Source organism: Paenibacillus sp. FSL H8-0537 (assembly GCF_038051995.1).
Classification (GTDB): Bacteria; Bacillota; Bacilli; order Paenibacillales; family Paenibacillaceae; genus Pristimantibacillus.
This window is the reverse complement of record NZ_CP150290.1, coordinates 1,681,609-1,738,771: the sequence shown is the minus strand read 5'-3', so window position 1 is coordinate 1,738,771 and position 57,163 is coordinate 1,681,609. Positions and strand designations below refer to the sequence as shown.

Sequence of the window (57,163 nt, the reverse complement as noted above, 5' to 3'; positions counted from 1 at the left end):
AACACCGCTTTGATTTGTTTTTCAACGAGAAAATCTCTCAGCTCGCTTACATCCTTCGACCCATACTCAGACATCGTATTCATCCCCTGCAAGCCTGTGACCTCTAGGCCATAAGCAGCGCCAAAATATCCGAAGGCGTCATGCGCCGTTACGAGAATTCTGCCTTTTTCAGGAATCGTTGCGATTTGCTCTCTTGCATATTGATCAAGCTCCTCAAGCTTCGCTAGGTAAGCCTCCGCCCGCTCCTTGTAGCCCGCCTCGTTCGCTGGGTCTTTCTCCACTAGCGTATCGCGTATAACCTCGGTTGCAGACATCCACAGCTTAACATTGAACCAGATATGCGGATCATGTGTTGTGGAGTCGCCGCTTGGATTGCCATGCAGCTCCGATTCTGGAATTTGCGAGGAGACTGCCACTGTTGGCTTTTGCTTCTCCAGCTTCTCGAACATCTCCCCCATTTTCCCTTCCAGGTGCAAGCCGTTATAAAAAATAATATCAGCCTGATCCAGCTTCTTTACATCACCTTGGGATGCTTTGTATAAATGGGGGTCGATACCCGACCCCATAAGTCCTGTTACTGCAACATCGTCTCCGCCAACCTCTGACGCCACATTAGCGATCATTCCGGTGGTCGCCGTGATTTTTAATTTTCCATCTCCGTTTGCTGCCTCACTGCCACTGCCGCTTGTACAGCCTGCCAATACAATTGCGGATAAAGCCAAAAACATTAACGTCATAATTAACCTCTTCAACGCCGAATTCATTTTACGCTGCTTCTTCATTAGTCCAATCCCCTGCCCATCTATTTGTTTTCATTGCTTTGATTTATTTTGCCTATGCGAATGTAAGTTAGCTAAGCGCCTCTTTGTTTATATTATACAAAAAAGTTTCTCTAGTGCAACATTTTTTTTAAAAAAAGACCTCTCCAATCAGCAGCGCTGTTGAAAAGGCCTTATAGAATAAGCTATTAAACTATGTTATTGCACCGTTGTTTCCGTACCTTCAGCTTCTGTATCCGTTGTAGCCGCGACATCCTTTGCCTTCCCAGGAACGCCGTTTAGGCCAACTTCATAATCATAGGCATCAAAAATTTTACGGGCAACCGGCGCTGCTGCCCAGCCGCCAAAACCGCCGTCCGGCATAATGACAGCAACTGCGAGTTTGGGTTTGTCAGCAGGGGCATAAGCGATAAATACACCGTTATCCGCCATTCTGCCTTTAACGGACGATTGTGCTGTTCCTGTCTTACGATTAAAGGTATAGCTTACGCCATCGAAGCCTTGCACGCCAACTTTTCCCATTCCTTTTTCTATTTCTTTCCAATAAGCATCAGGGAAATCGACTGTATTGAGTACCACGGGCTCAAAGGCTTGCACAACATTGCCTTCGAAATCTTTAATCTCATTGACAAATTGCGGCTTCATCCGCTTGCCATGATTTGCAAGCATCGTTACGTACTGCACCAACTGCAAGGCAGTATAACGAGCCTGTTGACCGAACGAGGCACGAATGAGCGCGGATTGCGCACTTGCTGTCTCAAACTCATGGTAATAATCGACGCTTCCTTTTTTCTCCATGCGAAGTCCACTTTCTGTTGATACACCCAGGCCAAATTCCTTCATATATTTGTCCCAGACATCAACACCCTCAATACCCGGATATTTTTGGTTCAGCCTGCTCCCAATCATTGCAGCCATAAAGGGGTTCGAGGATTTCTCAATTGCTTTAGCAGGATCAAGCGGTCCATAGACGTGACCACCAGCATTACCTATTGGAACCTCATGACCTGTTTTACCGAATTTGAATACGCCTGTATCATTATAAATCGATTCCGTTGTAAATAAGCCTTCATTTAGTCCAATTAAAACAGAAAGCGGCTTAAGCGTCGATCCGGGTGGAACAAGTGAAGAGGGATGGCTTTTACGCTCCTCATCCGAATCGTATTTCGGGTAGATCTCCGTAATGGTTCCATTATTAACGACATTCTCAATGTTGTCATAATCCTTCTGGCTAATGCTGCCGCCAGCCCAAATGTTCGGATCATAATCCGGCATACTAGCCATTGCTACTACTTTGCCTGTCTCCACTTCCATCGCTACTGCAAAGCCGATTTTTGCATAAGGCGCACGTTCAGCAGATATGGATGAGGTACTGATTTTTCTAATCTGATCCATAATCGCCTGCTCCGTTGTTTGCTGCACACCCCGATTAATCGTCAAATAGAGGTCATCGCCTTTTTCCGGATTCGTAATTTGTACAGGGCCTACAATAACCTCCTGATTGTTGACCGGGTAGCTTTTCAGCCCGTTTTTACCACGCAGAATATCTTGATATAATAGCTCAAGGCCGTCAAACCCTACCTCTTCATCCTCCAAATATTGGAGCTGAGGGTCTTTTTCCTGCGCCTTTTCTCCATAAAAATCCAAGTTTTCGCGTACACCTTTAAATTTTTTCAAGTATCCGACAAGCTGAACCGCCGTCGTATCCTGACTATAGTGACGCACGCTCTCTTCCATAATATCTAAGCCAACAAAGCTGCTCTTATTGCCGAGAAAGTAGGCAATCTCCGCATTCGTCAGCCCTGTTTTGATACGCCTCGGCGTCGAAATCGTATTGAGCCTATACCCTAAATCCATCTGCATAATGACATCTTCCACCGTCATTTTAAAAGCCGGGTCTCCGTATTTATCAAATACCTCTACAAGTCTGGTAGCTTCCTCTGTAGCAAGCTGCTTCAGCTCTGCCGACTTATAATTGGGCGGTATGCTGAAATAAAGCGACTGCATCGAAGTGGAATAGGCAATCGCTTTCCCTTCAGAGTCGTAAATATTGCCGCGAATCGGCGCGATTTTCACATTCCGTGTGCTTTTCTTACTGCCCGCCGCACTAAGCGTCGGCCCTTCTACAAACTGCAAAATAGCCAATTGAATAATCAGTACGCTAAACAAACCGAAGACGATAAAGAAAAATAAGTTCAGGCGAAAGGAGAAATGGCGTTTATTATTAATTTCCCTTTTCTGTGGATCATCCGTCAACATGCTCACCTCAATTATGAATTAAATATACAAGGTGAAACGGCTGCCCTTGTCCTCTGGCGGTGCAGCTCGTTTCAGTCCGTGAAATATAAGCGTATTTATAGGTGTAAAACTTATAAATGCTTATATTTTAAATTACATGCTTAGCTGCTTATCCCGAATATGCGTCTGCTCAAAGTCAGGCGAATTAAACCAATCACCCGATGAAGCCCAAGTTGCATCCAGCGGCAGCCATTTTCCATCTATACGCACTTCATTCCACGCATGGGGGCCAAAGCCGCCCTTCCCATCTGCGCCAAGCCCCGTTACGACCCGCACCTCGATGTCTACAGCTCGCGCCATCATGTCATACAATCTCGCAACATCGATGCAAACACCTTTTCGCGTATCAAATGTGTTTTGCGGAGATTGCTCCTGCCAAATGCCCTGCTCCTCATAATTGCGGGCCTTGTCCCAATCATAGACAATTCGCGTACCTAGCCATGCATACAGCGCCCTTGCTTTCGCCTCATCCGTCCTTGCATCCTTGACGACCTGCACCGCCGCCTGCTCAATATCTGCAGGAATGGCATAATCAATCACTTCATATTTTCGCTGTAAAATATTTTGGAATTCCGCCTGCATCGCCTCGGCCAATACAGGCCCGCGTCCAGCGAGCATATCGCCCGCCACCGGTTCCAGCAGTACAGCAGCCTGCGAATACAGCGGCGATTGCTTAATCATCTGTGCTCCAACGCCATTCGGCAGCAAGGACACATACACGAACAGCACAGCAATGAATATGAAAGCTCGGCCTGCTCCATGGATACCGCCTAACAATGCCCCAAAAGCGCGGCTTGCCGCCCGCTGCCTTGGGAGAGCCATCCGCCGCTCCTGCTGGCGACCATCCCCGTCTACGTGAACCCTTCGCCTAAATATGGGCTCCAACAACGGGTTAAGCCCGGAGGCAGCAACGCGCAGCAGCATATAAATGAGCAGAAACAGCAGCACATAACGCAGCAGCGAAAAATCCCTTATACTCGTTATCAATGTGTACCATGCCTGCTCAATCGATCCCAGCTCTCTGCTAGGGACGATAACATGCTTCCTCAGCATATCCGCTGCGACGGGCGATAGCTTGCCCGCCCAATGCGAAGCGAGGACAAGACAAGCCACGATGACGATACTTTCCCACACAAAAAAGAAAAGGCGCCTCGCCGATCCCGATGCGCCCCTAATCAAACCCTGAATGAGTGAGACAAGGAGCACCAGGAGAACGGCAGCTGTGACAGGCTCCATCATACTTTGGCTGCCTGCCTGAATCCATTCCGTCATTCCCGTAATCCCCCTCATTCATTGCTCAAAAACATTATTTATAGTAAAAGTGCTTATTGTTTGTTTTGTTTGGCTTGATCAATAATGGATTGAATCGTCTCGTCAATTTGCAATTTGAATAAATCATTTCCACGGTAAGATACGGAAACCTCATTCGTTCCCGGCATCCCAGTCAGCGCTACGCTATCTGTCGCGACGGTATAGGAGCCGTCTTTATTCGTCGTAAACTTGGCGTTCTTCGCTTCGCCGATCATAGCTGAAATGGCTTCCTGCTTAAGGCTTCCGGTTGTTTCCTCCAGCTTTGTGCCAAATGCCTTCAAATCCTCCATCGTATACCCGCTGTAGACGATAACGCCAAACACGATAACGGCGACTAAAGCCCATTTCACAACAGTTTTGACGATACGGATAATAAGCAGCAGCACAACAAGAGCAATCGCGAGCACAAACCAATGCTCCTTCAGAAAATCGCTCCAAGTATTCCAATCATAACTTGTAAAATCCAGAAACTCCAACCTGACCCCTCCTATTATAACGTGCGGACACTGCTATTATCAAACATTATACCCCAGCTGTAATCCAGCGTAAACGCTAGGCACCTTGCTTTATACAGACATATCCTGTCCGACCTTGGCGTACAAGTAAATTATATGGCTCAGGGGCATGGCCTATGTATGGAACCCGCGCTGCCGCCATCCATACGCTCCCTGTTAGGCTGATAACAATTTGGAGGTGAAGCCTGATGAAAACCGCCATCTGGCTCTATTTTTTTCTGTTCGTCGCCTTTTTTGATTTGCATGCGCAATATCCGATTTTGACGCCTTTCGCCATCTCGCTTGGCGCAGCGCCCTCGTTCATCGGGCTGATGATGGGCATGTACTCCATTACGCATCTGCCTGGCAACCTCATTGCCGGCTATGGCGTTGACCGCTTTGGCAGCAGGCTGTTTATCGTCTTCAGCTTGCTTGGAGCAGGGGTCATCCTCTTGTTTCAAGCTCAGGTGACGAATCCTTGGCAGCTGCTCGTCCTTCGCTCTATTAGCGGCTTCGTGCTCGCCTTCCTCTCGCCGGCATGCCTGGCCTTGCTTGCCCGTATGACGAGCAACCGTACTGAGCAGGGCAAGCTTATGGCTGGCAACGGGCTCGTTCATACGCTGGCAACCGTCATTTCACCAGCAGCCGGCGCTTATATGGTGGCCAAAATCGGCTTCACCACCGCGTTTTATATGCTGGGCTGGATTTTAATCGTTACTGCGATATGCGCGCTGTTTTTCATCCGCGATATCCCGGCAGCAGCCGTCCCTGTCACTCCTGCCGGAATACAGCCCCAAAAGCTGGCTTCCCCGGCGCCTGCCGATTCGAGGTCCGTATCCTGGCTCATTTATGTATTGCCGGTTGGCATCAGCTGCGCGCAGGGCATACTCTCCTTTGAGCTGCCGCTCATGGCGACAACGACCGCTGGCATGATGACGACGGGCTTGCTTTTCTCAGTTGTCAGCATCGGCGCCCTAATTACGCTCAGTATGCTGTTTCTCAACCGCTTCTCCGCCTATCGCCGTACTTTATGGGGAGCGCTCGCGCTGGCTTTGATTTATTTCTGCATCGCCGCTGATTCGCCGCTGCCCTTTGCCGTTATGCTGCTGATGGTAGGCATGGCAAAAGGCATTGTCATTCCCGCGATTTCAATCTTGCTTATTGAGCTAAGTGGAGGCGCACGCTACGGCCGCACCTTTTCCGCTCTATCCATTGCCTATTCGATTGGCGCCTTCCTCGGGCCAATGCTTGCCGGTCAACTGCGCGATTATATGTCGCCGTATTATATCGCCTTTCTCGCCTTGATGCTCGCTGTGTCGATTCTCCCTTTCCACCGCCGCAGCCCGCTCGTCACGCGAACCCATTTCTCATCATGACGTCCGCAAGCTTTTCCCCTTGTAATTTGATACACTGAATGCAAGCGTAAACGGCTGAAGCCGTCCTTTGGCGGTAAAGCTTCCGTTTCGCGATGAAATATAAGCCCATTTATAATGTGAAGCTTATAAATTGTTATATTTTAAAAAAACAAGGTGATCAGCATGATAGACATTGCGATAATTGTAGAGGGAAAGAATGATAAAAGCCGCGTCAGGCGCGTGCTTGACGAAAGCATTCCGATCTATTGTACATACGGCACTCCCGGGACCGAGCAGCTTGAGAAGCTGCGCAAGCAAATCGCCGAGCGTCACGTTTATATTTTCACAGACAATGATTCGTCTGGCAAACGCATTCGGGGCATGCTGCGCGATGTATTCCCTGATGCCGAGCATATTTATACGAGGCGCGGGTATTCAGGCGTAGAGCATACCCCTGAGGAATACGTCATCGCCCAATTGGAAAAAGCGGGATTAGAGGAACATATTCTGTATCCTCCTCCCGCTCCTCCCCCGCAAGATTAAATATGAAGTATAAAAATAACGAACGATACCGTCACAATGCTGAATACCGTTGACAAAAACACCGCCTGAGAAGCAAACTCCGGCTCATTGTCGAATTCCACCGCCAGCAGCACGCTGCTCAGCGAGGTAGGCACCGAGGCCGACACGATTAGCGCCGCAGTCGTCAGCTTATCGAATACGAACAGCCCTGTTGCGCTGATCAGCCAAATAGCAAGAGCTGCCAGCAGCGGGCCCCCTATTAGCCGAAGCCCATTTGACAGCAGCACATTGCCCAGCAGACGCTTGTCAAACCGCCACTTCATGCTGCCGAGCTGGACACCGAGCGTAATAAGCGCTGTCCCAATAAATCCATTTGCCAAATATTCAATTGGCGTCTGCAGCGGCTGCGGCAAATCTACGTCCAGCCCTTTTAGTAGAAAAGCGAGCGGAATGACATAAATGATCGGCATAGAAAAAATCGTCTTCAGCGTATCGCGCCATGACAGCTTATGAGCGTTCACGCTGTAGATGCCATACGTATTCGGCAAAAAAGACTGCGTCGTCATGACCAATATCTGTACCGCCAGCGTCATGGGATTCCCAGCAAACGCCAGCTGATTGAGCGGTATGCCGTAATTGGCACTATTATAGAACAGCACGCTGTTGCGCATGGAGCCGCGCATGCCTCCCTGCAGCCCGCGCATTTTCACAACGATTTCTACTGCTATAGCCTGCAGCAGCATGAAGATAACGACAAACAGCAGCACCTTCCAAATAAGGCTCATTTCAAGCTCTGTCGTACGCAGCAGTTGAAAAATGACAGCCGGCGAAAAAACATAAAAATTCAGCTTAGACAAGGTTTTGATATCCAAAGAAAAAAGCCGCTGCATTGAGAAGCCGATAGCTATCATCAATGTAAGCGGCGCAACGTTACTCCATAAAATATGATAAAAGATAGACATCGCTATTCCTTGGCAAGCCGCTTCATATCAGCAACGATGCTTTCCGGAGTCAATTCCTCATTGCTTGCGGAAATCCACTTGCGGATTTGGCCTGTTTTGTCCACTAGAGTAATCACATTCATATGTGTAAAGCCGGTTCCTTCTTTATCCTTAATGACGCTCGCACCAAAATCCTGAGACAGCTTGATGGCTCCCTCTGGATCATTCCCCCGCAAAAACAGCCAGCCCTGATCCAGCTTGGCATAATTGCGCTCCGCGAACGCCTTAATAACCTCCGTTGTATCACGCTCAGGATCGAACGTAATCGAGATCATTTCGGCATCTGTTCCCAGTATGCCCTCCTTCTCCAAGCCTTCCTGTACCTGAGACAATAGGAATGTCGTCGGCGGACATACGTCTGGGCAATTGGCAAAATAAAAATACACCAATCTTGCTTTGCCGTTCGTCGACTCCTTCGTCACTTTATTGCCGTCCAAATCCGTCAGCTCGAAGGCTGGCGCTTCTTGCAGAACCGGCATTGGCGTTTCCGGTTTGAAAACATTGGTCATTAATAAATAAATGCCCATCCCCAGGCAAAGTGCCAGCACAGCAATTTTGAAGCTATGCTTTTTCAAAAAATCCATTTTCCCCATTCCCCCCATGAAACTTGTCCCAAAATGACGCGTTATTTCACCGTATTAACGATCATTACAATGAATACAACCATTAAATAGTTGACCGAGATAAGAAAATTCGTTTTTGCCCATTTTTCCGTATCCTTCGCCTTCAGGCCGCGAATCGTGTGCACCGCCCACAATACACTCCCTGCAACGGACAACACTAGAAAGACATACCCAGTGTAGCCATAATAAAACATGAGAAAACAAGTAGGTATAAGCAGAGCTACATAAGGAATCATCTGCAGCTTGGTCCGTCTAATCCCTTTAACAACAGGCAGCAGAGGGAAGCCAGCCGTGCGATATTCCTCCACGCGTCTAATGCCAAGCGACCAGAAATGAGCCGGCTGCCATAAAAATAACAGAGCGAACATGAGCCAAGCTCCTGCATCCACTTCATTCGTTACTGCGCAATAACCGATTACCGGAGGCATCGCTCCTGAAATTCCACCCACCGACGTACTCCAAGTGGAACTGCGCTTCAACCAAATCGTATAAATAACGATATATACGAACCAGCCCAAAAGCCCTAACCAGCCCGTAAGCGGATTAACGGCTATAAACAGCACCAATTCCCCAATAATGCCGAGTACAAGCCCGTACCCAAGCACAAACAGCGGCTTCATTCGGCCTGTCGGCAAAGCTCGTCCTTTCGTTCTCTCCATCTTCTGATCCAGCTCACGATCCCAATAATTATTAATGACGCAAGCAGACGCCATCGTGAGCGTGGAGCCAATCAGCATCCAGATCAGATCAAACCAAGCAATTTGCCATTTGGAAGCTACCCAAAAGCCACCAACAGCTGCAAACATATTGAGCCGGAGCAAACCTGGTTTTGTCAATGCTATCAAGTCCTTAAACACGAAGCGAGCCTCCCGAGTATGTGACAAGGCGCAGATAGCGCCCATACATTTCATTGGTCAATCGTTCTTAATCATACAGAAAAAACCACGTAATGACAACGCTCAAGCTTATTGTTCATCAATTTGCCACTCAAGCAAAAACGACTTCGTCGTCCTTCTGGGACGTGCGAAGAGCTTTGTCGGAGAAATATAAGCCTATTTATACATGTGAAACTTATAAATGCTTATATTTCAAAAAGCAAAAATAATTTTGGAACCTTTCTCTGGGCTCACAATACACTAAGTATGTAGTTTAACGCCCATGATCATTCGCCTATTATTTGGTGGAGCATCATTGAGGGTTGAAAGGAGCCTGCCTGTGGCAGTCATCAAGACAAGTGCAGAGGATACGAAAATGCTGGCAAGACTGATGCGCGCAGAAGCGGAGGGGGATGGTGAGCTTGGCATGTTGATGGTTGGCAATGTTGGTGTCAACCGCGTACTAGGCAATTGCCTCGACTTTAGAAATATTCGCTCCATTCCGCAGATGGTGTTTCAAAGCCCCGGCGGCTTTGAGGCGACCCAAAAAGGCTATTTCTATCAAAAAGCGCGCGATCGCGACATCCGACTCGCCGAGCGCGTCATTAAAGGCGAACGGCAGCATCCAGCGTCCAATGCGCTCTGGTTTTTCCGCCCCGCTGCTGGCTGTCCTGGCACCTGGTACAATCAGTCGAACAGCGGCCGCTTCAAAGCTCACTGCTTCTTCGTTCCTACCCAGGCTAATTGTCCAACTGTTTATTAGCATCAAAGAAAATGTAACAAATGATTTTTTATTTGGAAAGCGAGGAATTTCAAATGACGAATGGTTATGGTTACAAAACAGCGGTTAGTCCAGCAAATACAGGGGGCTACGGCTATCCTCATCCGATGGGCGGGCAGCCAATGCCAACGCCGATGCCGATGCCGGCAATGATGCAGCCAATGATGGGGGGCCAAATGCCTGGCATGCAGCAGGTAGCGGGCATGCAAGCGATGCAGCCGATGCCGGTTAACGTCCCTAGCGGCTCCTTCGTAACCCCATCAGGCGGCAATGTGGTTACAGTTCCAATCGTAGAGGAATCATACGTAGAAAATATTTTACGGCTTAACCGTGGCAAAATGGCTACCTTCTACATGACATATGAGAACAACCGTGAATGGAACGCCAAAACCTTCCGCGGCATTATAGAGGCTGCGGGACGCGACCACATTATTATTAGCGATCCAACAACAGGCATGCGCTATATGCTTCTTTCCATTAATCTGGATTATGTCACCTTTGATGGTCCAATCAATTATGAGTATCCATTTCAAGGCAACATGATTACAAACAGTACACCGCTAAGCACAAGCCGCGACTAGTTTAAATAGCCGCCGCTAATAGCGTTTTTACTATTCTTGCCCTTCTTTTATTATGGAGCGGTAATGGGCTTAAACGTCCACACATGTACCTTTGCCGCGCCGCCCGGCACCCAATCGGCCATTTTGCGCCAAGAAGAACGCTCATTCAGGCGTTCTTTTTTTATTTCCTCCGCCTCCTCCAAGCTTTCTGCCTGCCACACCTCAACGAATAAATCGGGCTGATCTGTTCCTTCATAAACATGGAGTGCAGAATGAGCTGCTTTCATTTGCTCTACATAATGTAAATACTCGTTTTTATTTTCTGTTTTAATGCGATATTCCGCAAAGCAAATATACATCAATACATCCCCTTTTCATTTCCTTTACTCTCCTTCATAAATCAGCTTTCAGCCGTCGATACTACCGTATACGGAAGATTGAATGAAGATACTGGAGGTTGCTACCGTGGATACAGGAACACATTTAGTTATAGGCATCGGCCTTGCAGGGCTTGCCACCATTGACCCCGTTATTGCAGCTGATCAAACGCTGCATACGGCAGTCTTGATTGGAACGGTTGTTGGCTCGCAAGCTCCGGATGCCGATACACTGCTGCGCCTGAAGGGCAATGCCAGCTATATCCGCAATCATCGCGGGCTTTCACACTCGATTCCTGCAATAGCCATTTGGACTGTCGTTATTACCGGCTTGCTGGAACTGTTTTACCATGGCAGCCTGCCATGGCTCCGTGTAGGAGGCTGGGTACTGCTCGCCGTATGCGTCCATGTGCTGAGCGATCTATTTAATGCCTATGGCACACAAGCGATGCGGCCTTTCACGGAAAAATGGATTTCATGGAACATTATACACATTTTTGATCCGGTGATCTTCATTACCCACATTATTGCTATTTTACTGTGGGCAATTGGGGCGATAAGCCCAACGATCATTTTTCCGATTCTTTATTTGTTTACAGCCGCTTATTTTGTATGGCGAACGATAGCCCAGAAAACAATTATGCGGAAGCTGCCTGCCTTGGATAAGGAAAATCTTTCGGCAGACGGATATCTGCTCATTCCGACCGTATCACTCAGCATATGGAATGTGGTCAAGCATATGAAGGATGGCAGCTTCGCTGTTGGCGATTTGCGAAATGGCTCGCTCCGCTGGGTCGACAGGGTAAAATGCTCCGATCATCCCGCGGCTGCCAGATCCAAAAGCGATCCCGCGATTCGCTCCTTCCTCTACTTAACCAAATTTGCCTGCGCTGATGTCACAGAGCATGAATGGGGCTATGAGGTGCGTTGGTCCGATGTTCGCTACCGACATCGCAAGCAATACCCTTTTCTCGGTGTCCTGTTAATGGACAAGGAATATAAAACTTTAGGCTCTTACGTTGGCTGGCTGAGCGACGAACGGCTAATGAAGCGGCTGCGAATGAATACTTATTAACAGCCCAGTCTTTATGGGTTGACGGCGGAAAGCTCCTTCCTTCACAATAGAAGGAAAGAGCTTTTCTTTATTTTATGCCATCGTGTCAAAAGAAAAAAGAAGAAGCCCAGGGTTTCCCCTGAGCCTCTCCCTTGTGTTGCCTTTTGTATAGAAAAAACGATTAACGGTAACCGCCAGACAATTGTTGTTCGGCAATTTGAACTAGTTTTTTCGTAATATAACCACCCAGCGAACCTGCATCGCGAGTAGAAATATTGCCGTAATAACCATCTGCCGGAAGTTGAACACCAAGCTCTTGAGCTGCTTCAAGTTTCATTTGATTCAGAGCTTGCGTTGCTTGTGGCACCACCAAAGTATTGCTTCTGCTAGACATGAGGAATTTCTCCTTTCAGTATGGGCACTGTGATATGTTGCAAGCTTGCAAGCTTATTATGTGCACGACTCAAGAAACTATTCGGATATTCAAAAAAAATTATCGGGCGGTTACTGCCCTAGAGGAGAACCTCATTATGTCCAAGCCATTATCGCTGCTTTTCGCCGTCGTTGCTGTACTTTTGATGAGCGCTACCGCCATTTCCATGAGCTATAACGCATGGCTCGCTTTGCTATTTGCTATCCTTACGTTATTTTCAATCGGCGCAGGCTTCATTGTGAAAGCGAGACTAAGACGGCTTAAGCAGCAAAACAATTAGCGCTTCGGCGCTAGGAAGCCCATTCTTTCCTTTGCGCCAGCTAGCGTACGATCAGCAATTTCTGCTGCACGCTCAGCACCCTGCTTCAATATATCGTGGATTTCGCCTGATGCGCGAATTTCCTGGTATCTCGTTTGCAGAGGCTCCAGCACGGAGACGACCTGCTCAGCCAACGCTTTTTTGAACGGTCCATAACCTTGCCCTTCGTAACGGGCTTCAACCTCTTCAATCGTCAAGCCTGCACAGTTGGCATAGATGCTCATGAGATTGCTGATTTCAGGCTTGCCCGCTACATCATATTTCACTTCTCTGCCAGAATCCGTCGTCGCACGGCTAATTTTTTTACGAACGACATCTGGCGGATCAAGCAGAGCAATGAAGCTTCCGGCATTCGGGTTGCTCTTGCTCATTTTTTTGCTGCCATCATCGAGAGACATAATGCGTGAGCCATGCTTCGGCATATAAGGCTCTGGTATGGTGAAATATTCGCCAAAACGATTATTAAATCTGCCCGCAAGATCGCGTGTCAGCTCCAAATGCTGCTTTTGATCGTCACCTACCGGAACCAGATCAGCGTTATAAAGCAGAATATCAGCAGCCATTAAGGATGGATAAACGAACAGCCCTGCCGGAATCGAGTCCTTGCCTTGTGACTTGTCCTTAAACTGCGTCATACGCTCCAGCTCGCCCATATAAGACAGCGTTGTGAAAATCCATCCCAGCTCAGCATGTGACCGCACATGCGACTGGACGAAAATGCTTGCTTTCGCCGGGTCAATACCAGCGGCAATATAACAAGCTGCTACCGCTTCCGTCTGCTCGCGCAGAGCGGCTGGGTCTGGCAGCTGCGTCGCAGCATGCAGGTCAACAATCATAAAAAAACATTGCTCGGTATGCTGCAATTTGACGAAGTTTTTCATTGCACCAATGTAATTGCCGAGTGTGAGCTGACCGCTTGGCTGAATGCCTGATAATACTTTTTTCATCTTCAATCTTCCTCTCCAATTTAAAAATCAACGCAAAAAATCCCCCGCCGCAAGGGACGAGGGACCGTGGTGCCACCCTAATTCGCTATCCGCAGCCGCCATTATGGGGCGACTTAACAATCGGAACAGCCTTCAATATTCCATAACGGGGAATTTCCGGAGAAGCATCGGCAGCGCGAATCGCTGCGTTTCGCTTTCGGCTCGGGGGCCCATTCGGCTTCAGGCTTGCACCGGTTCACACCACCCACCGGCTCTCTGGTCGCAATTTGCCTGCGCTTACTTGTTCCCGTCATCGCATTTACAATGATTATACAGCGCTAACAGCCAATGTCAAGCAGCAAAGCAGCCGCTTTCTGCTCATAAAGTTGTCCTATTTTGCTTTCCGGCAGCATAAACTGTGATATAATCGTAATTATTACTATAAGAAAAGCGGGTGTGGTTTTATATGCCGATTTTCAGGTTTCGCTACATAAGCTTTCTGCTGGCGCTTGGCTGTGCCGGGATTATTATCGCTATTGCTTTGAATCGGCCCTCACCGTTCGCCTTCCTGGACTATTCACACGCCCAATCCTTCAAAATTACATTTTTGAGCATTATTTTAGAGGCAATACCGTTTATCCTGCTTGGCGTGCTGTTCTCCGGCCTGCTTCAAGTATTCGTCACGGATGAGATGATTCGCCGGTTTACGCCTAAAAATCCGATTGCCGGGGTCCTGTTCGGCGGCTTGCTTGGACTTGCTTTTCCGCTTTGCGAATGCGGCATGATTCCCGTCGTCAGGCGGCTTATCCGCAAAGGCATGCCCGCTTATATCGGCATTGTATATTTGCTTGCCGGGCCCGTCGTCAACCCAATCGTGTTCACAGCCACCTTTGCTGCTTTTCGCTCAGCTCCCGAAATGGCCTATGCTCGCCTTATTCTTGCGTTTGCGGTCGCTGTTATTATCGGACTGATCATGCATATGTTTATGCGCAAAAGTCCGCTTCGCGGCGAGGCCGATTCCCAGCCCGCTGTCCATTCCAATCAGGAAGACCATCATGCACATAAGCATGATCACAGCCACTCTCACGAGCATCATCACGCGGAGCCTCGGGGCAGTCTCGGCAGCCGATTTTCTGCTATGCTAGGACATGCTTCTGATGAATTTTTTGAGATGGGAAAATATTTAATTTTCGGCGCCATGCTGACAGCTGCGATTCAGACAACTATGGACCGGAGTGTGCTTGCGACTGTAGCCGATCAGCCGCTGCTATCTTATATGGCGATGATGGCTTTCGCCTTTATTTTATCGATTTGCTCAACATCGGATGCCTTTATCGCCGCTTCCTTCGGCAATGTGTTTACAGGCGGCCCGCTGCTCGCCTTTCTTGTGTTTGGCCCGATGATTGATTTCAAAAATATGCTCATGCTGCTGTCCGCCTTTCGGCTCAAAATTGTACTGGCGCTCGCCCTTCTCTGCTTCATATTGGTTGGGCTCGGCTCATGGATTATGGAGGTATGGTTATGAAGCATCACCTGTTTAGAGCTCTCATATTAACTGCATTCGCCTTGCTTATCGTTTATTTATCCCGCTCCGATCAGCTCTCCCTTTATATTGCGCCAAGGATGGAGCTCTATGTGAAGCTGTCTGCTCTTGGATTGTATGCAGCAGCCATGCATCAGCTGTTTCTCGCTTTGAAAGAGCGGCGCCAGCAGCATAAGCATTCGGCTGAATGCGGCTGTGAGCATGCCCCATCGCCATCCGTGTTCAAAAACACGGTCATTTACAGCCTGTTTATTTTTCCGCTAGCGCTCGGCTTCCTCTCCCCTGCCGGTGTTCTCGGGAGTACGGCCGCAGCGAAGAAAGGCGTAAGCTTCACGGCTTCTACCACTGTCCAGCCACTCGGTTCCGAGTCTGGCCAGCTTGCCGCTTCCTTGCCTGAGCCGTCCGCTTCCATTGCGCCAAAGCCGCTGACATTGGCAGAGCGTTTTCCGTATGATGAATACACGAAGGCCCATGCCGAATATGGCATGAAGCTGTATCAGAAGCCGGAAATTGCCGTATCGGAAGCGACTTATATCGAGACGTTAACAACACTCGATTTGTTCCGCGATAATTTTATGGACAAAACGATCGACATCAGCGGTTTTATTTACAAAGAAGATGACATGGGGGAGCAGCGTTTTGCTGTTAGCCGCTTCGCCATGACCTGCTGCTCGGCGGATGCCATTCCGTATGGTTTGATGGTTCAAGTAAGCCATGCAGACGAATATAAGGAATTTGCCGCAGATGATTGGGTAAATGTATCGGGTAAGCTGATGACCTCCATGTATAATGGCAACGAAATTTTGACGTTAAAGCTGGACACGATTAAACGGATTGAGGCGCCCGAGTCGCCTTATGTATATGCAAATTTTGATTTTTAGTCTTATAGCCTGAGCATTGAACAAAAGAAGCCTCCGGTTCATTCCGCTTGACGTACAGCGGTTCCGGAGGCTTCTTCTACCTTCTATATTCCCTGCTTTATTCAGCACCAGGGTACAGCTCGCGCAAATTCGATTGGCGCGGCTGCTTGTAGCGGTAGCTCCAGTTCGACGTATTGTAATTTGACTCATAACAGACGCTCGCCGACCATGATCCCGCCCCATTTTTTACGGCAAAATCGTACATAATCTCGCCATGCGTCCAATTGCGTCTATATTTAAGACCTTCTATCGCCATCTTGCGAAAATCCTGCACCTGCTTAGCGGTCATGCCTGAGTTCAGCTTTTCAAACTGGCCATTCCTCGTCTCTAAAGGATTATGCCTCATCCCAAATTTACCAACCGCATTGTTGCGGATATGTATACATACCGTTCCTGCAATCGCATTCATTAATTCCTCTTCCAATTGCCGAAACACAAAATCAACTTGTCTTGCCAGCGACATTGATTCCAACTCCATACCCACATTCCTCCTAGTTGTAAAAAAGTCATTATATATACGCGTTTCCCTAATTATCTCTATATGTATAGTTCTTGGGACTCATTATAGTTTAAAAATCATGAAGTTACAATAAGAAAATTCGCAATTTTCAGTTAATTAAAAATGGTTAGTTATATCTCTAATGGGAGAGATGACTCCTCCTTTACATTTAAACCGATTCTAAAGAACTCCTTATGATGGCAAGTGCTTACATCGCATACAAAAAGTCGATGAAGCGAAAAAAAATCTTTACCAGCAAAACCGTACTGCCAATGACAAACAATAATGCAAAAAGCTTTATTGAGAGTGGCTCAGAGGAACGTGAAAAATAACGAAAATGATAATAGCTATATCGTTGCAATCACCTTCCCCTTCCTTATAATATTTATTTTGCCAAAAAGATCATTGCCACCCTGCATGCATAAGCGACAATGATCCTGTATTTGGGCAAGCTCTATTTCGGCAAGCTCTATTTCAGCTTCGCACGGTGCTCGCTGCGACGCTGGTCCCGTTCCGTATTGCTAATACGCGGGCAGGTATAACAGTAACGGCCGCCTTCGACTTTATAATAGTGGCAGCAAGCATATTTAATACGCATCTGTTTTGCCGGGTCATCGATGGCTTCCGTATATTGAAACTTAACATCCAAAGGGTTCCTTTTGCGATAAAAAATCGCAGGATCAAGCGTCTTCATCGTCTTATACAACGTATCAACGGATTCCTTCACCCCTTCGCTTTCCGAGGAAGCCATCATGACACCATACTCATACGCAAGCGACGTGGGCAGCTGCCCCCACAGCAGGCTGGCTTTCGCCGTTCCAGCACGCTCTATGCTATGAAAAAACGGAGCAATTGTCTCGTGAAAAAAAACCTCAAGCCGCGCGCGTGCCCATTCCCCAGCCTCCTTCTCCGTAGCTGGAGATTGAAGCAGCTCAGCATTGTTTAACCTGAAATACACATGATAATATCCGTCTGCTTTGCACACATACAGCGTCAAATTATCCAGCGACAAATTTGGAGCCATGCGATATTTCGCCAGCAAATAAACGAGAGCCAGCATCGGCCTGCGAAACCAAGAGGCCGCATAAACTTCAGCAACGATTTGCTCCATTCCATTCACAAGCGGCTGGTATATTCCAAGCAGCTCCTCCATCACAGGCTGTTCAAGCAAGGCTGCAGCGGCACTTGTGTAGACCACTTCAGCAGGCTCATCTACAATCAGATTAAACCGCTCCTTTAACAGCCGATACCTATCTTCAGCCATTTGCTTTACCTGGAACGAAGAAATTCATAATTTGATCATGCAGCCCTGGCAAACCTTCATGGCCAAAATCCGGATAAATTTCCACCCGCTTCGGCGACTGAATTTTATTGTAGGCGGCAAACTGGGTCGAAGGCGGGCAGATGGGGTCACTGAGGCCTACGCCAAGCAGCACCTCTCCGCGAATACGCTCCGCCAGAAATTGAATATCAATATAACCGAGCTTTGTAAAAATTTCCTCCTCACGCTTATGCTGCGGATCGAAATGGCGGAAATACGTACGCAATTCAGCGTATGCATCCTTTGCCAAATCCATCTCATACACGCGGCGATAGTCGCTGAGGAATGGATAAACCGGCGCCAGCTTCTTCACGCGCGGCTCCAGTGCTGCGCATGCAATCGTAAGAGCACCGCCTTGTGACCAGCCCGTTGCATATACCTCATTTGCATCCACCTCAGGCAATTCCATTGCAATACGAGCGAGCTGCGCCGTATCAAGGAAAATGTGACGGAACAGCATATTGTCTGCATCGCCATCAAGGCCGCGAACAAAATGCCCATTTAGCGTCGTGCCTTTGACTCTGCCGCTATCCTCAGAATAGCCACCTTGTCCACGAACGTCCAGTGCCAGCACCGAGTAGCCAAGCGATACAAAGCTCAGCTTATCCGCCCAGTCCCCAGAAGAACCCGAATAGCCGTGGAACATAACAACTGCCGGGTGAGGCTGCTGACCGCTTTGTCTAGGGCGAAGGTATTTGGCATGAATTCTCGCGCCGCGCACCCCTGTAAAATACAGGTCATAGCACTCCGCAGAAGCTGTTTGGAAAGCGCTTGCCACCAATTCGACATTCGCATCTGTTGCTTCAAGCTCAGCGAGGGCCCGCTCCCAATAAGCATCGAAATCTGCGGGCTTTGGACTGCTGCCTTGATATTTATGTAATTCATGAACAGGCATATCTAATAACGGCATTGTTCAAACCTCCATCTTATGTTCTAATCCCATTAATTTTAAGCCTGTGCCCTTGACTTGTAAAGCGGATGAAAGGCGTTATTTAGGGAAAAATAACGTTTATTACGGCTGTATGCCCGACCGAATGGAGGACATCATAAAATGCTCCAGCGCCTGAACAAATTGATGATTTTGCTGCTCATTATCGCCACCTTCCTAACATCCACAGAAGCGCTGAGTGCAAGCTCCAAGGCAAGCGCCGAGCTGGCGGCCATAGCAGACAGCAGCAGCAGCCTAAGTCAGGCGGATAAAGCTAAATCAGGCAAAAAACGCCGCGCCGACAGCATGTCATGGGTTAAGCTGCAGCAGCGCTATCCCGGCGCCTATTTTCTTAACGGACCGCGCCTAAAAAAAGAAGCAGCGCTAACATTCGATGATGCTCCTGATCCACGCTTTACACCCGCGATCCTGGATATATTGGCGAAGCATCATGTTCAGGCAACTTTCTTTCTTGTTGGCATGCGAGCCAATAAGTATCCCGAAATCGTAAAAAGAATTCATCGCGAAGGCCACATCATCGGCAATCATTCTTACAATCATGAGGTGATGTCGAAGCTGTCACCGAATGCTTTTCACCGTCAAGTGTGGCATACCGATGCGATCATTAGTCGAATTATTCCGTATCATCCGCACTTTTTTCGGCCACCCTATGGCGAAATGCTGCCTAATCAAGTCGCTTGGGCCAAAAACAACGGCTATATCGTTGTGAATTGGGATGTTGATTCGGCAGATTGGAAAAACAACCCTTCGAGCAAGGTCATTTTAAGCAATATGCATAAAACGCTTCGCCCAGGCTCCATCATCCTGCAGCATGCCGGTGGCGGCGTTACGCAAAGCCTCTCTGGTACAATCGAGGCGCTGCCGCAGCTCATTGCTTCCCTTCAGCAGAAGGGCTATCGCATTGTCACATTGCCAGAGCTGCTCGGACAAAGTGCGGAAAGGCGCATCCGTTAGCCCCTTGCAGATATACAAACAAGCCAAGCGCTCCTCAGTGTCGAGGAACGCTAGGCTTGTACATAGGGTTATTGGAAACAGCGTTAAATTGGATAACGCAACAGACCTATTTTGACGTGTTGCTCTAATTGACCATATATACTTTAACGTCTTGAATGCCAAAGCTTTTAGCAGTAGCTGTGCTTCCAGGTACAAAAATATCGATGCGATTACCTTTAATCGCTCCACCCATATCATTCGCTACAGCAATCATGCCGCCACTCGGCAAACCATTATAATCGTAGCCTGTCACATAAAGCTTCGTTCCAAGCGGAATAACCGAGGAATCTACCGCCACTGTTCCTACTTTAAGCGGGTTGCCAAAATAATCGACGGCGCCCCATTTTCCATTTTCCGAGGCTGCCGCTGTGTAAGCGGTCGCTTTTACATTCAGCTGCTTGCTGAACGTATAGCTATTGCCGTTGCTTGCAATAATGCTTTTTGCCGACAAGCTTTCCGCTTTAATTACTGCTGCTTTAGGCTGTGCCTGAGCGCTGACTTTCGCCGCGCTATCTGAATTTGCCGCTGCTTTGGCATTTGCTTTCACCGCTGCAGCCGCAACCGGAACATTCAATTTCATGCCTACCATTATGTTCAGCGGGTTAATTTTTGGATTAGCTGCTAGCAGTTTGTCTAAATCAACCTTATACTGCTGGGACAGCTTCCAGAACGTATCGCCATCTGCCGCTTTATGTGTTTGAACCGCCGCGTTAGCGGGGGCTGCTGCCAGCGCGCACGTAAGCACGAGAGCAGCAGCCGAAATACTAAGCTTTTTCATCGCAAATATCCTCCAAAATCGATTAAGTCCATCGTTTACTTAGCCGCGCGGGCAAGAAGCTGCGCGGCGTGAAAGATTTAGCTTATGATCGCTTGTTTCTATTCACTTCTAGTTCGTAAATTCTTGTACCCATTGGCCGTTGTAATAGCCAACACCGATTTTGCCGAAGTTTTTGCTCAAAATATTTTCACGGTGACCTGTGCTGTTCATCCATGCTGTCATAACCTCGGACGGGTTGCGTTGTCCGGCAGCAATGTTCTCACCTGCGTAAGAGTAGCTAACACCGAAGCTCTTCATCATATCAAACGGCGATCCGTAAGTTGGGGATGTATGGCTGAAATATTTGTTGTCGGCCATATCCTTCGCTTTTGCTACCGCAACTTTTGTAAGCAGTGCATCGACCGTCAAAGCTGGAAGACCAGCGCTTGCACGCTCTTGGTTTACAATTTTGACAACTTCGCTTTGATAAGCGCTTTGATCGACAGTTGTACCGCTGCCCGAATTCGAAGAACCAGAGCCTGTTCCTGTCGTTGGCTTCGTTGTTCCCGTGGTACCAGAGCCTGTGCTTGGTTTCGTGCTGCCAGTGGAACCAGAGCCCGTGCTTGGCTTCGTCGTTCCTGTACTTGGCTTGCTTGTTCCTGTGCTCGGCTTGCTTGTTCCTGTATCCGTTGTTGTTCCGTTAGGGAAGCTGATTGTAATACCGTTAAAGTTAATCTTGCTCAAATCTATTCCGTATTGCTCCGCAATTTGCTTCAACAAGTCTTGGTCAATGCTATAAGCAGTAATCTTGGAGTTCGCCTTCACTGCTGGTGCTGCTCCCACCGTCGATGGTACTGCTACGCCTGCACCGATTAATGCGGCTGCGGCTACGGCAGCGACACCTACTTTAAATGGTTGCTTCTTCATTATGAAATCTCCTCCTCGAAGTTGTGTGTAATTTGTGTGTGCCGGTCATCCCGACGCAAACTATCGTAACATGGCATTTGGGCGGTTACACGGCTCAAAAAATGGTAAAACAAGCGATTTCCTCGCGTTTTAAACCGTTTTCAGGCGTTTATGAGAAACTGCTCACTTTGTAAAGGCGGCTGAAAGAATCGTGGCGCCTGCCTTTTTTCACTCCATGTCCGCATGTCCTTCATTTAAAGCATCCGCCATATTAGAATCCGCTCATAAACCCCTCATTTTCCAATCACAGAACATATATAAAATAGAAAAAAGCCCCGCTGCGCTTGGCTTCGCGGGACCTTCAGCTTGCTGCCTATTTTACACACGCTATTTAAGCGTAATATTGCCCGAGCTGGTTTTCAAATCAATTGAGATGTCCGAACCATCCCCAATTGTGCCAGCAAAGGAACGATCATCCTCTTTTTCCGCTTGAACCTCGTTCCATTCCACCTTCTGGCTACCCGATGATGTTTTCAGCTTAAGCTCAGCAGACTTTGGCGGCTGCTCCGCTTCAACGACGATGTTGCCCGAGGTAACATCGAGCTTCATGCTGTGAGTAATTTTTTCCGCTTCAACTTTTATGTTTCCACTGCTCGCTTTGCCGTTCAGCTCTCCCGTACCATTAATAAAGCTTGCTTCGCCGCTTGTCGCGTTGAACTTGACCGTTTTTGCCTTATAGTCCTCGACTTTAATGTTGCCAGAACTGACATCCAGCTTCATGCTTTCCCCAGTCACGCCAAGCAGCTCAATTTCTCCACTAGTCGTTTTATATTCCATCTCATCTGCAGACAAGTTCTCACCCTTCAACAGTCCTGAAGAGGTTAGCATCACCAAAGTGCGACTGTTCATATCGGCTGCGCTGATGCTGCCGCTGTTCGCCTTCAGCGTCACGTCATCCCAACTGCGTTCAGGCAGCTCGACAATGAGCTTAATGGAAGAAAAGTTGATACCTATAGTAAAACCCGTATTAAACGAGCTCTTAATGACTAATTTATCTCCGTTCTGCTCAGTTTCGAGCTTTACCTTGTTTAAATATTTCGAGCTTACCCGGCCTTCCAAGTGTGCAACAATTTGATCTGAGCTGCCTCGTACCACTTCGATATCCATCGAGCCTGATTCTACCGTCAAGCTGCTTACGCCAGCAGCTTCAATTGTTTTCTCCTGGCTTACAGGCTTCGTTCCGAACGACAGCAGCTCATCCCAGCTAAAAGAATAAATGGCACCAGCTAATCCGATCCCCAGTAAAATAAGTGCGACAGCTATTGCCTTTCTCATTGCTTTTTCCCCCTGATAATTTTCGTATTAAACTTCAAATATTTAACCGTTGCAGCGAAAAATCCTTTTGTCAGAGCATTAACGCCTACGCCCAGCAAAATGCTCAAGCCAATGAGGACGAGCCCAATAGAGGCTGCTTGGGTTAGTGTAAACATGCCGCTCCACATGCTCTCCAGCACCGTTGTGACGCCTGCCAATCCAAACGCAAAGCTAGTCGCCCATAGGGCAATAAGCACGCCAACTGCAGCCACATAAGGCCCTAATACAAATACGATATTGAAAAATCCCAAGCTCACCGTTGCAAGCACCGCCTTAGACGTGTTGCCGAAGCTTTTGTCCGCTTCAGCCCGCTCTACTTTATAACCAAGCAGCAGCTCGCTCGCAATCTGTCTTGGATCACCCAATTCCAAGGCCGCCTCATGCTCGCTCTGCCCATGCTCCTCTGCCTGCTGAAAATGACTATAATAATCGAACAGCCACTCTCGCCGCTGCTGCTCAGGCACTTTGGCGAGCAATCTCTCCAGCTCACCCATATAATTTTGTTTCGTCATCATTATGGTCGAATCCCTTCCTCAATAATTTCGTTTACAGCTGTCGAGAAGCTCGACCATTCCACAATGAGCGCTCTCATATGCAGCCAGCCGGCCTCCGTCAGCTGATAATATTTGCGTGGCGGCCCTTCATTTGATTCCTTGAGATAAGTCGAAAAGTAGCCTTCCTGTGTTAGACGGTTGAGCAGCGGATAGACACTCCCGACGGCTACCTCGAACTTGGACGATATTTTCACCGCCAGTTCATAGCCGTAACGGTCTCCCTCCGATGTCAAGACGAGAACGCATAGCTCCAGCACACCTTTCTTAAACTGCACATTCATAATCGACGCTCCTTGCTTTCATTGAAATGCTATTGCTGCCGCTATTCGATAATATCGAATAGTGAACGATACGTATTCGCTGTTGTACTTAATTTACCATATGCTATTCTATATTGCTATATACTAAGCTAAAAACAATACCAGCGCCCGAGTGTCTCTCCTCCTTGAGACGGAGAGACGTTAAAAATGATGGTGAAATATGGGCACAAGCTGCTGCGCGAAAGGTTTGGTCTACGATCGTCATTGCCTTTGCATTTCATGAATTAGACCGCTCAACGGTTGAAATGCAAAGGCAAAAACGAACGCTCACGCTTCTCCAGCTCAAACCTTTCACTCCACCACTTGCCACTCTTCACCACCAATTTTAAAAGCCTTCACCATTTAAGTCGGCGAAGGCAGTTTTTTAGGGATAACGCGCTTAGCTTGTTATCCCTACCATATAGAGAGTGTGAATAGATCAATGAATAATAATTAGTTGATGTCGATGAATTTGCCCGTTGCTTGGGATTCGAAGGCGCTCAAAATAACTTTAAGTGATTTGCGGCCCTCTTCGCCCGTTACAGCAGGAGTTGTGTCATTGACGATGGAATCAATGAATTTATCGATCACGAAACTCGACAGCTGCTTCTCATTTGTGGAGATTTCACCTGTTTTGTAGCGCTCCACTGTACCGTCGCGCAGCTCAATGATTACTTGATCTTCTGGGTGCGTACCGATTTTCATAACGCCTTTGGAGCCCCACAAAATCGTGCTGTTGTCCTCACCTTTATAATAAGTCCAGCTAGCTACTAGCGAACCCATTGCGCCGCTCTTCATGCGAAGCACGCAGTTTGCGTTGTCGTCTACATCGCTGTCTTTGTCTACTGTGCCAACGAAGCCAGCAATTTGAGTCACTTCATCGTCCAGCAGCCAACGGATCAGGTCGGATTTGTGCACGCCAAGATCGCCCATTGCGCCCATGATCGCTTCCGGCTTGCGGAAAAACCAGCTTTCTGCGCCGTCAATGCTCCATGCATCCGGACCTGGGTGGCCGAACGACGTACGGAATGTCAATACTTTGCCGATAATGCCCGTTTTCAGCAATTCCTTCGCTTTTACATGCGGCGGCATGAAGCGTTGGTTATGTCCAACCATCAGCTTAACGCCATTTTTCGCTGCCGCTTCAATCATTGCTGCCGCTTCTTCATCCGTAGCTGCCATCGGCTTCTCAACCAATACATGTGCGCCAGCATTTGCTGCCGCAATGGCTACTGGTGCATGAAGCGCATTCGGTGTACATACGCTAACCGCATCCGGCTTGATTTCAGCCAGCATCGTCTCATAGTCTGCAAAGGCTTTGCCGCCATGCTTCTCCGCATAGCCTTCTGCACGCTCAATAACCGGATCAACGAATGCGACTAATTCTACATTCTCATTGTCTGCATACTCCGGAATGTGACGATATTTGGAGATGGAACCACAGCCTACTACTGCTACTCTAATTTTGCTCATGAAATGTATCCCTGCCTTTTCAATAATTAATGTATAGGGTCAAGCCAAATTCGCATATTAAGCGTTCAGAAAATTCTTTTTCAGCCAGTCCATGCTTTCCGCTACTGCTTCAAGCGGCGGATTCGCGCAAGTGTCCTGCTCAACGATCAGCCATTCTGCACCCGCTTCAACCGCACTATTAATGATAGGAAGCAGCGGAAGATCGCCACGGCCCAGTTCTACCGTATCTATTGGCAGTTGGCCATTGTTGTCGCGGTAGTCCTTCAAATGAAGCAAAGGCAGACGTCCTGCATATTTCGCAATGTAAGCAAGCGGATCTTTGCCGGAAAATTGTACCCAGCCGATATCCATTTCTACTTTCAACAGTTCAGGGCTGATTCGCTCATAAAGCGCATCAAACACTTCTTTGCCGTCGATTTCCACTTTAAATTCAAAATCATGGTTATGATAAGCAAAATCAATACCCGCCTCGCGGAAACGTTTACCGTATTCCTCAAAAGCTACAAAATGCTTCGCCCAGGCTTCAGCGCTGCGCTGATCATCCAGCAAATAAGGACAAATCGCATATTTTGCGCCAATTGTTTTCAAGTAAGCGATTTCTTCGTCCAGCTGGCTCTCCAGCAAATGCAGGCCGATATGGCTTCCGATTGCTTTCAATCCAAGCTCTTGGAGCAAATCACGCATTTTCTCCGCTTCAATACCGCCATAACCTGCAAACTCCACGCCTTCATAGCCCATTGCCGCAACCTTGCGCAGCGTACCTTCGAAGTCTTCCGCTGTTGCGTCACGGAGCGTATACAATTGTAAACCAATTCCGATTTGTCCCACTTTGGCCGCACTCCTTTATATTGTGAATTTAGTTTCTCAAGTCTTGTACCTCACCTTTCAAATTATATAGAAGGAGCGCTGCAAAAAACAGCTGTCATGTTAGTCTTTTTATATGTTATTTTGTTGAATGCTGACTTTTACTCCAGGAAAAAAACGCCCTGCGACGACTGTTGGTCCGGTCGTCACAAGGCGTTGGTCTGTTTTAGATAAACATCCAGCATTATGCCGTTTGTTTATTTCAATATTTATTTCATTTACTTCAACGTAATCGTCAATGCCGTTTCTTTCACGCCAGCAGCAATGGATACAATGCCACCCAGAAGCGAAGCAGCGCCATCGACTTTAGCCATTTCACCAATGCCGTGAAGTGCCAGGCTGAGCGCTTTGCCGCTGCCCTGTACTTTAACTGCGACTTCATTGCCTTCGCGTTTCATGGTAACGAGCAGTTCGGCAGCGCCTTTAATGTCGCGAACCGTGGTTGATGCCGATGCTCCATCAGCAAGGCTGTAAGCCGTCAGCTTCACGCCGTCAGCATAGTCATAATCCGGTTTCCTATCATTCGCACCGATTGCGATGATCGAATTTGGACGGACGAACAATGGAAGCGAGAGGAAGTTATGCGTTTCCTTGAACCATTTTCCACCTTCTACGATCTCTCCAGTCAGTAGATGCGTCCAGCTGCCTTCCGGTAAATAATATTGCACAAAGCCGTTTTCGTCGAATACAGGAGCAACCATAATGGAATCACCCAGCATGTACTGGCGATCAAGGAACTCGGATGTTGGATCTTCCGGGAATTCCAGCACCATTGCACGCATCGACGGCAAACCTTGCTCCACCGCTTGCGCAGCTGTATTAAACAGGTAAGGCATCAGGCTGCATTTGAGCTTCGTGAAGAAGCGGGTAACATCAACCGCCTCCGTGTCATACGCCCAAGGCACACGGTACGATCTGCTGCCATGCAGACGGCTGTGGCTGGAAAGCAAGCCAAACGCAAGCCAGCGTTTGAAGACATGGGCTGGAGCTGTGCTCTCAAAGCCGCCGATATCATGGCTCCAGAAGCCAAAGCCGGACAAGCCCAGCGACAGGCCGCCACGCAGCGATTCTGCCATTGACTCATAATCCGCGTAGCAGTCGCCGCCCCAGTGAACCGGGAATTTCTGACCGCCAACGGTAGCGGAACGCGCGAACAGCGCAGCTTCATTTTTGCCCAGCTTCTCTTCCAATACCTCAAATACAACCTTGTTGTATTGGTAGGTGTAGAAATTATGCATTTTTTCAGGGTCAGAGCCGTCATGGTACACCACATCGGTCGGAATCCGCTCGCCGAAGTCGGTTTTAAAGCTGTCGACGCCCATATCTACAAGCTCACGCAGGTAGCCCTTGTACCATTCACATGCCGCAGGATTCGTGAAGTCCACGATACCCATGCCAGGCTGCCACATATCCCATTGCCATACGTCGCCATTTGGCTTTTTGATCAAATAGCCATTGTCTCTGCCCTCTTCAAACAGACGGGAGCGCTGCGCAATGTAAGGGTTAATCCATACACATATTTTGAGCCCCTTCTCTTTCAGGCGCTTCAGCATGCCGACAGGGTCCGGGAATATCCGCTCGTCCCATTTGAAATCCGTCCAGTGGAAATCGCGCATCCAGAAACAGTCGAAGTGGAATACATGCAGCGGCAAACCGCGCTCTTCCATGCCATCGACGAAGGAGTTCACCGTTGCTTCATCATAATTTGTTGTAAAAGAGGTCGACAGCCACAGGCCGAACGTCCATGCCGGCGGCAAAGAAGGCTTGCCTGTCAGCTCGGTATATTTGCCAAGCACCTCTTTAATCGTCGGGCCATCAATAACGAAATATTCAAGGGATTCGCCAGTCACATGGAATTGAACCTTTTTCACTTTCTCCGAGGCAATCTCAAAGGAAACAAGATCCGGTTGGTTGACGAATACGCCGTAGCCTTTATTCGTTACATAGAAAGGAATATTTTTGTACGCTTGCTCGGAGCTTGTGCCGCCATCCTGATTCCAAATATCGACGACCTGGCCGTTGCGCACGAAAGGTGTAAAACGCTCGCCGAGTCCATAAACCCATTCGCCCACACCAAGATCCAGCTCTTCGCGCATATAGGCTTTCTCTTTGCCTTCCGTAATATACGCCATCGATTTCTGCCGGCTTCCAGTAATGCGCTCGGAGCCGCGGTAGAAATCCACTGACCACTCCGGGCCTTTGCGAATATGGACGCTGAGGCTGCCGCTTGTCAGGATCGCCGCTTCTTCTGTTTCTTCTATAGTAACGAAATGGCCGGTTTCCTTCGTCAGCTCGAATACAGGACCACGCTCACGCACGCCCATGTGATGAATCAGCTTAACGCCGACAACGCCTGGCATCGGAGAATGAAACCGAACCGTAAGCAGCATCGTATCTAACATATTGGAACGTGACAATATAGGACGCGGAGACGCATAAGCCGTAAGCACGCCATCCTTTTGCTCGAAATCATGGGCTTGTACCGCGCCCAAAAGGTCATACTGTTTGCGCAGCATCCAGTTGCCGTCAGTAAATTTCATAATAGAACCGACCTTTCTGCTTTTATATAGGTTATTTGACTTTAAAATCGTTCTATTTTGCATTATACTGATAAGCAAAGCAACAAACTAACAGAATTATGCCCGTTTATAACACCATTCTGATTTCTTCATCACCGGAGGTTGACTGCAATGGATCTGACGCTGCGTCATTCGCTCAGGGAAGACCGCATGCATGGCGATGTTACCTTTCCTCTTGCTGCTTACTGGATGGAATATGCACCTGGTGAGGTAAATGTAGATTGCCACTGGCATGACGAGGCTGAGTTTCTAGTTGTATTAGAGGGCGAGATGCTCTTCCAGATTGACACTGAGTATTTTCCCGTTCGCGCAGGCGAAGCCGTCTTCATCGACAGCGGAGATATCCATGCGGGGCACTCTTTAAATGGCTCCTCCTGCACCTATTGCGCCATCGTTTTTGACGTTCGCTGGCTGGATAGCACAAGCTACGATGCTGTACAAGAAACCTGCGTTCGTCCGTTCCAGGAGAAGAAAAAGACGTTCCCGAGGCATATATCACCGGACAACGGATGGAAGCGGCAGCTGCTCTTCCTGCTCCGATCGATGATCAACTGCTGCAGAGCTCCTTATGCTGGATTCGAAGCTGCGGTGAAAGGGTATTTTTACTTAATGCTGCATGAGATCGCCATTGAGAACCGGGCGTGCAATCGCAGTGAGGCAAGATCGGATGACAGAACTCGAATAGAGCGGCTTAAGAAAAGCATCCTCTATATCCAGCTGCATTATCGCAGACCAATACGCATTGGCGAGCTGGCGGAGCAAATTCCGATGAGCGAAGGACAGTTTTTCCGTTTTTTCAAATCAATGACGAGACAGACGCCGGTTGAATATTTGAACGCCTATCGGGTGAATCAGGCGGCCGAGCTGCTGCTGCACACGGAACGCAAAATTTCAGACATCGCGCTGGAGGTCGGCTTCGACCATATCAGCTATTTTGTTAAAGTGTTTCGCAAGACGTTGAACTGCACCCCCTCCGATTTTCGCAAGCAAAAGCGGAATCCGGTCCAAAATGGCGCATTACAAGGTGAAACGGCTGTCGCTGCTCTTTGGCGGCAAGGCGCGTTTCAGTCCGAGAAATAGAAGCCTATTATAGGTGCAAACTTATACATTCTTATGTTTTTAGAAAAAATTACGATTTTGTAACCTTTTCATAACTTTTTTTTAAGATTCGCTTAAGATTCATCAAGTAAAGTTAAATTAAAATTAGCCAATGAGCGGAGGAAATCCTTTATGAAAACAATGCTGTTGTTTCAAAATAAAACGATTCCCGTCTATATAACGGATACGAATAAAAAAGCTGTCGAGAAACTGACCGATGTACTGAACCGCAAGCTGAACACTGGAAAAAATGCGCTTAAGCTCTGTATCAAGTCGCTGATCAGCGTCGAAATTGTCGGCAGCGAAGCTACGCTGCATTCGTATCATGAGAAGGATACGTTAACCATTTCCCTTTATTAAGCTAAGTATGCTTCTGCAAGCTGAGCTCTTGCTATTCTGGCAATTGGACAAGCTGTGATTTTAAGTTATGATTTTATTCATTCAAGCAGGCGATCTGGCATCGCCTGCTTTGCTTCGTGCTCGAAGATCACTAACTCATTCCATACCAAAAAGCAGCCTTCAAATTGCCCGCAACGCGAGCTTGAAGACTGCTTTTTTCATGTAAATGATAGGATATCTATACACGGTTACGACTAAGGGGTCGTCACAGTCGCCTTATGAAGCGGCTGCTGCTGCAGCGAGACAAGCAAGCTAACCTTCCACTTCACATAGAGCTCCCATGCCGTCCCATTGTCGATCAAATCCTTGCATGTATACAAACCTTCTTCAATGGAATCGACGCGCTCTGCCAAATGAAGCCGAACCGCTGCATTAAGCAGCACCTGGTTCATAAAAGCAAGATGGCCACCTCCGTTAAGCACAGCTTCCGTCACGGCAATTTGCTCGGCAGGCGTCCAGTCCACCTCGGGAGGCGTCAGCTCCAGTCCATACGCATCTGGATCGATGATTTGCAGGCTGGCTTCACCGTTTTCCACCTGATACGTCCTGGTTGGCCGCTCGATGAACAAATCCTCCGAGCCCTCCGTTCCTTGGACAATGAGCGCCTTCTTATAGTTCAAATTCATCATTAGCTTGGACGTGCGGTCAAACACCGTATTGTGATAAACGCCGAATATGATATAAGGCGAATGCCCATAATCGACAAGCTTCTCAGCTGTGTTCAGCACCGTTCGCATACCCATTTCCTCACGCAGTCCATGCAGCCGCTTAAGCGGCGGACACCACTCTTCTGCTGGAACGAACAGAATGCCCGTCTCCCTAGCAGCTTCAAGTGATGCCTCCTGTGAGAGCTGCTTCGGATCTATACCCAGCTCAAGCAGCAGATCCTGCAGCGTAATGCCCCATTTGGGAGGAAGCGAAGCTGTGCCGTGCAGCGTAACCGGCAATCCAGCAGCCGCTAAGACGAAGGAGGTCGCGAAGGTGGCGTAAAATGATTTTTTCCTGCCGTCGTATGGTCCTGCACAGTCAATTCCCTCCTGCACATGCTCACGGCGGGCCTGGCTCCGGCACACGTTGACGAAAGCTTCGAGCTCCTCAACGCTTTCCATTTTAATTCGCTCCGCCATAAAAAAAGCGCCAATCTGAGCCTGAGTCGCCTCCAGATTCACAATCCATTCGGCTGCTTGCACCGCTTCATCATAGGTCAAATCACGCGCCCCCCTTTTGCCGCGCCCGACTTCCTTCAGTAGATTGGTAATCATTGGTACTCCCCCTTATTTTTGCTCCTGCAGCAGCTGATAAACCTTCACAATGGATGTCGCTACATCCACGAGACGTTTGCGTTCATTCATCGCCTGCTTGCGCAGCAAGTCATAAGCCTCCGCTTCGGAAACTTTCTTAATGTCGCATAAAATACCCTTCGCCATGTCGATCCATTTCCGTTCTTCCAGACGGCCTTCGAGCTGCTGGCGCTCCATATGCCATTGCTGACGCTCACTGCATTGCTTTGCGCCAAAATGGAATGCCCAATGCAGCTCCTGCTCGCTCATAAGCGGCGTAATGATGCCATCCACCGGAAGATCATCCTCGCAAAAAGCATTCGAAAGCGTTGCGGTTTCGGCACTGCACCACCAAAGCATCGGAATCTTTTTCCAACCCAGCAGCTTAGTGCCCCAATACTTTACTTCGTTTAATGGGAGATTTAATACTATCGCATCCGATTGAGCGATATGCTTGCGCGCAAGCTCCTCGCTGCTGCCATGCAAAACAAAATAACCGCTGGATTCCAATATAACTTCAGGGAATAGCCTGCTTAAATCACGGTCTGCCTGGTTTTTCTGTTGTTCAGACTCCCGCTCGACTGCTTTATGTTCAATTAGTAATAAAGAACGCATTCAGGAGCGCCCCCTCCTATTTAACTGTTGTGAATATTTATAACACAAAAACCTTTAATTTGTCGACACCTCAAATTATACAACAATTTACGTTAGGTATATTGACATGATATAAAAATCCAGTGTATAGTAGCACTATCAACTATAACGTTTTTTCACGAGTACAATGGCGTATTCGATTGAACCGGCAACGGAGCCTGGTTTCGTTCTACCAAGGAAAGCACAACTGTGTCCTTGGCAGCGAAATCAGGCTTTTTATATTTACCTAGACAGAGCTGCCCTATTTGAGAGGAGAGAACCATTATGACAGTCCCTAAAAAATTAGTCCTTATCGGCAACGGCATGGCAGGTGTCCGTGCAATCGAGCATTTGCTCAAGCTCGCCCCAGATACTTACGAAATCACGATTTTCGGTGCGGAGCCGCACCCTAACTATAATCGTATTATGTTGTCCACCGTCCTAGCGGGCAGCACCGAGCTTAAAGATATCATTATTAATGATTGGGATTGGTACAAGGAAAACAACATTACGCTTCATACGAATCAATCGATCAAGAAAATCGATACGCAGCGCAAAGTTGTTATTTCCGAAAGCGGCATTGAAGCCCCTTATGATGAAGTGGTTATCGCAACAGGCTCCAAAGCCTTTATGCTCCCTATTCCCGGCGCAGATAAAGAAGGCGTCATTGCCTTCCGCGATATTCAAGATTGCGAAAAAATGTTCAGCGCAGCAAAATCGTACAAAAAAGCAGCCGTTATCGGCGCTGGCCTGCTCGGCTTAGAAGCTGCCCGCGGCTTGCTCAACCTCGGTATGGAAGTCACGGTCATTCATAAACATCCTTATATTATGGAACGCCAGCTGGATGAAGCGGCCTCGCTCATGCTGAGAAAAGAACTTGAAACGCAAGGCATGAAATTTCTGCTCAGCAAGCACTCCGCTTCTATTACAGGCCGCGGCAGAGTCAAGGAGCTGCAATTTACCGATGGAAGCCACTTGGCTACTGATCTGATTGTAATGGCGGTCGGTATTCGTCCGAATGTCGATTTGGCGAAAAGCTCCGGTATTGACTATAACAACGGCATACTCGTCGATGATTTTATGAATACGAATATCCCTCATGTATCAGCACTTGGAGAATGTGTCGAGCATAGAGGCGTTGCTTACGGCCTTGTGGCTCCATTGTATGAGCAAGGCGCGGTGCTCGCTAAACGTCTCGCTGGCGTAGAAACGGCTGGTTATGCCGGATCGGTAACTTCCACCAAACTAAAGGTTTCCGGTGTCGATGTTTTTTCGGCGGGGCGCTTTGTTGAGACAGAGGGCTCACGCGCAATGCGGATTCAAGATGATGTGGCAGGCACTTATAAAAAGATCGTTATACGGAACGGCAAGCTGGTTGGTGCAGTATTATTCGGAGACACAGCAGATGGTGCTTCGTTGTTTGCTTCCATTAAAAGCGGAGAATCGATTGAAGGCCGCGAGAAAGAACTGCTGCTCGGCATTTCGAGCGATCTGCTTGGCAAGTCAGGTGGCGGTGCAAGCCGTCTGGAAAATATGCCCGATGATGAAATCGTCTGCGGCTGCAACGGCGTCACTAAAGGTGCCATTGGCGATGCGGTCCTTAACAAAGGCTGCCATACATTTGGTGAGCTAAAAGCCTGCACGAAGGCATCCGCATCCTGCGGCGGCTGCAAAGCTGACATCGAAGGACTGCTGCATTTTTACGCAGGTGATAAGGTTGGTGAATCGGCGAAGGAAGGTATTTGCGGCTGCACATCGCTTGGCCGTGATGAAATCGTAGAACAAATCCAAAGCATGCGTCTAATGACTGTCAAAGAAGTGATGCATGTGCTCGACTGGAATAACAAAGAAGGCTGCTCGAAGTGCCGCCCTTCCCTCAACTACTACCTCGGCATGCTGTTCCCGGAGGAATATGTCGATGAGAAGGAATCCCGCTTCACGAATGAGCGTTATCACGCCAACATTCAGAAGGACGGTACTTATTCCGTCGTTCCACGTATTTATGGCGGTGTGACGACTCCAGCCGACTTGATTAAAATAGCTTCGGTAGCAGAGAAATTCAATGTGCCACTGGTGAAATTTACAGGCGGTCAGCGCCTTGACTTGTTCGGTGTAAAGAAAGAAGATTTGCCAAAAATGTGGGAGGAGCTGGAGATGGCTTCGGGCCACGCCTACGGCAAAACGCTCCGTACCGTAAAAACATGCGTCGGAAATACATTCTGCCGCTTCGGCACACAGGATGCCATGGCTATGGGCATTAAGATGGAAAAAGCTTTTGAGCGACTGAACGCTCCAGCGAAGTTCAAGCTGGCGGTATCCGGATGTCCCCGCAACTGTGCGGAAGCAACGATTAAAGATTTGGGCGTCGTAGCTATTGATGGGGCATGGGAAATTCATGTTGGCGGCAATGCTGGCGTAAAGGTAAGAGCCTGCGACCTGCTGACTACGGTAAAAACAGAAGAAGAGGTTATGGAATGGACGAGTGCTTACTTGCAATACTACCGCGAAACAGGGCAATGGAATGAGCGGACAGCACACTGGATCGACCGTGTTGGTCTTGATACAGTGAAGAAAGCGTTGGAGAAGCAGGAAGACCGTCTCGCGCTCATGGAACGTGTACAGAAAGCACTCAGCGTGACTACAGATCCTTGGAAAGAAATTGTTGATAACGATGAATTGCGTAAAAACTTCGAACCGATTGCCGGCCCACTGCCGGTCTAACATCAGGAGGGATTAAATATGAGCAAACTGCTGATTGGCAAATTATCTGATATTGATATTCGCGGCTCACGCACCGTTCGTGTGAAGGAGACGGAAATTGCATTATTTCGTCTTGAGGACGGCAGTGTGCTGGCTATTGAAAATCGTTGTCCCCATAAGGGCGGACTATTATCCGAAGGCATGGTATGCGGTACAGTTGTCCATTGTCCGCTGCATGATTGGAAGGTTGACCTCCAAAGCGGATTGGTCAAGGATCCGGATGACGGCTGTGTAATGACTTTTGATACTGAAATTGATCCAGAGGACGGCGCTATCTATGTAACGATTTAATTTATTAAATTTATAAATATTACTTATTTCCTAATATCATCGTTTTACTTTTATAATAGAGAGCAAGTTATGTAATTGCTAATCTTAAGGAGAAACCATTATGTCCTACATCAAACCCGCAGAAGTAATAGACGCTATGATCGATACCGGGGCTGCAAAAGCAAATGCTGGCACGCTGCAAATGCTCGTTCGCGGGTTTCTCGGGGGAGCGATTTTGGCTTTTGCCACCACGCTTGCGTTTACAGCAACGAGCCAAACCTCACTTGGTCTTGCAGGTGCTCTAGTATTTCCAGCCGGGTTCGTCATCATTGTTCTCCTTGGATTGGAGCTTGTCACTGGCAGCTTTGCACTCCTTCCGCTAGCTGTTCTTGCCCGCAGGACGAGCGTATCCCGAATGCTGTCCAATTATATTTGGGTGATCGCCGGACATCTCATTGGCTGCGCTGCCTATGCGCTATTGTATGGTTTAGTCATTACGAAAATGTTCACCGATATGAGCAATCCGCTCATTCAAATGATTATACAGCTTAGCGAAACGAAAACAATTGGCTACAAGCATATGGGGTCTGAGGGCATGATGCTTGTTGTTATTAAAGCCATTTTGTGCAACTGGATGGTAACACTCGGCGTTGTAATGGCGATGACATCCAAATCAACGGGCGGCAAAATCATTGCGATGTGGCTGCCAATCGTCATCTTCTTCGCCCAAGGCTTTGAGCATGCTGTCGTTAATATGTTCGTCATTCCCGCAGGCATGCTGTTTGGCGCTCACGTCAGCTTTTCTGACTGGTGGGTATGGAATCAAATCCCCGTACTCGTTGGCAATTTTATTGGCGGTGCAGTGTTCACAGGGATGATGCTGTATTTGTCCCATTCTTCGCCGAAAAACCAAGCTGTAGGCTTTAAAGCACAGATAAAATCCGAGCCAGCAGCAGTTGGAGCGATTGTCGCCAAAGGAAGTGGTCTATGATGAAGCAAGCACCAGGTACAGTTTATATTGTCGGAGCGGGTCCAGGCGATCCCGAGCTCATTACTGTAAAAGCCATGCGGCGCATCCAGTCGGCTGACATTATTTTGTATGACAGGCTCGCTACGACTGAGCTGCTCGATTATGCCAGCAAAAACGTCGAGCTCATCTATTGTGGCAAAGCACCGAACGCCCATGCTATACCACAGGATCAAATTAATCAACTGCTTGTACAATATGCTAGCCAAGGAAAAAATGTCGTTCGGCTGAAGGGCGGCGACCCCTTCGTCTTTGGACGCGGCGGCGAGGAAACGCTGGAGCTTGCCAAGCATGGCATTCCTTATGAGGTGATTCCTGGTATTACGTCCGCCATCGGAGCAGCAGCAGCCGCGAATATTCCGCTTACACACCGAGAGCATGCTTCATCCTTCGCCTGCGTCACAGGCACCCGCTGCCATGGGGATAAAGCTCCTGTACGCTGGGATCTGCTTGCACACAGCGTAGATACTTTAGCGATTTATATGGGGGTCAGCCAGCTTGGCGCCATTCGCGAAGAGCTGCTGAAGCATGGGAAGGCCGCTACGACGCCCGTTGCACTTATTGAACGAGGCACCACCTCGAGGCAGCGTACCTTTACGGGGACACTTGAGCATATTCATAATCTTGCCGCTTCTGTACAGCTCAGCAACCCGGCGTTAATTATTATCGGCGAGGTTGTCAAAGTGCGGGAGCAGCTGCTCTTGGCAGAGCAGCAAGCGGAGCAACAGGCCGGGCAATTAATTGGCTGACAGAAATTTTTAAATGCAAGAGACCCTAGGGAGCTAAGCTCCCCAGGGTCTCTTGCATTTAAAGCAGCGCTTGCTGCCACATAATAGGTTGTGTACGCAGATGATAATGAGAGTATCAGAAGCTTGGTGGACACAGAATCCGCTATTTCAACAGAATATCGGTTATGAAGAATCCTGCGGACTCAGGAGCCGCTAATGCTTCACCATTCGTCATTTTGACGTAATCATGAGGACAATAGCTGATTTGCTGTCCGCTTACGGGCTGAATTTGTATAAAAAGCTAAAATAGCGATACCTCTGTCCTTCAAAAATGGAAATGATCCCCTGCCAACGTTGCCGGTTTTGAGGGCGAGAGGAATATAGCTGACGAGGGTGCTTCTCTACTTGCACAATAAAAAAGAAAGAGCAGCCATTAGGGTCGCCATTTCCTTTATTCGGTTGCAATGTCCTTATGAAGTTGCTGTAGGAGATGCTTCTGCCGCAGCATCAGAGCCTTGGCCCGCTGCACCACCACCTGCGCCTTGGCCGCCTGGCCGGCCTCCGCCCATTCCTCCACCCATCATGCCGCCGATTTGAATCGTCGCCACATCCTGAGTGCCATCGGTTACCGTGTAGGTAACAATGTCATCGGCTTTCAAGTCGGCAAGCGTCTTGGCCGTTTCTACGCGCTGGTTGTTTTCGAAGGAAATGGCTGTAATCGTTGTCGCATCGGTCACCGTCACTTCCACCGTCTCCTCGGTGAACATGTTCTCCATATTCATCCGGCCACCGCCCTGCCCCTCAGCAGCTTGTCCACCATCCTGTGCTGGCGGCTCCGGCTGTGTTCCATCTGGCAACGCTCCTGCTTCACCTTGCTGTGCATCTCCTTGCGCTGGAGGCTCGCCGCCTCCTTGGCGTTCACCTGGCGTAAAGGAAGATTTGTACAACGTAATGGTCTGCCCATCAATGGATTTGATCATGCCCATTGTGCCTCCCATCATCATGCCGCCTTGGCCCGGACCGCCCTGCGCTTGGCCAGCACCAGCATCCGCTTGTGTACCACTCTGCGTAGCGGCCGCTTCCGTGCCGGCAGCAGTCGTATTCGTCGCTGTCTGATTGGCACTGCATGCAGCCAAGGTGGCCATTATGAGAATCGTACTTAGTAGTGTTTTCCAATTTTTCATAAAGGTTCGCTTCCTTTCAATAAGCCTTGCTTGAATGTACAAGCTCAGCTTATCAAACCATTATGAACACCGTATGAATGCCCCCTGAACGTCCACTGAATGTGCAGATCTCACTTAGCGATAACAACGCTTAGCGGAACGCGACCTGAATAGCCCCCAGCCTCAATTGCTTCAGCTGCTCCACAACTAGGCCGGCAACTTGCAGCGCACCGCGCTCCTGAAAATGCGTATTGTCCTCTACGCCATTGGGGAAATTTATAAACTCGCCTGGCGCCGCCCACATAAATACCGATTTCGTCGCTTCCGGTCCAAGCTTCTCAAACAGCTTGCGGCTTTCCTCCGCCAAGTCGATTAACGGTACGTTTTCCTCCTCGGCGAGCTCCCTCATCGCAATCAAATATTCGCCATGCGTATCGACGAGACTACCATCTGCTTCATAAAATCGCCGCTGTACGGATGTCACCAACACAGGAAGCGCCTCGCGCTGCCGGGCCCCGTCTATGTATCGCTTTAAATATTCCTTATAAGTAGTAAAAGGCTCCGTACGCCGCTCCTCATCCGGCTTCTGGTCATTATGGCCAAACTGGATCAGCAGCACGTCCCGCGGCTTCATCCATTGAAAGATTCCATCGAGTCGGCCTTCTCCGATGAAGCTTTTGGAGCTGCGCCCGGAAACCGCCCTGTTCTCAATGGCTACGTCCTGCTTGAACCATTTGGGCAGCATTTGGCCCCAGCCTGCATAGGGATAACCATCCTCCGGCTGATCCGTAACCGTTGAATCCCCAGCAAGAAAAATGGTCGGCGTTTGGTTGGAAGAAAGCACCTCGAGTGCATTAATACGCGGCGCCAATCCCGTAAAGGCCAGGCGGATTTGACCATCTCTTACCGACAAAGCGAAGCTATAGCGAATAAACTCGCCTGCTACCGTCCTTAAGCGCTGGGCAACGAGCCGACCGCAGCCCGCTTTAATCGTCGTCTCTGTAACGGTTATGGCGTCGCCGATTAATAGATTCACAGTGTAGATACCATTTTCAACATCAAGCAAAAAAGAAGTTTCCAAAGGGATGCAGAAGTCGCTGCCCATGCCCTCTGCTTCCGCCCGGCGCTTCGCCGTCACCTTCGTCACCGAGCTGAATCCATAGCCTCTGCCTGGCTCGTACAACGTAGAGTCCGTTACCTTCACATGCTCATCCCTCGCAGCTCCAATACCAAAATCAAATCGAAAAACATCTGTCATTATTGTTTTCCTCCTATAAATGATGATCAGCCGTTTCCAACTCTGGTTGTAAGTGTTCTCTAGTTGTACGCAGGACAAGCGTCCTGCCACCTGTTTTTACTCTCCTAGCGTAGTACCGTTTGCTAGCGGTGTTCCCGCCCGCTTGCGGTTGCCGATTATGAAGAGCAGCGTCCCGACGCAGCCAAAAATAGCAGCCCCGATAAGCAGTGTACTGAGCGGCACACTGTCTGACAAACCTGCGCTCAGCAATGGCCCAAGCGTGCCTCTCAAGCCGAACAGCATCAGATGGATGCCGAACACAACCGCCTCCCGGCCGGGAGCAAGCCTAAAAATATAAGCCAAAATGCCAATATCCCAAATCGCTTCGCCAATTCCCTGAATGCCGTTGCCGAGAATGACAGCAGAATAGGTACCTATAAATCCATAGAGCATCGGAACGATGGCATAGGCTGCAATGCCGCCCAATATCGTATAGCGGATATCAAAGCGGTCAATCATCCAGCCCGCAATAAAATAGGTGACCAACAATCCGATAAAATAAGCGACCCGCGCATATCCAATCTGCACATTGCTTAGTTCAAGCACCTGCACCTGAATAATTTGGTAAAGCGGGATCGACAGCATATTGCCGAAGCCTGCAAGTGATGTTGCCGCCAGCAGCACTGCAAGCTTCTTATTGCCTGACACGAGCTTCCACTGGTCCCGCAGCGAGAAGCGCGTCACGGCAGCGCCCGGAGCAACCACCCTTTTCAACGGAATTTTTGGCAGACGCAGCGTTTGGAACAGCAATATAGACAATGTCCCAGCTGCTGCTGCACAGACGAGCGGCCACGACGTACCGGACGCATCCGCCCATTTTCCGACCAAATAGGCTAGTGGGATCATAATGGCTCCCATGGCCACTCGCACATAGCCCATCAGCCTGCCTCTTACATCTGGCGGATACATGCGGGATACTAATGCTGCATAAGCCGGAGCCTGGATACCCATCAAAATTTGAAAAACGAGCGCCGTTGCCACAAACACCGAAGGTTGAGCAAACAATGCCGGCAGCAGCAGAAGCAGCCTGCCAATTAAGTTGGGAATAATCATAAATGGCTTCGGATTGTTGCTCTTCTCGATCCAATTCGCCCACAGCGGCGAGAAAATAAGGCCGATTGCCGGAGCAGCCGACAATAGCCCTACTTGAAAGTTCGTCGCTCCCTGCTGTATCGCAAACGGCATGTAAAACTGGTTAAGCACGACATTAAACAAGCTGAATAATAGGGATGCGCCCACATCAATTTTAGCGTTGTACCATACACGGGGAGTCATTTGCATGCCAAATTTATGCAATCGGGCTTTCGTTTCCATCTTCTGCTGCTTCCTTTCGAATCTCTTCATTTTTCCAAAGAGTGTTCATTCATTCTTTTACTCTCATTAGAGCAAAATTCAACAGGAAGCGCAACAGAAGATTTTTGCAAAAAAAAGAGAAAGCTCCAGCCGCTAGCTGGCTTTGAGCCTTCCCTATTGCCTTATAATGTTGCGGCGATGAGCACGAAGCACACAACGGAAATGCCCGTGTACAGCCATGCGTTCGTTTTGCTGCAGGTTTTGCTGGTCCAGATGCGGTACAAATAAATGATCGTGACGATGACAGAAATAGCCGTAATCCCGCTTAGCAGCAAGCCCACCCAATCTGCTCCCGAGCTGGCCGCCTCACCGTGATGCCTATGCATGCTGCTTTCCATTGCTATACTTCCAGTCAACAGCAGTGGCAGCAGCAAATGAATGCCGTGAATGACAAGGGGAAGCAGCATCCCTCCAATAGACAGTAGCGAGGTTCGCGGCAGCTTTTGCTTCGTAATGGACAGCCCACTCCCTTCTGGAAAAATAGGTTCCTCCCTCATACTTACAATCAGGAAAACTATTTTATGCAAAAGGAGCATTATTTTTCAATCTTTATTTTCGTGGTTAACAAAAATGGTTTCCAATGAAGTATGTTCAACCTCTATCCGAAATAGGTCTAAATGATAGCGAACTGCTCCATTGACTATATGAGGAATTACGCCTTCGTTTGTTATGTTTAATTCCACCCATTCATTGTTCCATGCCGCAATTTCTGCGAATTGGTTCACTTCATTCATCCATAGTTGAAATTCATTCTCAGTATTGGATTGATATTTAATTTTTAGCCGAACATGCTCATCATGAGACTGCTGCAGCTCCTTCATACTTCCTATTTTCTCAATTTTCCCTTTATGAAGTATAGCGATACGACTGCACACTCTTTCCACCTCATCAAGGTTATGCGAGGTCATAAACACAGTGGTTCCTTGTGAGGCCCATTTTAAAATTAAATCTCGAATTATAATAGATGACTCAATATCGAGCGTTGAGGTAGGTTCGTCAAGAAAGAGCAATTCAGGAGAGCCAATTAAGGCTTGAGCGATACCTAATTTCTTTTTCATTCCTAACGAGAATTTGCCTACTTTCTTATTAGCATGCTCTCCTAAGCCAACTTCCTCTAACAATTTGAGCATCGCTTTCTTGTTTGTCCCAAAGCCTTTAATGCGAGCGAAAAAAAACATATGCTGCAGGGCAGTCATGTCATTATAATAATTGCTATTATCAGGCAGAACACCCATTCGTGATTTAATTCGATTTAAATTTTGGTAAGGTTGGTCAAAGATTTCTATACTTCCGCGAGTAGGTTTTAAAATTCCCGTCAACATATTTATCGTAGTGCTTTTCCCGGCCCCATTCCTGCCTAGAAAGGCAAAAATCTCACCCTTATTTAGCGAAAAGCTAATTTCATCCACTACCTTGTGATTTCTATATTCCTTGGTTAATCCGTCCACTTTTAGTATAGTCATCTGAACTAGAGTTCCTTTCTTTCAAAAACGATAATGGAGATGATTAACATAAGAGCAACCTCAACAACTGTTAAAGCAATAAAGCGATAATCATCCATTGCAATATAATAAGGCAGCGCATAACTTAAAATATTGGCTATAACCGTTTTGTTAAATAAACTCCAAATCCCTACACCTGGAATGACAAGCCCACCGATTAAACTGATAAGTACCGTATAGCTATGCTTCGTAATGATAGTCGACATCATGATCGCTACTCCAGAATGAAAGGCTATGAAAACCCACAATACAATTAGTGGAGTAATATGAAAAGTCTGAGTGCTGATAGAAATACACGCAAAGGTGATTAAAGTAACGCTTGCCCAAAAAGCAAAAACGGAGATAAACTTTCCAATTATTACGTTTCTCCGAGAAGTTTTTGTAATGAGAAGCCTTATTCTTTGCAATTCAATATCCCGGTTCACAATATCATGGGATAATATGTAGATAAACAATGCCCCGAACAAAATAAAAATAAAGGATAACCCCGCAAGCTCCGTTCCTTGAGAACCTCCAGCTGCCTCTGCCAAAAATGTACTGCTTGAAGCATACTGAGCGGCCAAAATAGATACGGACGTTACAAATAGGATGACAAGAATAGATTTCACGCCTTTTATTAGCCCCAGATACTCTTTTAAAACAATTCCGAACATAATGTCCTCCTGTATTATATTTACTTCATCAAATCTATTTTAAACGTTTTCATTTATATCCTCGGAAGTGATAATTTGATTTTGCAAAGCAAATACAGCAGCTCCGACCCGAGTAGCTACGTTAAACTTTCCAAGTATGGACGTTACATGATAATCAACCATTCGCTTCGAAATATACAAAATGGAGGCGATCTCTTTATTAGGCTTTTCCCTGCAAATGAGCAACAATATTTTCTTCTCCGTTGCGCTCAATTCCATTTTTATACAGTTTTCCTTTCTCTCAAAAATACTCTACCTACGAAACCTAATAATGCCGCGCCTCCAAATAGGAATCTCAGCGTCTGTGTCTCTTCATAAAAAAAGATTCGGCAACAAAGATAACCTACTATCCCAACAAAACTTAGCACTTCAAAAACCCTTCTCATTTCCCCCACTCCTTTCATACATTTAGACAATCAATACATAATTAATACCATATTTTTATTTAAATTTCAATCTTTTAGCAATTAATAAATTTCACAAAAATTTCACTTTTACCGAAAAACCCGGCGCTTATATCCTTCTAAACTTAACTTTTTGGGTCTAGCGATAAGATCTACAAGGAATAATTCCACAGTACTACCTCTATCAAAATCAAGAAAACAAAAGTCTTTTAAATGTTTTTATTGAATTTTTAACCAATTAATTGCGCATATGCGAAATTTACCAAATTGTAAAATAAGTATACTATTATACCCAGGTGAAGTCAGAGGGGGAAATTAGAGGAGATGAATATATGATCGTAAAAATTATTGCCTATATTATTAAATTGGGTTCAAAAGCTTGGGATGTAATCAAAGGGGTTATTGGGTCAGCATGGAGCAGCTTTAAAGCAGCATGGGATGCTGGCGTATGGCAAGCCACTCAATGGCTGATAGAAAAATCCGTATATGTTGAACTCATTTTTGAAGCTTTGAAAGCTGCTTTCGGAGATAACTAAAAAAGCCCAGCGCCACGAACGCTGAGCAAAAAAGTGATGAGATAAGACCAAAAAAACTCCCTCTGGCTTACCTTTAATAAATTATTATAAGGATTGGTATAAACTATGTCAATGAATACAACATCGCCTCCTCCTCTTATTGATGTAAGAAATGTATCTAAAAGCTTTGGCAAAAAACTTGTATTAAACAGAATCAACTTTACTATGCCGGCACCCTCCATTTATGTATTAAGAGGAGCAAATGGCGTTGGCAAAAGTGTATTCCTAAAATGCTTGCTTCATTATGAACGAATTGACGCTGGAATTATAGAAATTGCCGGCAATCCTTTATCTGACCGTATAAGTCTAAGATCAAACACTTTTTTCATTTCATCTGACCATCAGCAATTTATCGAGCTGTTGACTCCAAACGAATTTTTTCATTTTCTTAAGGAAATTTATATGATTCCTTATGAACGAATAGAACAAGTGAACCATCTTGCAGAGGATTTAAATGTCTTAAGCGAACTGGATACTCTTTTCTCAAAGCTTTCCTTTGGAACTAAAAAGAAAATCCAGTTCATAGCAGCCATGCTTATATGTCCAAAGCTTCTCGTCTGTGATGAGATTTATGAGGGCTTAGATACTGATGCCGTGCTTTTTATTCAACAAGCTTATCAGCATAGAAAATTACAAGGTATGGGAACCCTTCTTACTACACATATTCGTAATTATGGTGAAGAGGTTGCCGATCTTATTTTTGAACTTATCCATAATGGTATTCATGTAGTGAAAGAGGATATTATATGAATCTGTCTGCTTTCAGAAAACTTTTATCCATTGCTTATGACGATCGTATTTCAAATGTAACGAAACAAGCCATCATTGATTTTTGCAACCTTGGCTTTTTTATGAGTCTCATCCTTATAGGCATCACAAATTTTGGAACAGCAATAACTATAGAATATTACATCGGCATCCATTTGGCTCTAAATTTAATTCTTTTATTTTTCACTGCTGCCATTTTGAAAAGCATCCCTACGCTAAGCAAATTTGTTGGTTCTATGCCAATCAAGCCTGCTGCTTATTTTTATAAGGTTTATTTCGTTAGCTCCTTAAAGCTTTTTATTTTATTAGAATATCTTATTGCAGCTTTAATTTTACTTTGGAATGATACCAGTTTGAAAACTGTGATTATATTCGTTATATTGTTGGAAGCAATACGATTTTTACGACTTTATTTCGAGTTTTTATTGGGATATTTAAAAAGTTTACCTGGTTTGAGTATTTGGTTTTCAATTTTGTTTTTTTCATGCTCCACACTACTGTACGTACTAAACAAAAAGCAAATGCTTAGTCTATCTATTTTTCAATATTCACCTTCATTTGCTGCTTATATTATTATAATTTTAACCATTTTAGGCTTACTCACAGGCCCGCTACTCGCTGCTCAACAAATGAATCAATTCAACCGAAACGCAATATTTTATTTCAATTTCACAAGTAAACTTATGAAACTCTCTACCCGTATGCTCTATTTAAATAAACATACAAAGGCAATGTTAACTACTCACATAACCCGCTTGCTTAGAAATTCTGACTATATGGGTAGAATTATTCGTATTTTTACTGTTGTAACTCTTTTATCCTGCTTTAACGATGTAGTTCTAGCTCCTTTTTTTAATATGCCCAAGGCTGCATTTGTAGATATTCCTTACATGATATGTCTTGTTACATTTCTAACCCTACAATTAGAATATCCTATATTTAAAAATTCTTATTTATTTGAGTTCCCCATTAAAAACAGGAAAATAAATCTTATTATTGATTTAATCGATGCTTATATTTTAGTTTTATTTTTAATATTTTTAATGCTTATCGAATTTGCTACAGGAACTAGTGCCATTCAAATGACAGGTGTTATTTTTTTATCTTTTTTCAGTTTTTACTTCATCAGTAGAAGTATATCCATTCCGCAAAAAAAATTATCTAACATAAATAAATTATTTTATTATTTTCAATTTTTCATCCTTTCTATTCCCTTAAAAATAGTTATGGACTATGTCCCTGCTTCAAAATGGTATATTCACTTGATTGTATTTTTCATATGTTTATCCTTATATTGTATAAGGAAGGAAATATTTATTCGGAAGCGAAATTAAGTAGACATGCTGCAATTAGAATAAAGATGTTACTCTTCTATACATATTTGTCGAATACCCGACAAATACGTTTGCAGCACAAGCTGCAGCGATTCGTCCAATTGATAGGGCAAGCCGAAGCCGCCTTTCTGCTCGATTGAGCTAAATCCATGCAGCAGGCTGCGCAAGCCGCGGACGATATGAATCGCCGTCTCATGCTTTAAGTTGTAGCGATCAAGCAGATTAATAATGAGTCCGATCAGCTGCTCGCTAATTGCTTTAAATTCAGCATTATCCTGCGATTGAGCCGGAACTGTCGCCTCGTAAACACCCGGATTCGAGCGGGCATAAGCAATATAGGCTTTGCCCGCCGCATAAACGGCGTCTTCCCCTGTCAGCCCTTCTACCGCTTTACTCATCTGCTCGTTCAATTCACGCAAGCCATAAATGGCTAACGCCAGTTTCACTCCGCCCAAACCGTCTATGTGGTTGTATAAGGAGGGAGAGCGAATGCCCAGCTTCTGTGAAAGCGATGCCATCGTCACTGCTTCGAGCCCTTGCGTATTGGCAATTTCTGCGGCTGTCCGAACAATCGTCGGTAAATCCAAGCCTATTCTTGGCGACATATCATCTTCTCCTTGCTGTTGTGAAATCAGTATCCATTATATCCGTGTGCTGTTTGCTCTAATGTACCATAGAAGCAGCGAGCTTGCGTTCAGCCACTTTGATGGCCTGCTCCATTGCGACCACCGGGTCAACAAGCAGGTTGCCATGTCCAACTGCCAGCAAAGACGGTTTCAGCGCAAGCAAGCGCTGAGCGCTAAGCAGCGACTGCTGCTTATTCCAGGTTGCCCATGCCGGAAATGGAAACAACGGCCGAACTTGTCCGCTTACTGCAAGGCCCCCGCGCAATTGAAAAGCGTCACCGGCAATCAGCTCGCCGCCTCTCGTATCGAGGAAAGCCATGGAGCCAGGCGTATGTCCCGGCGCTGCAACCGCCAGCAGCGAGCCGATACGATCGCCGTCTTGCAGAAGCAGGTCCGGCTTCGTTGCTACATTTTTCGGCACACCACCTTTAATTGGGGTAATCGGCTCACCTGGCTCCAATGAACGGTCTCCACGCAGCAATCGCGCATCTCTCGCCGATATCGCTACAATTGCATCTGGCAGCTGTGCTTTTAGCTTATCCAACGCGCCAATATGATCATCATGCGCATGCGTCAGTACGATTCGCACAATCGGCTTGCCGAGCTTGTGTGCTGCCTGCATAATCGCTTCGGCATTATTCGGCAGTGCTGCATCAATCAGCGTCAAGCCGTCCTCTTCTTCGATCAAATAGCAATTTACAGGAAATACATGGGGCAAGTAGGTCAACTGATAGATATGCTGGTGTCTAGTCATTCTCACAATGCATCACTCCTCGTTAGTTTGTGCTGGCTGCGCCAAAACTAATATCATTAGTTTTATAATAACTAATGATATTAGTTTTGGCAACATGTTTATTATTTCACTTCCATCGTCTACTTTTTTTAAAACTCTCACGCAAAAAACTTATACAGCATTAAAATCAAAAAAAGCTTATCCGCAGCGGATAAGCTTCTCTTCTGGGCTTCAGCCCATTTTATTTCGTCCAATCGAAATCCATTGCCTGCAAAAAGGCTCTCGCCAGCACCGCATGGCCTGCTGCCGTCGGATGTATGCGATCCCACGCCAAGGTAGCGGAATACAGATGGGCCAGCACTTTATTAAATGCCGCCTGTGTATCAATGAACAGACAGCCCGTTTCATCTGCAATACGGCGCACAACAGCACCATATTCGTCCATCGTGCGGCGCATCGCATCCTGCTCATTGCTTTCCAGAAAGAAAGGCGTCATCAGCACGATACCGCTGCTGGCAACCGGCTTCGCCTGCGCTACGAACTCGCGCAGCGTTTGCTCGTACTCCTCGATATATACATGCCATTCCGTAATAAACGGCGTATCATATTGGCGCCAAACGTCATTGATGCCGATCATGATCGAAAGAACGTCCGGTTTTTTATCCGTCACATCCTCCTGCCATCTCGCTTTCAAATCACGGACCGTATGCCCGCTCGTTCCCATGTTTACTACGCGAATGCCGAGCTCCGGATATACCGCTTGCAGCAGCGCATCTACCTGAGCTACGTAACCTCTGCCAAGCGCGCCGAACAGTCCCTCGCCATCCTGCTTGTTCCGATCGCAATCCGTAATCGAGTCCCCAATGAACAACAGCTTCTGCCCACGTTCCAGCCTCACCCTAATCATTCCCCTTATTTTCACGATTAGCCTTGCGTCTCGCGCCGCTTGAACTGCTCTGGCGATACACCGACGAACTGCTTGAACATTCTGCTGAAATGAGCTAAATGCTTATAACCAAGGCGATAGCAAGCTTCTGTAACCGTGACGGACGGTTCCATCAAAAAGATGATTTTCGCCTCATTGATCCGCCTTCGATACACATAGTGAAACACCGTTACACCCGTCACATCCTTAAACAGCCTAGCGATATACGACTTGCTTAGATGAAGCCTTTCTTCCAGCTGCTCCATATGCAAATCGTCTGTATAGCTGTGCTCCAGCAAAGAAATGATGCGCTGAACCGTCTGCTCCTTATCCGTAGAAAACTCTTGCCGTTCCCTCAGTGGCTGCTCGCATAAACCAAAAATAAAATATAATAGATCAACAAAGGCAAGCAGCAGGCGGTTGCTGCCTATCGCATCGCCCCGCTGCTGATGCACATGCATTTGAGCCAGAAGCCGCTCAGACTCTTCCTTATGCTCGCCTCTGAGCCGCAGGCGGTGGTTGCGCAGCTCCTCAAACGGTTCCATGACATTAAGCGCCTGCGGCAGCTCCAGCAGCGGGCGCAGCAGCGAAGGCTCGAAATGGACAATCGAACGCACATAAGGAACCGAAGGGTCGATTTTGGCGCAATGCAGGGTCATGCCGAACAAAATCATCAAATCGCCCGGCTGCATATGATATATTTGATCGCCTATCAAATAGTTGCATTTTCCTTCATGAAAATAATAAACCTCATAATAGGTATGCGAATGAAAAATAGGTTCAAGCGGTGTTTGGATTTGGTAGCTGAAATCGATCATTTTAACCTTGCGACTGCAGTCCGTTAATATAGCGGACAAAATGACGCAGCATGTCTGGAGACTCCGCAAATTCCTTGCTGAAATCTTCAATGCCGAGATAGCCGTAGTAGCCGACAGCCTGCAAATCCTCAATGATTTGCTTCCACGGCACTACCCCTTTAGCAAGTCCCGTCCAGTCTGCCTTCCAGCTAATGCTGCCATCCGTTTCCTCTGGGCCAGCTTGCCAGCTCGCATTTTTCACATGCACATGTGCCAAATACGGACCTAGCAGCTCTAGCCCCATCCGGTAGTTTTCAAAGCCTTCGTAAACCATGTTGCCGGGATCGTAAAGTACGCCAATACAATCTGGGTCCAGCCCTTCGCATAGCCGATAAGCCGCGGAAGCGCTTGCCGCAATCGTCTGATGATGGGTCTCGACTAAGCCTTTAACGCCATACTTCCGGCATAGCTCCTGGGTTTGCTGCAAATACGTCCGTGCCAGCGTGAACAGCTCGCCGAATGGCCTTGTGCGGTCATAACTCGGAACACCAACCCGGATAAAGGACGCCCCTACCCGCTTCGCCGCTTTCAGCACCTGCTCGGTAGCCTCCAAATCGCCAGCGGTAAGATATGGGGTCAGGCTGAGCGTTGTCAGTCCATGATCAGCCGCAGCCTTTCCGAAGCGGCCCAGCATGTCATCTCCGCCTGAAGGGAAAATCGTACAACGGTTGTTGCCCCAGAAAGAAGGCTCCTGACTCGCCACAGCCGCATCGGGCGCTTCCTTGTAGCGCCATTCTACAGCATGAATTCCCGCCTCTTGCGCCGCGGCTGCCAGCTCCTCGGGCCCCAGCTCCGGTGTTGCTACCGTAAATACAGACAATTTCATCATCGATTCACCCTTCTCCCTTCCTCGAACCCTATTGTATGCTTTGCTCCCTCCGCTCCTTCCCTATTCGACCCGGACAGCCTGCAATTGCGCCTGCAAGCTCAGCTCTGCCGCTTTAAACGTATGCGCCTGCGTCATCGCAAGCTCCGTGCCATTCAAGCAATCAAGAATAAGCGCTCCAAAATAAGGGAATCCTACCTTGTCCTTCACATCAATTTTTTGCTCGCCGCCTCCATTCACGAGGAACAGATGGTCGCTGCCACCTCTCGTCAAATCGACATATTTGCGCAGCTCGATATAGCCTTCTGTGCCGAGAATAATCGTCCGCCCATCTCCCCAAGTAGACAAGCCATCCGGTGTAAACCAGTCCACGCGAGAATAATGAGTAGCCCCGTTGTCGCCAATCATTGTAACGTCACCAAAGTCCTCAAGCTCTGGGTATTGCTTGTTATTGTAATTAGCTATTTTGCTGGATTGCACCGTCGCATCCTTGCAGCCGGCGAAATACAGAAACTGCTCAATTTGATGGCTGGCAAGATCACAAATAATGCCGCCGTACTGTTCCTTATTGAAGAACCAGTCAGGCCTAGCCGCTGCATTCAAACGATGCGGTCCCAACCCCAATACATTCAGCACACGACCAACAGCTCCGTCCTTCACAAGCTGCCCAGCGAACTCTGCGGATTCCACATGTAAGCGTTCGCTGTAATAAACTGCATAAATTTTGCCTGTAGCCGCCGTTACTTTACGCGCCTCAGCCAACTGCTCAAGCGTCGTAAACGGCGCTTTGTCGGTAAAATAATGCTTGCCATGCTTCATAACCTCGACGCCAAGCGGGCCGCGCAAATTCGTTATCGCCGCTGCTGCAACGAGCACCACTTCCGCATCCTGCAAAATTTGCTGCTTCGATTCCGCCGGGCGAACCTCAGGATAGGCGCGTACAAACGCTTCTACCTTCTTCGGGTCTGGATCATAAACCCACTTGAGTGTACCGCCCGCTTCACGAAGACCATTACACATGCCATAGATATGTCCATGATCAAGCGACAAAGCAGCGAATACAAATTCTCCCTCTTTAACTACTGGCTTTGGCTTGCCTTTCGGGGCATAGTTCATTCCATTTGCTGTTGACATAAAATATTGCCTCCCTCTCGCTTGCTCGTTAGTATTTAATGGGTACCTTTAACATCCAGCGTCTCATAACTGTTCATATCTTTGTTCTTATCCGAGCTGCGTATTCTCTCCTGAAGCTTCTCATAAAATAAATCCTCGTTAATCGGAAGATCGACCCATCCATCGGTCCAAGTGGAAAGCAGCATCGCATTGGATAGCTCCAGTCCCTTAATTCCCTCTTCGCCAGGAGCAAGCAGTGGCGTGCCATGCAGGATCGCATTTACCCAATCCTGAGTAATGCTCATGTGATTGCCGCCATCACTGACCGGAATTTCAAATTTCCAACATTCCGGCTGGCCGAAGCCGCCTTTAAAGTTAGCATTAAATTCGGTTTCAGACACGCGTAGCCGCGAGAACGTCATTTTGTCATTTTCAATGACAATTTTGCCGCGTTCACCGGAAATCTCAAAACGATTTGTGCCCGGTGATTCAAAGGTCGAAGTGACAAATACACCGGTTGCTCCATTTTCATATTCCACATAAGCCGTCACATCGTTCTCCACTTCAATGTCACGATGTTTGCCAAAGGAGCAAAAAGCACGTACGCGCTTCGGCATCATCCCTGTCGTCCACTGCCACAGGTCAAGCTGATGCGGGTCTTGGTTCAGCAGTACGCCGCCACCTTCGCCAGCCCACGTTGCACGCCATCCGCCGGAATCATAATAGCTCTGCGAGCGGTACCAGTTCGTAATAATCCAGTTCGTGCGGCGAACTTCCCCAAGCTCCCCGGATGTAATCAAATCGCGAAGCTTCGCATATAGCGGATTCGTGCGTTGATTGTACATAATGCCGAATACTTTATTGCTGTGCGCTGCCGCTTCATTCATCTCACGAACCTGTTTTGTATAAACGCCAGCAGGCTTTTCAATTAATACATGCAGCCCAGCCTTCAGCGCTGCGGTTGCCTGCTGCGGATGATCATAATGCGGTGTGCAGATGAACACCGCGTCCACCTCACCTGAGCTGAATAGTTCCTCTGCCGTCGAATACAGCTTTAGTTCTGTGCCCCACTCCTGAGCTGCCAGCTCTAAACGTTCGGGCCGCACATCTGTCACCGCCGCAAGCACGGCGCCCTCTACTCTTCCTTCAATCAAATAACGGGCGTGTCCCGTTCCCATATTTCCAAGGCCTAATATGCCAATTCTGACTTTATCCAATGATTAACATCCTCTCTAAACCTTTTATAAGAAGGATCACTATAAATGTATTGTAGCATAGTCCGCTATGTAAGCGCTTGATTCAAAAGGTCGAATATCCGTTAATCATTTAACTGTCATTGTACTACTTGATTCATATACCTCACGGCATCGACTAGCGTCTGCATCTTATCTCCTCTCTTATTGCATAAGAAAAGCGGCAGTTATGTCCCTCAGGGACACACCGCCGCTTTTCCACCTATACCGAGAGCTGCCTCTGGTACGAGTTTGTCGTTTATTTAATATTATTTTCTGTTACATAAGCTTGCCATTGTTTCGTGTAATCAGCTTGAATTTTCTCAAGTCCAGCTTGCTTCGCTTTGTCCATGAATGTTTTCAAGCCTTCCTCGATATTGTCTACGAGACCAGCTTGCAGCGGGAACAGATATTGCTTCTCCACTTGCTCAAGTGCTGCTCTCTCGGCTTGGTAAGTGCTGTAATCTTCGGCAAAGCCGTTAAATTTGTCTGGAACTTGGATTTTGTCCAGCTCGTCGAAGATCGCTTTTACGCCGTCATAGTTTTTGTCAAACAGCATGAATTCTGGATTTCTCCAAGCCCAGCCGTTCATTCCTTCACGAGCAAAGCCGTTGGAGCTTGCATCGCCGATCATTTGGTAGTAACCATCTTTCACTTCATAGTTTTTGCCTTCAACACCGTATTGAGTCAACAGGTTGTAGCGTTTGTCTGTAACCATTTTTTCATAGAATGCCAGTGCACGCTCTGCGTTTTTGCTGCTGGTTGGAATCGCATAGCCGTTATGAATGGCATGTACTGGTGTTGCAATGCCTGTTGTAAGCGGGAATGGGTAGTATTTCAGCTCCCAATCCGGGTGAGCCGCTTGCACTTTAATAACCGAATCATTAAAACGAGTTGGGTTGTCCCCGAAAATCGTTGCTGCTTTGCCGCTTGTCAGCTGCTCCTGAATAACGTCGTTGATGTTGAGCACGTTTTTCGGGATGTAGCCGTTTTTCTGCCAGCGTTGAATCAGCTCCAAATCCGCTTTTTGCTCATCCGAGCCCCAGTACGTGTAAATGTTGCCTGGCTCAAAGTAGTTCACGCCAAGACCATAAGGCAGCGCGCCAATTGCTTTGTGCTCGATATCACGAATTTGGTTCACAAGGCTGCCGCGAACGTCTGCGCCAAGTGCGATTGGACGCATGCTCGGCTCATTGGCTTTAATGCCAGCCAAATACTCTTCATACGTTTTCAAGTCTTTTGGTTCAGGAAGGTTGTATTTTTTACGAAGATCCTCCCGCCATACGAAACCATTCGTTACATACTCTTTGTACGTTGCCGGAACGGTAAAGATTTGATTGTCGATTTTAACCGCATCCCACATATCTTTTGGCACAAATTCATTCAGCTTCGGCGCAGCTACAGGAAGCAGCTTGTCGAGTGGCTGGAAAGCGCCTTTTTTCGCATAGGACTGGTATTGCGTCCATTCTGCTGTAAAGATCAGGTCGACCTGTTGGCCGGAGCCAAGCAGCAATTTATATTTTTGCTCCCAATCGGTCCATGACGTGTAGTTGAATTTGACGGTTGCATTCAAATCCTGAAGCGCCATTTCGTTGATTTTGTCTTGAATCGCAGCCAAATCCTTCGGCGCATCGCCTAGCATATAAAATTGCAATTCTACTTTTTTGGAAGTATCGATACCCGTTTTCTCGCCTGCTTGCGCATTGTCCGGAGATGCGGTAGCTCCTGCGCTATCTGCTGGACTACTGGATGCTGCCGTATTTCCGCCACCATTGCCGCTGCAAGCTGCGATCATGCTCATAAGCAGCATTACGGTGAGAAGCATGACTAAACCTTTGCTCTTTTTCTTCATCATGTGAATCCTCCCTTTTATAAGTTGAACCTATATATGTTAGCTGGACCCTAGTAGCAAGCTTGTCGCTATGCACTCTGGTACAGTTCTAACCTTTTACAGCCCCAATCGTCAAGCCTTTTACAAAATAACGCTGAACGAAAGGGTAGAGGAACAAAATCGGGCCGGTAACAATAATCGCCATTGCCATCTTGGTCGATTCCATCGGCATGTCGCCACCAAGCGAAACGCCTGTGCCTGCTCCCATCTGTGACAGGAAGCTCATCGCATTGATGATATTGTAGAGATAATATTGAAGCTGGTACATCGTCGTGTCATTAATGAACAGTGAGGATGTAAACCAGTCATTCCAGTAAGCCAGCGCCAGGAACAGCCCGACGGTTGCGATGCCTGGCATCGATAATTGCAGCACGATGCGAGCGTAGATCGTAAAATCATTCGCGCCATCGATTTTGGCCGATTCCGTTACCTCATCGGGAACGGCGGAGCGGATGAAATTTTTCATCAATATAATGAGAAACGGCGTCATAAGTCCTGGAAGAATGAGCACCGCATACGTATCGGTGAGCTGCAAATATTTCGTCAGCATAATGTACCACGGCACAAGGCCGCCCCCGAACAGCGTCGTGAAATAAATAAAGAAGGAGAAAAAATTCCGATATTTAAAATCTCTGCGCTGCAGAACGTAACCGGCCATCGTAATGAAAAACAGACCGAGAAATGTACCGACAACTGTCGTAATGATCGTTACGGTGTAGGCATTGATGACCTGCTGCGGGAATCGCAGTACCGTTTTGTAGCCTTCGAGTGAAAACACCTGCGGGATTAAATGATACCCGTCGCGGAGAATCGATTCGTTCTGAGTGAACGAAGCTGAGACAATGAGCAGAAACGGAAACAGGCAAGCGATTGACGTGAGCAAAATAACTGTGAAAGCAATAATGCGGAACAGCAGCATATAGCTGTCGTCTTTGATTTTCATAAAGTAACCTCCATGTTCTCTTTGTGTCGGTGATTAGAATAAGTGCGCTTGGTGAGGGTAGGTTCGTCGCTGCGCAAAAAGTTTGGCTTACGATCGCCATTGCCCATGGAAATTTTCAACTATACCGCCAGCGGTTAATTTCCACGGACAAAAGCGAACGCATTCGCTTCTCCAGCTCAAACCTTTTACTCCGCTCAGGCCCCCTTCACCAACACCCTCCTTCTAAAACACGAACTACAAAGATCGAATTCATACAGCAGAAACCAATTGATTTGACTCTTATAACTGTCTACATCTTTGTGTTTAAGATCTCTTCGCTCCCAAGCTTATACACTCGCTTAAGCGTAAAACAAGCGCACTTGCTCTGGCTCTCGAACATATAACGCAAACGCGAATACGGTAAAAGATTTGTTACTGCTCTTACTCTTGGCTCTTAAAGATAAGGCGCAAGCGCTAAGGTTTTGGTTCTTGGTTTTGGTTCTTGGTTTTGGTTCTTGGTTTTGAACTTAAAGTTACGGCGCAAGCGCAAAAGCGGCTAAGCTGCTTTTCCCTCCCCCTAGGAGGGAGATGAAAAAGGCGAAGTGGAATGAAAAGGTTGAGTTGGAGAAGCGTAGCGTTCGCTTTTACCCTTGAATTTCCCCCTTTATGGAAGGGGATTCGAGGAAATTCAAGGGTAATGGCGATCGGAAACCAACCTTTTCATGCAACACAGCCTCTTTTTCATCACCCACCTAGAACAATGCGTATTCGTCGTTTATTTTTCGAATAATATAGTTGACCGTCATAATCAGAATGAAGCCGAACAACGATTGGTAAAGACCCGCAGCAGTCGACATCCCAATATCAAACGTAACTTTCAGCGAGCGGTACACATAAGTATCGAGAATATCCGTCGCATCATACAGCACGCCGTTGTTGCCAATTAATTGATAGAACAAGTCGAACTGTCCTTTCATAATGCTGCCGAGAGCGAACAGCAGCAGGACGACGAATGTCGTTTTCAGCATGGGAACCGTAATGTACCAGATCCGTTGAAAAATGTTCGCGCCGTCAATTTTGGCCGCTTCATAATATTCATCGCTGATGCCTGTAATAGCAGCTAGATAGATAACCATGCTGTAACCGAGGTTTTTCCATAGATAGAACAAAATAATGAGCGGCACCCACACCCAAGGTGTATTGTACACATCAACCGGCTCGATGCTGAGCTGCTTGAGCAGCGTGTTCAAGAATCCGCTTTCATAGTTGAACAAATTGTACACGATAACGCTCAGGATAACGAACGATACGAAATAAGGCAAAAACATAACCGACTGGGTCAGCTTCTTGAACCATTTTGTTTTTAGCTCGCTTAGCAGAATAGCCAGCGCGATGGCAAGCACATTGCCAAGCCCGATGAAGGCTATATTGTAGCCAATCGTATTTAAGGTCAGTTTAGTTAAAATGCCTGATTGCCATAAAAACTTGAAGTTCTCCAGCCCAACGAATTCACTATTGAATAAGCTCGTATTATAATCGAACCTCGTGAAAGCGTAATAGATGCCAACCATCGGTAAGTATGAATTGATGATGAAAAATAAAATCGTCGGCAGCAGCATGAGAAATAAAATGCGGTTGGTGATCAGCTCGTGAAAAAAACCTCTTCTGGTATTCATGCAGGCTATGTCTCCCCTTTCAGCTTTCAGCTTTGCTTTTTCTTGTTTTCATTTGTACGGCGCTAGCTGCAATTGCCCTTATCCTCACTTGCTTAACTTCTTGGCAACTGCTTATGCTGCGTCGTTCGTTGTGCCCTAAGTGTATAGCAGGCTCGAAACGCTCATCTAGAGCAACATCCGGCAATTAGTGAAAAAAGCTGCGAAAACACAGGTGAACGAATTGCACCTCTATGCATTTTTCAGCTTTTCACAGGCTGTCTACTAACGCTGCAAAGTGAAAAAAACATAGAGAAAAAGCCGCTTTTCCCGGTGTGAACAGGAAAACGGCTCTTTTATAATA

Annotated in this window: 58 protein-coding genes (1 of these 58 cut by a window edge); 18 read left to right on the top strand and 40 right to left on the bottom strand. The window is 47.3% G+C overall.

From position 1 onward, the window contains the following. The 4 genes from MHB80_RS07220 to MHB80_RS07205 all read right to left on the bottom strand — a co-directional run. Positions 1 to 782 carry the 5' portion of a zinc ABC transporter substrate-binding protein gene (locus tag MHB80_RS07220; protein WP_341281527.1) on the bottom strand. 187 nt of this gene lie to the left of the window's left edge, so 782 of the gene's 969 nt are visible here — the first part of the coding sequence; it begins with the start codon at positions 780 to 782; its stop codon lies beyond the left edge, outside the window. 195 nt (positions 783 to 977) lie between these two features. Further along, positions 978 to 3,038: a penicillin-binding transpeptidase domain-containing protein gene (locus MHB80_RS07215; RefSeq protein ID WP_341281526.1), complete on the bottom strand. Its 2,061-nt coding sequence runs from the start codon at positions 3,036 to 3,038 to the stop codon at positions 978 to 980. A 132-nt stretch (positions 3,039 to 3,170) separates the two neighbouring features. Further along, entirely contained in the window at positions 3,171 to 4,349 is a 1,179-nt protein-coding gene (locus MHB80_RS07210) for a transglutaminase-like domain-containing protein (protein WP_341281525.1), read from the bottom strand. Between the two features lie 53 nt (positions 4,350 to 4,402). After that, positions 4,403 to 4,864, bottom strand: coding sequence for a hypothetical protein (locus tag MHB80_RS07205; protein WP_341281524.1), 462 nt, complete (start codon positions 4,862 to 4,864; stop codon positions 4,403 to 4,405). 227 nt (positions 4,865 to 5,091) lie between these two features. On the opposite strand from MHB80_RS07205, the gene MHB80_RS07200 reads away from it, so the two are divergent. Both MHB80_RS07200 and MHB80_RS07195 read left to right on the top strand, forming a co-directional pair. Then, positions 5,092 to 6,258 (top strand): MFS transporter, encoded by a 1,167-nt coding sequence (locus tag MHB80_RS07200; protein WP_341281523.1) that lies wholly within the window; start codon positions 5,092 to 5,094, stop codon positions 6,256 to 6,258. A 165-nt stretch (positions 6,259 to 6,423) separates the two neighbouring features. Then, the gene (locus MHB80_RS07195) at positions 6,424 to 6,780 is read left to right on the top strand and encodes a toprim domain-containing protein (protein WP_341282888.1); all 357 of its coding nucleotides are present in this window, start codon (positions 6,424 to 6,426) and stop codon (positions 6,778 to 6,780) included. Here MHB80_RS07195 and MHB80_RS07190 read toward each other — a convergent pair. From MHB80_RS07190 to cyoE, 3 genes are read right to left on the bottom strand one after another with little or no spacing between them, the layout of a single operon-like run. Further along, positions 6,777 to 7,721: an AEC family transporter gene (locus MHB80_RS07190; RefSeq protein ID WP_341281522.1), complete on the bottom strand. Its 945-nt coding sequence runs from the start codon at positions 7,719 to 7,721 to the stop codon at positions 6,777 to 6,779. The genes MHB80_RS07195 and MHB80_RS07190 overlap by 4 nt on opposite strands. Before the next feature lie 2 nt (positions 7,722 to 7,723). Continuing rightward, positions 7,724 to 8,344 (bottom strand): SCO family protein, encoded by a 621-nt coding sequence (locus MHB80_RS07185; protein WP_341281521.1) that lies wholly within the window; start codon positions 8,342 to 8,344, stop codon positions 7,724 to 7,726. A gap of 41 nt (positions 8,345 to 8,385) precedes the next feature. After that, positions 8,386 to 9,285 carry a heme o synthase gene (cyoE, locus tag MHB80_RS07180; protein WP_341282887.1) on the bottom strand — a complete coding sequence of 300 codons (900 nt, stop codon included), beginning with the start codon at positions 9,283 to 9,285 and terminating at the stop codon, positions 8,386 to 8,388. Positions 9,286 to 9,598: 313 nt separating this feature from the next. Here cyoE and MHB80_RS07175 point away from each other — a divergent pair, with 313 nt between their 5' ends. Both MHB80_RS07175 and gerQ read left to right on the top strand, forming a co-directional pair. Then, the gene (locus MHB80_RS07175) at positions 9,599 to 10,021 is read left to right on the top strand and encodes a cell wall hydrolase (RefSeq protein WP_341281520.1); all 423 of its coding nucleotides are present in this window, start codon (positions 9,599 to 9,601) and stop codon (positions 10,019 to 10,021) included. 53 nt (positions 10,022 to 10,074) lie between these two features. After that, on the top strand, positions 10,075 to 10,620 hold the full coding sequence (gerQ, locus tag MHB80_RS07170) for a spore coat protein GerQ (protein WP_341281519.1): 546 nt from the start codon (positions 10,075 to 10,077) through the stop codon (positions 10,618 to 10,620). A 50-nt stretch (positions 10,621 to 10,670) separates the two neighbouring features. Here gerQ and MHB80_RS07165 read toward each other — a convergent pair whose 3' ends face one another. Beyond that, the gene (locus tag MHB80_RS07165) at positions 10,671 to 10,958 is read right to left on the bottom strand and encodes a hypothetical protein (RefSeq protein WP_341281518.1); all 288 of its coding nucleotides are present in this window, start codon (positions 10,956 to 10,958) and stop codon (positions 10,671 to 10,673) included. A 106-nt stretch (positions 10,959 to 11,064) separates the two neighbouring features. On the opposite strand from MHB80_RS07165, the gene MHB80_RS07160 reads away from it, so the two are divergent. Then, entirely contained in the window at positions 11,065 to 12,051 is a 987-nt protein-coding gene (locus tag MHB80_RS07160; protein ID WP_341281517.1) for a metal-dependent hydrolase, read from the top strand. A gap of 160 nt (positions 12,052 to 12,211) precedes the next feature. Here MHB80_RS07160 and MHB80_RS07155 read toward each other — a convergent pair whose 3' ends face one another. Further along, complete coding sequence (locus MHB80_RS07155; RefSeq protein WP_341281516.1) at positions 12,212 to 12,424, bottom strand: alpha/beta-type small acid-soluble spore protein; 213 nt, start codon at positions 12,422 to 12,424, stop codon at positions 12,212 to 12,214. Positions 12,425 to 12,560: 136 nt separating this feature from the next. On the opposite strand from MHB80_RS07155, the gene MHB80_RS07150 reads away from it, so the two are divergent. After that, positions 12,561 to 12,743, top strand: coding sequence for a DUF5325 family protein (locus MHB80_RS07150; protein ID WP_341281515.1), 183 nt, complete (start codon positions 12,561 to 12,563; stop codon positions 12,741 to 12,743). Here the strand turns inward: MHB80_RS07150 and trpS are convergent. Next, a complete protein-coding gene (gene trpS / locus MHB80_RS07145; RefSeq protein WP_341281514.1) occupies positions 12,740 to 13,729 on the bottom strand; it encodes a tryptophan--tRNA ligase in 990 nt (329 codons plus the stop codon). The genes MHB80_RS07150 and trpS overlap by 4 nt on opposite strands. A gap of 445 nt (positions 13,730 to 14,174) precedes the next feature. On the opposite strand from trpS, the gene MHB80_RS07140 reads away from it, so the two are divergent. Together MHB80_RS07140 and MHB80_RS07135 are read left to right on the top strand one after the other, a co-directional pair. Further along, positions 14,175 to 15,233, top strand: coding sequence for a permease (locus MHB80_RS07140; protein WP_341281513.1), 1,059 nt, complete (start codon positions 14,175 to 14,177; stop codon positions 15,231 to 15,233). After that, positions 15,230 to 16,132: a TIGR03943 family protein gene (locus MHB80_RS07135; protein ID WP_341281512.1), complete on the top strand. Its 903-nt coding sequence runs from the start codon at positions 15,230 to 15,232 to the stop codon at positions 16,130 to 16,132. Before MHB80_RS07140 ends, MHB80_RS07135 begins: the two co-directional genes overlap by 4 nt. Before the next feature lie 97 nt (positions 16,133 to 16,229). Here the strand turns inward: MHB80_RS07135 and MHB80_RS07130 are convergent, their stop codons facing one another. The 3 genes from MHB80_RS07130 to MHB80_RS07120 all read right to left on the bottom strand — a co-directional run bounded on the left by MHB80_RS07130 (position 16,230) and on the right by MHB80_RS07120 (position 18,901). Beyond that, entirely contained in the window at positions 16,230 to 16,649 is a 420-nt protein-coding gene (locus MHB80_RS07130; protein WP_341281511.1) for an O-methyltransferase, read from the bottom strand. A gap of 490 nt (positions 16,650 to 17,139) precedes the next feature. Beyond that, positions 17,140 to 17,934, bottom strand: a complete 795-nt coding sequence (locus MHB80_RS07125; protein WP_341281510.1) for a (2Fe-2S)-binding protein — start codon at positions 17,932 to 17,934, stop codon at positions 17,140 to 17,142. After that, the gene (locus MHB80_RS07120; protein WP_341281509.1) at positions 17,927 to 18,901 is read right to left on the bottom strand and encodes an alpha/beta fold hydrolase; all 975 of its coding nucleotides are present in this window, start codon (positions 18,899 to 18,901) and stop codon (positions 17,927 to 17,929) included. The genes MHB80_RS07125 and MHB80_RS07120 overlap by 8 nt, the downstream gene beginning before the upstream one ends. A 141-nt stretch (positions 18,902 to 19,042) precedes the next feature. Here MHB80_RS07120 and MHB80_RS07115 point away from each other — a divergent pair, with 141 nt between their 5' ends. After that, positions 19,043 to 19,894, top strand: coding sequence for a polysaccharide deacetylase family protein (locus MHB80_RS07115; protein WP_341281508.1), 852 nt, complete (start codon positions 19,043 to 19,045; stop codon positions 19,892 to 19,894). Positions 19,895 to 20,018: 124 nt separating this feature from the next. Here MHB80_RS07115 and MHB80_RS07110 read toward each other — a convergent pair whose 3' ends face one another. From MHB80_RS07110 to yicI, 8 genes are all read right to left on the bottom strand, one after another. Further along, positions 20,019 to 20,711 (bottom strand): 3D domain-containing protein, encoded by a 693-nt coding sequence (locus tag MHB80_RS07110; protein ID WP_341281507.1) that lies wholly within the window; start codon positions 20,709 to 20,711, stop codon positions 20,019 to 20,021. 108 nt (positions 20,712 to 20,819) lie between these two features. Beyond that, positions 20,820 to 21,617 (bottom strand): CAP domain-containing protein, encoded by a 798-nt coding sequence (locus MHB80_RS07105; RefSeq protein ID WP_341281506.1) that lies wholly within the window; start codon positions 21,615 to 21,617, stop codon positions 20,820 to 20,822. 366 nt (positions 21,618 to 21,983) lie between these two features. After that, a complete protein-coding gene (locus MHB80_RS07100) occupies positions 21,984 to 22,931 on the bottom strand; it encodes a DUF4097 family beta strand repeat-containing protein (protein ID WP_341281505.1) in 948 nt (315 codons plus the stop codon). After that, positions 22,928 to 23,485, bottom strand: a complete 558-nt coding sequence (locus MHB80_RS07095; RefSeq protein WP_341281504.1) for a DUF1700 domain-containing protein — start codon at positions 23,483 to 23,485, stop codon at positions 22,928 to 22,930. The genes MHB80_RS07100 and MHB80_RS07095 overlap by 4 nt, the downstream gene beginning before the upstream one ends. Further along, positions 23,485 to 23,805, bottom strand: a complete 321-nt coding sequence (locus MHB80_RS07090; RefSeq protein WP_338554964.1) for a PadR family transcriptional regulator — start codon at positions 23,803 to 23,805, stop codon at positions 23,485 to 23,487. The genes MHB80_RS07095 and MHB80_RS07090 overlap by 1 nt, the downstream gene beginning before the upstream one ends. 471 nt (positions 23,806 to 24,276) lie before the next feature. Continuing rightward, complete coding sequence (locus MHB80_RS07085) at positions 24,277 to 25,296, bottom strand: Gfo/Idh/MocA family oxidoreductase (protein WP_341281503.1); 1,020 nt, start codon at positions 25,294 to 25,296, stop codon at positions 24,277 to 24,279. Between the two features lie 57 nt (positions 25,297 to 25,353). Further along, positions 25,354 to 26,124, bottom strand: a complete 771-nt coding sequence (locus MHB80_RS07080; protein WP_341281502.1) for a sugar phosphate isomerase/epimerase — start codon at positions 26,122 to 26,124, stop codon at positions 25,354 to 25,356. Positions 26,125 to 26,378: 254 nt separating this feature from the next. After that, positions 26,379 to 28,700, bottom strand: a complete 2,322-nt coding sequence (gene yicI / locus MHB80_RS07075) for an alpha-xylosidase (RefSeq protein WP_341281501.1) — start codon at positions 28,698 to 28,700, stop codon at positions 26,379 to 26,381. A 150-nt stretch (positions 28,701 to 28,850) separates the two neighbouring features. On the opposite strand from yicI, the gene MHB80_RS07070 reads away from it, so the two are divergent. Beyond that, complete coding sequence (locus MHB80_RS07070; protein ID WP_341281500.1) at positions 28,851 to 29,819, top strand: AraC family transcriptional regulator; 969 nt, start codon at positions 28,851 to 28,853, stop codon at positions 29,817 to 29,819. 150 nt (positions 29,820 to 29,969) lie between these two features. After that, positions 29,970 to 30,197: a hypothetical protein gene (locus tag MHB80_RS07065; RefSeq protein ID WP_046228538.1), complete on the top strand. Its 228-nt coding sequence runs from the start codon at positions 29,970 to 29,972 to the stop codon at positions 30,195 to 30,197. 233 nt (positions 30,198 to 30,430) lie between these two features. On the opposite strand, the gene MHB80_RS07060 is transcribed toward MHB80_RS07065, so the two are convergent. Next, the gene (locus tag MHB80_RS07060) at positions 30,431 to 31,498 is read right to left on the bottom strand and encodes an anthranilate phosphoribosyltransferase (RefSeq protein ID WP_341281499.1); all 1,068 of its coding nucleotides are present in this window, start codon (positions 31,496 to 31,498) and stop codon (positions 30,431 to 30,433) included. 12 nt (positions 31,499 to 31,510) lie between these two features. Next, positions 31,511 to 32,131 carry an ANTAR domain-containing protein gene (locus tag MHB80_RS07055; protein ID WP_341281498.1) on the bottom strand — a complete coding sequence of 207 codons (621 nt, stop codon included), beginning with the start codon at positions 32,129 to 32,131 and terminating at the stop codon, positions 31,511 to 31,513. Between the two features lie 303 nt (positions 32,132 to 32,434). Between MHB80_RS07055 and nirB the strand changes: the two genes are divergently transcribed. The 4 genes from nirB to cobA all read left to right on the top strand — a co-directional run bounded on the left by nirB (position 32,435) and on the right by cobA (position 36,955). Continuing rightward, entirely contained in the window at positions 32,435 to 34,870 is a 2,436-nt protein-coding gene (nirB, locus tag MHB80_RS07050) for a nitrite reductase large subunit NirB (protein ID WP_341281497.1), read from the top strand. Between the two features lie 18 nt (positions 34,871 to 34,888). Further along, the gene (gene nirD, locus MHB80_RS07045) at positions 34,889 to 35,200 is read left to right on the top strand and encodes a nitrite reductase small subunit NirD (protein WP_341281496.1); all 312 of its coding nucleotides are present in this window, start codon (positions 34,889 to 34,891) and stop codon (positions 35,198 to 35,200) included. Positions 35,201 to 35,300: 100 nt separating this feature from the next. Further along, entirely contained in the window at positions 35,301 to 36,170 is an 870-nt protein-coding gene (locus tag MHB80_RS07040; RefSeq protein WP_341281495.1) for a formate/nitrite transporter family protein, read from the top strand. Next, entirely contained in the window at positions 36,170 to 36,955 is a 786-nt protein-coding gene (gene cobA, locus MHB80_RS07035) for a uroporphyrinogen-III C-methyltransferase (RefSeq protein WP_341282886.1), read from the top strand. Before MHB80_RS07040 ends, cobA begins: the two co-directional genes overlap by 1 nt. A 449-nt stretch (positions 36,956 to 37,404) precedes the next feature. Here the strand turns inward: cobA and MHB80_RS07030 are convergent, their stop codons facing one another. From MHB80_RS07030 to MHB80_RS07000, 7 genes are all read right to left on the bottom strand, one after another. Next, positions 37,405 to 38,118: a hypothetical protein gene (locus tag MHB80_RS07030; protein WP_341281494.1), complete on the bottom strand. Its 714-nt coding sequence runs from the start codon at positions 38,116 to 38,118 to the stop codon at positions 37,405 to 37,407. A 130-nt stretch (positions 38,119 to 38,248) separates the two neighbouring features. Then, a complete protein-coding gene (locus tag MHB80_RS07025) occupies positions 38,249 to 39,355 on the bottom strand; it encodes a rhamnogalacturonan acetylesterase (protein ID WP_341281493.1) in 1,107 nt (368 codons plus the stop codon). 96 nt (positions 39,356 to 39,451) lie between these two features. Continuing rightward, positions 39,452 to 40,708, bottom strand: coding sequence for an MFS transporter (locus MHB80_RS07020; protein ID WP_341281492.1), 1,257 nt, complete (start codon positions 40,706 to 40,708; stop codon positions 39,452 to 39,454). Between the two features lie 161 nt (positions 40,709 to 40,869). Continuing rightward, positions 40,870 to 41,244 (bottom strand): hypothetical protein, encoded by a 375-nt coding sequence (locus MHB80_RS07015; protein ID WP_341281491.1) that lies wholly within the window; start codon positions 41,242 to 41,244, stop codon positions 40,870 to 40,872. A 45-nt stretch (positions 41,245 to 41,289) separates the two neighbouring features. Then, on the bottom strand, positions 41,290 to 42,210 hold the full coding sequence (locus MHB80_RS07010) for an ABC transporter ATP-binding protein (RefSeq protein ID WP_341281490.1): 921 nt from the start codon (positions 42,208 to 42,210) through the stop codon (positions 41,290 to 41,292). Between the two features lie 5 nt (positions 42,211 to 42,215). Next, positions 42,216 to 42,902 (bottom strand): hypothetical protein, encoded by a 687-nt coding sequence (locus tag MHB80_RS07005; protein WP_341281489.1) that lies wholly within the window; start codon positions 42,900 to 42,902, stop codon positions 42,216 to 42,218. 39 nt (positions 42,903 to 42,941) lie between these two features. After that, a complete protein-coding gene (locus MHB80_RS07000; protein WP_341281488.1) occupies positions 42,942 to 43,160 on the bottom strand; it encodes a LuxR C-terminal-related transcriptional regulator in 219 nt (72 codons plus the stop codon). A gap of 517 nt (positions 43,161 to 43,677) precedes the next feature. Here MHB80_RS07000 and MHB80_RS06995 point away from each other — a divergent pair. The 3 genes from MHB80_RS06995 to MHB80_RS06985 all read left to right on the top strand — a co-directional run bounded on the left by MHB80_RS06995 (position 43,678) and on the right by MHB80_RS06985 (position 46,022). Further along, positions 43,678 to 43,881, top strand: coding sequence for a hypothetical protein (locus tag MHB80_RS06995; protein ID WP_341281487.1), 204 nt, complete (start codon positions 43,678 to 43,680; stop codon positions 43,879 to 43,881). 105 nt (positions 43,882 to 43,986) lie between these two features. After that, positions 43,987 to 44,670, top strand: coding sequence for an ATP-binding cassette domain-containing protein (locus MHB80_RS06990; RefSeq protein WP_341281486.1), 684 nt, complete (start codon positions 43,987 to 43,989; stop codon positions 44,668 to 44,670). Next, positions 44,667 to 46,022: a hypothetical protein gene (locus MHB80_RS06985; protein WP_341281485.1), complete on the top strand. Its 1,356-nt coding sequence runs from the start codon at positions 44,667 to 44,669 to the stop codon at positions 46,020 to 46,022. Before MHB80_RS06990 ends, MHB80_RS06985 begins: the two co-directional genes overlap by 4 nt. 29 nt (positions 46,023 to 46,051) lie before the next feature. Here MHB80_RS06985 and MHB80_RS06980 read toward each other — a convergent pair whose 3' ends face one another. From MHB80_RS06980 to MHB80_RS06935, 10 genes are all read right to left on the bottom strand, one after another. Continuing rightward, on the bottom strand, positions 46,052 to 46,627 hold the full coding sequence (locus MHB80_RS06980) for a WHG domain-containing protein (RefSeq protein ID WP_341281484.1): 576 nt from the start codon (positions 46,625 to 46,627) through the stop codon (positions 46,052 to 46,054). 58 nt (positions 46,628 to 46,685) lie between these two features. Then, positions 46,686 to 47,408: an MBL fold metallo-hydrolase gene (locus tag MHB80_RS06975; protein ID WP_341281483.1), complete on the bottom strand. Its 723-nt coding sequence runs from the start codon at positions 47,406 to 47,408 to the stop codon at positions 46,686 to 46,688. A gap of 214 nt (positions 47,409 to 47,622) precedes the next feature. After that, complete coding sequence (locus tag MHB80_RS06970; protein WP_341281482.1) at positions 47,623 to 48,279, bottom strand: SGNH/GDSL hydrolase family protein; 657 nt, start codon at positions 48,277 to 48,279, stop codon at positions 47,623 to 47,625. 26 nt (positions 48,280 to 48,305) lie between these two features. Beyond that, positions 48,306 to 49,124: an AraC family transcriptional regulator gene (locus MHB80_RS06965; RefSeq protein ID WP_341281481.1), complete on the bottom strand. Its 819-nt coding sequence runs from the start codon at positions 49,122 to 49,124 to the stop codon at positions 48,306 to 48,308. A 1-nt stretch (position 49,125) separates the two neighbouring features. Further along, entirely contained in the window at positions 49,126 to 49,989 is an 864-nt protein-coding gene (locus MHB80_RS06960; protein WP_341282885.1) for a sugar phosphate isomerase/epimerase family protein, read from the bottom strand. A 63-nt stretch (positions 49,990 to 50,052) separates the two neighbouring features. Next, a complete protein-coding gene (locus MHB80_RS06955; protein ID WP_341281480.1) occupies positions 50,053 to 51,123 on the bottom strand; it encodes a Gfo/Idh/MocA family oxidoreductase in 1,071 nt (356 codons plus the stop codon). A 35-nt stretch (positions 51,124 to 51,158) separates the two neighbouring features. Further along, positions 51,159 to 52,319, bottom strand: coding sequence for a Gfo/Idh/MocA family oxidoreductase (locus tag MHB80_RS06950; RefSeq protein WP_341281479.1), 1,161 nt, complete (start codon positions 52,317 to 52,319; stop codon positions 51,159 to 51,161). Positions 52,320 to 52,593: 274 nt separating this feature from the next. Continuing rightward, the gene (locus tag MHB80_RS06945) at positions 52,594 to 54,189 is read right to left on the bottom strand and encodes an extracellular solute-binding protein (RefSeq protein ID WP_341281478.1); all 1,596 of its coding nucleotides are present in this window, start codon (positions 54,187 to 54,189) and stop codon (positions 52,594 to 52,596) included. 85 nt (positions 54,190 to 54,274) lie between these two features. Continuing rightward, a complete protein-coding gene (locus MHB80_RS06940; protein ID WP_341281477.1) occupies positions 54,275 to 55,168 on the bottom strand; it encodes a carbohydrate ABC transporter permease in 894 nt (297 codons plus the stop codon). Positions 55,169 to 55,899: 731 nt separating this feature from the next. Beyond that, positions 55,900 to 56,823: an ABC transporter permease subunit gene (locus tag MHB80_RS06935; protein ID WP_338554937.1), complete on the bottom strand. Its 924-nt coding sequence runs from the start codon at positions 56,821 to 56,823 to the stop codon at positions 55,900 to 55,902. Positions 56,824 to 57,163: the final 340 nt, after the last annotated feature.

What these genes read in the sequence shown, in the direction of transcription:
- MHB80_RS07070 (WP_341281500.1), top strand. Translation starts at nt 28,851, where the DNA reads ATGGATCTGACGCTGCGTCATTCGCTCAGGGAAGACCGCATGCATGGC.
- MHB80_RS07125 (WP_341281510.1), bottom strand. Translation starts at nt 17,934, where the DNA reads ATGGCTGAAGATAGGTATCGGCTGTTAAAGGAGCGGTTTAATCTGATT.
- MHB80_RS07130 (WP_341281511.1), bottom strand. Translation starts at nt 16,649, where the DNA reads ATGGAGTTGGAATCAATGTCGCTGGCAAGACAAGTTGATTTTGTGTTT.
- MHB80_RS07110 (WP_341281507.1), bottom strand. Translation starts at nt 20,711, where the DNA reads ATGAAAAAGCTTAGTATTTCGGCTGCTGCTCTCGTGCTTACGTGCGCG.
- MHB80_RS06940 (WP_341281477.1), bottom strand. Translation starts at nt 55,168, where the DNA reads ATGAAAATCAAAGACGACAGCTATATGCTGCTGTTCCGCATTATTGCT.
- MHB80_RS07155 (WP_341281516.1), bottom strand. Translation starts at nt 12,424, where the DNA reads ATGTCTAGCAGAAGCAATACTTTGGTGGTGCCACAAGCAACGCAAGCT.
- MHB80_RS06965 (WP_341281481.1), bottom strand. Translation starts at nt 49,124, where the DNA reads ATGATCGATTTCAGCTACCAAATCCAAACACCGCTTGAACCTATTTTT.
- MHB80_RS07095 (WP_341281504.1), bottom strand. Translation starts at nt 23,485, where the DNA reads ATGATGACGAAACAAAATTATATGGGTGAGCTGGAGAGATTGCTCGCC.
- nirD (WP_341281496.1), top strand. Translation starts at nt 34,889, where the DNA reads ATGAGCAAACTGCTGATTGGCAAATTATCTGATATTGATATTCGCGGC.
- cobA (WP_341282886.1), top strand. Translation starts at nt 36,170, where the DNA reads ATGAAGCAAGCACCAGGTACAGTTTATATTGTCGGAGCGGGTCCAGGC.
- MHB80_RS07000 (WP_341281488.1), bottom strand. Translation starts at nt 43,160, where the DNA reads ATGGAATTGAGCGCAACGGAGAAGAAAATATTGTTGCTCATTTGCAGG.
- MHB80_RS07030 (WP_341281494.1), bottom strand. Translation starts at nt 38,118, where the DNA reads ATGAAAAATTGGAAAACACTACTAAGTACGATTCTCATAATGGCCACC.
- MHB80_RS07015 (WP_341281491.1), bottom strand. Translation starts at nt 41,244, where the DNA reads ATGAGGGAGGAACCTATTTTTCCAGAAGGGAGTGGGCTGTCCATTACG.
- MHB80_RS07115 (WP_341281508.1), top strand. Translation starts at nt 19,043, where the DNA reads ATGCTCCAGCGCCTGAACAAATTGATGATTTTGCTGCTCATTATCGCC.
- MHB80_RS07085 (WP_341281503.1), bottom strand. Translation starts at nt 25,296, where the DNA reads ATGAGCAAAATTAGAGTAGCAGTAGTAGGCTGTGGTTCCATCTCCAAA.
- MHB80_RS07185 (WP_341281521.1), bottom strand. Translation starts at nt 8,344, where the DNA reads ATGGATTTTTTGAAAAAGCATAGCTTCAAAATTGCTGTGCTGGCACTT.
- MHB80_RS07010 (WP_341281490.1), bottom strand. Translation starts at nt 42,210, where the DNA reads ATGACTATACTAAAAGTGGACGGATTAACCAAGGAATATAGAAATCAC.
- MHB80_RS07065 (WP_046228538.1), top strand. Translation starts at nt 29,970, where the DNA reads ATGAAAACAATGCTGTTGTTTCAAAATAAAACGATTCCCGTCTATATA.
- gerQ (WP_341281519.1), top strand. Translation starts at nt 10,075, where the DNA reads ATGACGAATGGTTATGGTTACAAAACAGCGGTTAGTCCAGCAAATACA.
- MHB80_RS07055 (WP_341281498.1), bottom strand. Translation starts at nt 32,131, where the DNA reads ATGCGTTCTTTATTACTAATTGAACATAAAGCAGTCGAGCGGGAGTCT.
- MHB80_RS07190 (WP_341281522.1), bottom strand. Translation starts at nt 7,721, where the DNA reads ATGTCTATCTTTTATCATATTTTATGGAGTAACGTTGCGCCGCTTACA.
- MHB80_RS06945 (WP_341281478.1), bottom strand. Translation starts at nt 54,189, where the DNA reads ATGATGAAGAAAAAGAGCAAAGGTTTAGTCATGCTTCTCACCGTAATG.
- MHB80_RS06995 (WP_341281487.1), top strand. Translation starts at nt 43,678, where the DNA reads ATGATCGTAAAAATTATTGCCTATATTATTAAATTGGGTTCAAAAGCT.
- MHB80_RS07210 (WP_341281525.1), bottom strand. Translation starts at nt 4,349, where the DNA reads ATGACGGAATGGATTCAGGCAGGCAGCCAAAGTATGATGGAGCCTGTC.
- MHB80_RS07135 (WP_341281512.1), top strand. Translation starts at nt 15,230, where the DNA reads ATGAAGCATCACCTGTTTAGAGCTCTCATATTAACTGCATTCGCCTTG.
- MHB80_RS06980 (WP_341281484.1), bottom strand. Translation starts at nt 46,627, where the DNA reads ATGTCGCCAAGAATAGGCTTGGATTTACCGACGATTGTTCGGACAGCC.
- MHB80_RS06990 (WP_341281486.1), top strand. Translation starts at nt 43,987, where the DNA reads ATGTCAATGAATACAACATCGCCTCCTCCTCTTATTGATGTAAGAAAT.
- MHB80_RS07105 (WP_341281506.1), bottom strand. Translation starts at nt 21,617, where the DNA reads ATGAAGAAGCAACCATTTAAAGTAGGTGTCGCTGCCGTAGCCGCAGCC.
- MHB80_RS07020 (WP_341281492.1), bottom strand. Translation starts at nt 40,708, where the DNA reads ATGGAAACGAAAGCCCGATTGCATAAATTTGGCATGCAAATGACTCCC.
- MHB80_RS07090 (WP_338554964.1), bottom strand. Translation starts at nt 23,805, where the DNA reads ATGAATGTGCAGTTTAAGAAAGGTGTGCTGGAGCTATGCGTTCTCGTC.
- MHB80_RS07200 (WP_341281523.1), top strand. Translation starts at nt 5,092, where the DNA reads ATGAAAACCGCCATCTGGCTCTATTTTTTTCTGTTCGTCGCCTTTTTT.
- MHB80_RS06985 (WP_341281485.1), top strand. Translation starts at nt 44,667, where the DNA reads ATGAATCTGTCTGCTTTCAGAAAACTTTTATCCATTGCTTATGACGAT.
- trpS (WP_341281514.1), bottom strand. Translation starts at nt 13,729, where the DNA reads ATGAAAAAAGTATTATCAGGCATTCAGCCAAGCGGTCAGCTCACACTC.
- MHB80_RS07060 (WP_341281499.1), bottom strand. Translation starts at nt 31,498, where the DNA reads ATGATTACCAATCTACTGAAGGAAGTCGGGCGCGGCAAAAGGGGGGCG.
- MHB80_RS06960 (WP_341282885.1), bottom strand. Translation starts at nt 49,989, where the DNA reads ATGAAATTGTCTGTATTTACGGTAGCAACACCGGAGCTGGGGCCCGAG.
- nirB (WP_341281497.1), top strand. Translation starts at nt 32,435, where the DNA reads ATGACAGTCCCTAAAAAATTAGTCCTTATCGGCAACGGCATGGCAGGT.
- MHB80_RS07025 (WP_341281493.1), bottom strand. Translation starts at nt 39,355, where the DNA reads ATGACAGATGTTTTTCGATTTGATTTTGGTATTGGAGCTGCGAGGGAT.
- MHB80_RS07150 (WP_341281515.1), top strand. Translation starts at nt 12,561, where the DNA reads ATGTCCAAGCCATTATCGCTGCTTTTCGCCGTCGTTGCTGTACTTTTG.
- MHB80_RS07120 (WP_341281509.1), bottom strand. Translation starts at nt 18,901, where the DNA reads ATGCCGTTATTAGATATGCCTGTTCATGAATTACATAAATATCAAGGC.
- MHB80_RS06935 (WP_338554937.1), bottom strand. Translation starts at nt 56,823, where the DNA reads ATGAATACCAGAAGAGGTTTTTTTCACGAGCTGATCACCAACCGCATT.
- MHB80_RS06955 (WP_341281480.1), bottom strand. Translation starts at nt 51,123, where the DNA reads ATGTCAACAGCAAATGGAATGAACTATGCCCCGAAAGGCAAGCCAAAG.
- MHB80_RS07100 (WP_341281505.1), bottom strand. Translation starts at nt 22,931, where the DNA reads ATGAGAAAGGCAATAGCTGTCGCACTTATTTTACTGGGGATCGGATTA.
- MHB80_RS07005 (WP_341281489.1), bottom strand. Translation starts at nt 42,902, where the DNA reads ATGTTCGGAATTGTTTTAAAAGAGTATCTGGGGCTAATAAAAGGCGTG.
- MHB80_RS07165 (WP_341281518.1), bottom strand. Translation starts at nt 10,958, where the DNA reads ATGTATATTTGCTTTGCGGAATATCGCATTAAAACAGAAAATAAAAAC.
- MHB80_RS07140 (WP_341281513.1), top strand. Translation starts at nt 14,175, where the DNA reads ATGCCGATTTTCAGGTTTCGCTACATAAGCTTTCTGCTGGCGCTTGGC.
- MHB80_RS07215 (WP_341281526.1), bottom strand. Translation starts at nt 3,038, where the DNA reads ATGTTGACGGATGATCCACAGAAAAGGGAAATTAATAATAAACGCCAT.
- MHB80_RS07040 (WP_341281495.1), top strand. Translation starts at nt 35,301, where the DNA reads ATGTCCTACATCAAACCCGCAGAAGTAATAGACGCTATGATCGATACC.
- yicI (WP_341281501.1), bottom strand. Translation starts at nt 28,700, where the DNA reads ATGAAATTTACTGACGGCAACTGGATGCTGCGCAAACAGTATGACCTT.
- cyoE (WP_341282887.1), bottom strand. Translation starts at nt 9,285, where the DNA reads ATGGGCGCTATCTGCGCCTTGTCACATACTCGGGAGGCTCGCTTCGTG.